52 protein-coding genes and 1 tRNA gene (2 of these 53 only partly in view) are annotated in these 57,671 nt (G+C 71.5%); 29 read left to right on the forward strand and 24 right to left on the reverse strand.

What is annotated here, in order from left to right; all coding sequences use genetic code 11:
* Positions 1 to 116, forward strand: the 3' end of a protein-coding gene (locus M4960_RS17180; protein ID WP_248704915.1) for a hypothetical protein. Its footprint begins 1,342 nt before the window's first position; 116 of the gene's 1,458 nt are visible here — the last part of the coding sequence; the start codon falls outside the window, past its left edge; its stop codon occupies positions 114 to 116.
* 86 nt (positions 117 to 202) lie between these two features.
* On the opposite strand, the gene M4960_RS17185 is transcribed toward M4960_RS17180, so the two are convergent.
* Together M4960_RS17185 and M4960_RS17190 are read right to left on the reverse strand one after the other, a co-directional pair.
* Positions 203 to 1,249, reverse strand: a complete 1,047-nt coding sequence (locus M4960_RS17185) for an NAD(P)-dependent alcohol dehydrogenase (RefSeq protein ID WP_248704916.1) — start codon at positions 1,247 to 1,249, stop codon at positions 203 to 205.
* A gap of 114 nt (positions 1,250 to 1,363) precedes the next feature.
* Entirely contained in the window at positions 1,364 to 2,401 is a 1,038-nt protein-coding gene (locus M4960_RS17190; RefSeq protein ID WP_248704917.1) for a glycerate kinase, read from the reverse strand.
* Between the two features lie 118 nt (positions 2,402 to 2,519).
* Here M4960_RS17190 and M4960_RS17195 point away from each other — a divergent pair, with 118 nt between their 5' ends.
* The 6 genes from M4960_RS17195 to M4960_RS17220 all read left to right on the forward strand — a co-directional run bounded on the left by M4960_RS17195 (position 2,520) and on the right by M4960_RS17220 (position 10,806).
* Positions 2,520 to 3,647, forward strand: coding sequence for a hemin ABC transporter substrate-binding protein (locus tag M4960_RS17195; RefSeq protein ID WP_248704918.1), 1,128 nt, complete (start codon positions 2,520 to 2,522; stop codon positions 3,645 to 3,647).
* Complete coding sequence (locus M4960_RS17200; RefSeq protein ID WP_374203004.1) at positions 3,644 to 4,747, forward strand: FecCD family ABC transporter permease; 1,104 nt, start codon at positions 3,644 to 3,646, stop codon at positions 4,745 to 4,747. Before M4960_RS17195 ends, M4960_RS17200 begins: the two co-directional genes overlap by 4 nt.
* Entirely contained in the window at positions 4,744 to 5,547 is an 804-nt protein-coding gene (locus M4960_RS17205; protein WP_248704919.1) for a heme ABC transporter ATP-binding protein, read from the forward strand. The genes M4960_RS17200 and M4960_RS17205 overlap by 4 nt, the downstream gene beginning before the upstream one ends.
* Positions 5,544 to 6,542 carry a hypothetical protein gene (locus M4960_RS17210; RefSeq protein WP_248704920.1) on the forward strand — a complete coding sequence of 333 codons (999 nt, stop codon included), beginning with the start codon at positions 5,544 to 5,546 and terminating at the stop codon, positions 6,540 to 6,542. The genes M4960_RS17205 and M4960_RS17210 overlap by 4 nt, the downstream gene beginning before the upstream one ends.
* 56 nt (positions 6,543 to 6,598) lie before the next feature.
* Positions 6,599 to 7,174, forward strand: a complete 576-nt coding sequence (locus tag M4960_RS17215; RefSeq protein ID WP_111085395.1) for a hypothetical protein — start codon at positions 6,599 to 6,601, stop codon at positions 7,172 to 7,174.
* A gap of 71 nt (positions 7,175 to 7,245) precedes the next feature.
* Complete coding sequence (locus tag M4960_RS17220; protein ID WP_248704921.1) at positions 7,246 to 10,806, forward strand: HtaA domain-containing protein; 3,561 nt, start codon at positions 7,246 to 7,248, stop codon at positions 10,804 to 10,806.
* A gap of 57 nt (positions 10,807 to 10,863) precedes the next feature.
* On the opposite strand, the gene M4960_RS17225 is transcribed toward M4960_RS17220, so the two are convergent.
* The 10 genes from M4960_RS17225 to M4960_RS17270 form a co-directional block, all read right to left on the reverse strand.
* On the reverse strand, positions 10,864 to 12,231 hold the full coding sequence (locus tag M4960_RS17225; RefSeq protein ID WP_248704922.1) for a M20/M25/M40 family metallo-hydrolase: 1,368 nt from the start codon (positions 12,229 to 12,231) through the stop codon (positions 10,864 to 10,866).
* Positions 12,228 to 13,787, reverse strand: coding sequence for an ABC transporter substrate-binding protein (locus M4960_RS17230; protein ID WP_248704923.1), 1,560 nt, complete (start codon positions 13,785 to 13,787; stop codon positions 12,228 to 12,230). Before M4960_RS17230 ends, M4960_RS17225 begins: the two co-directional genes overlap by 4 nt.
* Positions 13,784 to 14,920 carry an FAD-dependent oxidoreductase gene (locus tag M4960_RS17235; protein WP_123293476.1) on the reverse strand — a complete coding sequence of 379 codons (1,137 nt, stop codon included), beginning with the start codon at positions 14,918 to 14,920 and terminating at the stop codon, positions 13,784 to 13,786. The genes M4960_RS17230 and M4960_RS17235 overlap by 4 nt, the downstream gene beginning before the upstream one ends.
* Positions 14,917 to 16,185 carry an FAD-binding oxidoreductase gene (locus M4960_RS17240; RefSeq protein WP_248704924.1) on the reverse strand — a complete coding sequence of 423 codons (1,269 nt, stop codon included), beginning with the start codon at positions 16,183 to 16,185 and terminating at the stop codon, positions 14,917 to 14,919. Before M4960_RS17240 ends, M4960_RS17235 begins: the two co-directional genes overlap by 4 nt.
* Before the next feature lie 90 nt (positions 16,186 to 16,275).
* Positions 16,276 to 17,244: a class A beta-lactamase gene (gene bla, locus M4960_RS17245; RefSeq protein WP_248704925.1), complete on the reverse strand. Its 969-nt coding sequence runs from the start codon at positions 17,242 to 17,244 to the stop codon at positions 16,276 to 16,278.
* A gap of 26 nt (positions 17,245 to 17,270) precedes the next feature.
* Positions 17,271 to 18,281 carry an ornithine cyclodeaminase family protein gene (locus M4960_RS17250; protein ID WP_248704926.1) on the reverse strand — a complete coding sequence of 337 codons (1,011 nt, stop codon included), beginning with the start codon at positions 18,279 to 18,281 and terminating at the stop codon, positions 17,271 to 17,273.
* Complete coding sequence (locus M4960_RS17255) at positions 18,278 to 19,180, reverse strand: ABC transporter substrate-binding protein (RefSeq protein WP_248704927.1); 903 nt, start codon at positions 19,178 to 19,180, stop codon at positions 18,278 to 18,280. The genes M4960_RS17250 and M4960_RS17255 overlap by 4 nt, the downstream gene beginning before the upstream one ends.
* A gap of 80 nt (positions 19,181 to 19,260) precedes the next feature.
* Entirely contained in the window at positions 19,261 to 20,709 is a 1,449-nt protein-coding gene (locus M4960_RS17260) for an MFS transporter (protein ID WP_248704928.1), read from the reverse strand.
* Between the two features lie 181 nt (positions 20,710 to 20,890).
* Complete coding sequence (locus M4960_RS19835) at positions 20,891 to 21,508, reverse strand: GntR family transcriptional regulator (protein WP_123293481.1); 618 nt, start codon at positions 21,506 to 21,508, stop codon at positions 20,891 to 20,893.
* A gap of 14 nt (positions 21,509 to 21,522) precedes the next feature.
* Positions 21,523 to 21,596, reverse strand: a tRNA-Gly gene (locus M4960_RS17270).
* Positions 21,597 to 21,794: 198 nt separating this feature from the next.
* On the opposite strand from M4960_RS17270, the gene M4960_RS17275 reads away from it, so the two are divergent.
* The 3 genes from M4960_RS17275 (at position 21,795) to M4960_RS19840 (ending at position 26,496) form a co-directional block, all read left to right on the forward strand.
* Positions 21,795 to 22,943, forward strand: a complete 1,149-nt coding sequence (locus M4960_RS17275) for a DUF6177 family protein (protein ID WP_133937507.1) — start codon at positions 21,795 to 21,797, stop codon at positions 22,941 to 22,943.
* The gene (locus M4960_RS17280) at positions 22,933 to 23,280 is read left to right on the forward strand and encodes a hypothetical protein (RefSeq protein WP_123293483.1); all 348 of its coding nucleotides are present in this window, start codon (positions 22,933 to 22,935) and stop codon (positions 23,278 to 23,280) included. Before M4960_RS17275 ends, M4960_RS17280 begins: the two co-directional genes overlap by 11 nt.
* 231 nt (positions 23,281 to 23,511) lie before the next feature.
* On the forward strand, positions 23,512 to 26,496 hold the full coding sequence (locus M4960_RS19840; RefSeq protein ID WP_248704929.1) for an Ig-like domain repeat protein: 2,985 nt from the start codon (positions 23,512 to 23,514) through the stop codon (positions 26,494 to 26,496).
* 73 nt (positions 26,497 to 26,569) lie between these two features.
* Here M4960_RS19840 and M4960_RS17290 read toward each other — a convergent pair whose 3' ends face one another.
* The 3 genes from M4960_RS17290 to M4960_RS17300 all read right to left on the reverse strand — a co-directional run bounded on the left by M4960_RS17290 (position 26,570) and on the right by M4960_RS17300 (position 30,540).
* A complete protein-coding gene (locus tag M4960_RS17290) occupies positions 26,570 to 28,630 on the reverse strand; it encodes a cytochrome c oxidase assembly protein (protein ID WP_123293485.1) in 2,061 nt (686 codons plus the stop codon).
* A gap of 107 nt (positions 28,631 to 28,737) precedes the next feature.
* Complete coding sequence (locus M4960_RS17295) at positions 28,738 to 29,436, reverse strand: DUF6882 domain-containing protein (RefSeq protein ID WP_148058313.1); 699 nt, start codon at positions 29,434 to 29,436, stop codon at positions 28,738 to 28,740.
* A 9-nt stretch (positions 29,437 to 29,445) separates the two neighbouring features.
* The gene (locus M4960_RS17300) at positions 29,446 to 30,540 is read right to left on the reverse strand and encodes a GNAT family N-acetyltransferase (RefSeq protein WP_248704930.1); all 1,095 of its coding nucleotides are present in this window, start codon (positions 30,538 to 30,540) and stop codon (positions 29,446 to 29,448) included.
* Between the two features lie 89 nt (positions 30,541 to 30,629).
* Here M4960_RS17300 and dcd point away from each other — a divergent pair, with 89 nt between their 5' ends.
* From dcd to M4960_RS17315, 3 genes are all read left to right on the forward strand, one after another.
* A complete protein-coding gene (gene dcd / locus M4960_RS17305; protein WP_111085408.1) occupies positions 30,630 to 31,217 on the forward strand; it encodes a dCTP deaminase in 588 nt (195 codons plus the stop codon).
* A 121-nt stretch (positions 31,218 to 31,338) separates the two neighbouring features.
* Positions 31,339 to 31,854, forward strand: a complete 516-nt coding sequence (locus M4960_RS17310; protein ID WP_159570953.1) for a helix-turn-helix domain-containing protein — start codon at positions 31,339 to 31,341, stop codon at positions 31,852 to 31,854.
* 11 nt (positions 31,855 to 31,865) lie between these two features.
* Positions 31,866 to 32,198, forward strand: coding sequence for a DUF86 domain-containing protein (locus M4960_RS17315; protein ID WP_194672960.1), 333 nt, complete (start codon positions 31,866 to 31,868; stop codon positions 32,196 to 32,198).
* Between the two features lie 163 nt (positions 32,199 to 32,361).
* On the opposite strand, the gene M4960_RS17320 is transcribed toward M4960_RS17315, so the two are convergent.
* The 5 genes from M4960_RS17320 to M4960_RS17340 form a co-directional block, all read right to left on the reverse strand.
* A complete protein-coding gene (locus tag M4960_RS17320) occupies positions 32,362 to 33,465 on the reverse strand; it encodes a sugar-binding protein (RefSeq protein WP_123937388.1) in 1,104 nt (367 codons plus the stop codon).
* A gap of 52 nt (positions 33,466 to 33,517) precedes the next feature.
* Complete coding sequence (gene mmsB, locus M4960_RS17325; RefSeq protein WP_131922147.1) at positions 33,518 to 34,810, reverse strand: multiple monosaccharide ABC transporter permease; 1,293 nt, start codon at positions 34,808 to 34,810, stop codon at positions 33,518 to 33,520.
* A complete protein-coding gene (mmsA, locus tag M4960_RS17330) occupies positions 34,807 to 36,330 on the reverse strand; it encodes a multiple monosaccharide ABC transporter ATP-binding protein (protein WP_123293834.1) in 1,524 nt (507 codons plus the stop codon). The genes mmsB and mmsA overlap by 4 nt, the downstream gene beginning before the upstream one ends.
* Positions 36,331 to 36,697: 367 nt before the next feature.
* Positions 36,698 to 37,717 (reverse strand): LacI family DNA-binding transcriptional regulator, encoded by a 1,020-nt coding sequence (locus M4960_RS17335; RefSeq protein ID WP_248704931.1) that lies wholly within the window; start codon positions 37,715 to 37,717, stop codon positions 36,698 to 36,700.
* Positions 37,671 to 37,835, reverse strand: coding sequence for a hypothetical protein (locus M4960_RS17340; RefSeq protein WP_248704958.1), 165 nt, complete (start codon positions 37,833 to 37,835; stop codon positions 37,671 to 37,673). Before M4960_RS17340 ends, M4960_RS17335 begins: the two co-directional genes overlap by 47 nt.
* Before the next feature lie 209 nt (positions 37,836 to 38,044).
* On the opposite strand from M4960_RS17340, the gene M4960_RS17345 reads away from it, so the two are divergent.
* The 4 genes from M4960_RS17345 to M4960_RS17360 are packed head-to-tail and all read left to right on the forward strand — an operon-like array spanning position 38,045 to position 43,120.
* Positions 38,045 to 39,328, forward strand: coding sequence for a nitrate/nitrite transporter (locus tag M4960_RS17345; protein ID WP_131844744.1), 1,284 nt, complete (start codon positions 38,045 to 38,047; stop codon positions 39,326 to 39,328).
* A 25-nt stretch (positions 39,329 to 39,353) separates the two neighbouring features.
* A complete protein-coding gene (locus tag M4960_RS17350) occupies positions 39,354 to 40,130 on the forward strand; it encodes an SDR family oxidoreductase (RefSeq protein ID WP_131844743.1) in 777 nt (258 codons plus the stop codon).
* Positions 40,131 to 40,178: 48 nt separating this feature from the next.
* Positions 40,179 to 41,696: an FAD-binding oxidoreductase gene (locus M4960_RS17355; protein ID WP_131844742.1), complete on the forward strand. Its 1,518-nt coding sequence runs from the start codon at positions 40,179 to 40,181 to the stop codon at positions 41,694 to 41,696.
* Positions 41,693 to 43,120 carry an FGGY-family carbohydrate kinase gene (locus M4960_RS17360; protein ID WP_248704932.1) on the forward strand — a complete coding sequence of 476 codons (1,428 nt, stop codon included), beginning with the start codon at positions 41,693 to 41,695 and terminating at the stop codon, positions 43,118 to 43,120. The genes M4960_RS17355 and M4960_RS17360 overlap by 4 nt, the downstream gene beginning before the upstream one ends.
* Positions 43,121 to 43,235: 115 nt before the next feature.
* Here M4960_RS17360 and M4960_RS17365 read toward each other — a convergent pair whose 3' ends face one another.
* Both M4960_RS17365 and idi read right to left on the reverse strand, forming a co-directional pair.
* Positions 43,236 to 43,838, reverse strand: a complete 603-nt coding sequence (locus tag M4960_RS17365) for a glycerol-3-phosphate responsive antiterminator (protein ID WP_131844740.1) — start codon at positions 43,836 to 43,838, stop codon at positions 43,236 to 43,238.
* Between the two features lie 173 nt (positions 43,839 to 44,011).
* The gene (gene idi / locus M4960_RS17370; protein WP_111085474.1) at positions 44,012 to 44,554 is read right to left on the reverse strand and encodes an isopentenyl-diphosphate Delta-isomerase; all 543 of its coding nucleotides are present in this window, start codon (positions 44,552 to 44,554) and stop codon (positions 44,012 to 44,014) included.
* A gap of 21 nt (positions 44,555 to 44,575) precedes the next feature.
* Between idi and M4960_RS17375 the strand changes: the two genes are divergently transcribed.
* The 11 genes from M4960_RS17375 to M4960_RS17425 all read left to right on the forward strand — a co-directional run bounded on the left by M4960_RS17375 (position 44,576) and on the right by M4960_RS17425 (position 54,109).
* A complete protein-coding gene (locus tag M4960_RS17375; RefSeq protein WP_248704933.1) occupies positions 44,576 to 45,634 on the forward strand; it encodes a polyprenyl synthetase family protein in 1,059 nt (352 codons plus the stop codon).
* A complete protein-coding gene (locus tag M4960_RS17380; RefSeq protein ID WP_248704934.1) occupies positions 45,631 to 46,569 on the forward strand; it encodes a squalene/phytoene synthase family protein in 939 nt (312 codons plus the stop codon). The genes M4960_RS17375 and M4960_RS17380 overlap by 4 nt, the downstream gene beginning before the upstream one ends.
* Entirely contained in the window at positions 46,566 to 48,206 is a 1,641-nt protein-coding gene (gene crtI, locus M4960_RS17385) for a phytoene desaturase family protein (RefSeq protein ID WP_248704935.1), read from the forward strand. Before M4960_RS17380 ends, crtI begins: the two co-directional genes overlap by 4 nt.
* Positions 48,206 to 48,538: a lycopene cyclase domain-containing protein gene (locus M4960_RS17390; protein ID WP_248704936.1), complete on the forward strand. Its 333-nt coding sequence runs from the start codon at positions 48,206 to 48,208 to the stop codon at positions 48,536 to 48,538. The genes crtI and M4960_RS17390 overlap by 1 nt, the downstream gene beginning before the upstream one ends.
* Positions 48,535 to 48,951 carry a lycopene cyclase domain-containing protein gene (locus tag M4960_RS17395; RefSeq protein ID WP_165901151.1) on the forward strand — a complete coding sequence of 139 codons (417 nt, stop codon included), beginning with the start codon at positions 48,535 to 48,537 and terminating at the stop codon, positions 48,949 to 48,951. Before M4960_RS17390 ends, M4960_RS17395 begins: the two co-directional genes overlap by 4 nt.
* Positions 48,948 to 49,886, forward strand: coding sequence for a prenyltransferase (locus tag M4960_RS17400; protein ID WP_248704937.1), 939 nt, complete (start codon positions 48,948 to 48,950; stop codon positions 49,884 to 49,886). Before M4960_RS17395 ends, M4960_RS17400 begins: the two co-directional genes overlap by 4 nt.
* Positions 49,887 to 50,115: 229 nt before the next feature.
* On the forward strand, positions 50,116 to 51,159 hold the full coding sequence (locus tag M4960_RS17405) for a Gfo/Idh/MocA family protein (RefSeq protein WP_134195428.1): 1,044 nt from the start codon (positions 50,116 to 50,118) through the stop codon (positions 51,157 to 51,159).
* Positions 51,160 to 51,317: 158 nt separating this feature from the next.
* Positions 51,318 to 51,833, forward strand: a complete 516-nt coding sequence (locus M4960_RS17410; protein ID WP_248704938.1) for a hypothetical protein — start codon at positions 51,318 to 51,320, stop codon at positions 51,831 to 51,833.
* 4 nt (positions 51,834 to 51,837) lie between these two features.
* A complete protein-coding gene (locus tag M4960_RS17415; protein WP_248704939.1) occupies positions 51,838 to 52,869 on the forward strand; it encodes a YihY/virulence factor BrkB family protein in 1,032 nt (343 codons plus the stop codon).
* Between the two features lie 42 nt (positions 52,870 to 52,911).
* Entirely contained in the window at positions 52,912 to 53,403 is a 492-nt protein-coding gene (locus M4960_RS17420; protein WP_248704940.1) for a DedA family protein, read from the forward strand.
* A gap of 10 nt (positions 53,404 to 53,413) precedes the next feature.
* Positions 53,414 to 54,109, forward strand: coding sequence for an SDR family oxidoreductase (locus tag M4960_RS17425; RefSeq protein ID WP_248704941.1), 696 nt, complete (start codon positions 53,414 to 53,416; stop codon positions 54,107 to 54,109).
* A gap of 7 nt (positions 54,110 to 54,116) precedes the next feature.
* On the opposite strand, the gene M4960_RS17430 is transcribed toward M4960_RS17425, so the two are convergent.
* Entirely contained in the window at positions 54,117 to 55,688 is a 1,572-nt protein-coding gene (locus M4960_RS17430) for an ABC-F family ATP-binding cassette domain-containing protein (RefSeq protein ID WP_248704942.1), read from the reverse strand.
* Between the two features lie 273 nt (positions 55,689 to 55,961).
* Here M4960_RS17430 and M4960_RS17435 point away from each other — a divergent pair, with 273 nt between their 5' ends.
* Positions 55,962 to 56,387, forward strand: a complete 426-nt coding sequence (locus M4960_RS17435; RefSeq protein WP_248704943.1) for a DUF3151 domain-containing protein — start codon at positions 55,962 to 55,964, stop codon at positions 56,385 to 56,387.
* 86 nt (positions 56,388 to 56,473) lie between these two features.
* On the opposite strand, the gene M4960_RS17440 is transcribed toward M4960_RS17435, so the two are convergent.
* Positions 56,474 to 57,671, reverse strand: partial view of a glycoside hydrolase family 2 TIM barrel-domain containing protein gene (locus M4960_RS17440; RefSeq protein WP_248704944.1) — the 3' end only. 1,847 nt of this gene lie beyond the right edge of the window; only the last 1,198 of its 3,045 coding nucleotides appear in the window; the start codon falls outside the window, past its right edge — the gene reads right to left on this strand; it ends in the stop codon at positions 56,474 to 56,476.

Raw genomic sequence — 57,671 nt, forward strand, 5'->3', positions numbered from 1 at the left:
CGACCGACGAGCTGGTGAGCATCGTCGACGCGACCTCCGGTGCGCTCGAGGCGAGCATCGACGCGGGTTCCGTCGACTGGTGCGGCGCGCTGCCGTCCGGCGACGAGGTCGGCTGACGGCCCGACGGACAGGCGGACAGGCGGACAGACGGGAGGCCCGTTGCCGGCTGGCAACGGGCCTCCCGTCTCGCAAGTGGTGCCGACTACGCCAGCGTGGCCGCGTCGATCACGAAGCGGTAGCGGACGTCCGAGGACAGCACGCGCTCGTAGGCCTCGTTGATCTGGTCGGCGCTGATGAGCTCGGTCTCCGGCAGGATGTCGTGCTCGGCGCAGAAGTCCAGCATCTCCTGGGTCTCGCGGATGCCGCCGATGGCGGACCCGGCCCAGCTGAGCCGGCGCGGGATCAGGGCGAACGCCGGGACCTCGAGCGGCTCGGACGGAGCGCCGACGTTGACGAGCGTGCCGTCGACCTTGAGCAGGCCGAGGTACGAGCCCATCGGGATCTTCGCCGACACGGTGTTGATGATGAGCTCGAAGGAGTTCGCGAGCTTCTCGAACGTCTCCGGGTCCTTCGTCGCGTAGTGGGCCTTCGCGCCGTAGCGGAGCGAGTCGGCTTCCTTCGACGTGGTCTGTGACAGGACGGTGACCTCGGCGCCCAGGGCGACCGCGATCTTGACGGCCATGTGGCCGAGGCCACCCATGCCGACGACCGCGACCTTCGTGCCGGGGCCGGCCTTCCAGTGGTGCAGCGGCGAGTAGGTGGTGATGCCGGCGCAGAGCAGCGGCGCGACCTTCTCGATGTCGAGCGACTCGGGGACGCGGAGGACGAAGTCCTCGTTCACGACGACCGCCTGCGAGTAGCCGCCCTGGGTGATCGAGCCATCGGCCGGGTCGACGCCCGCGTAGGTCTGGATGTTGCCCTTGAGGCAGTACTGCTCCTCGCCGGCGACGCAGTTCTCGCACTCGCCGCACGAGTTCACCATGCAACCGACGCCGACGCGGTCGCCGACCTTGTGCTTGGTGACGTTCTCGCCGACGGCGGAGACGTGGCCGACGATCTCGTGGCCGACGACCTGCGGGTACTGGATCTGGCCCCACTCACCGCGGACGGTGTGGATGTCCGAGTGGCAGATGCCGGCGTAGGCGATGTCGATCTCGACGTCGTTCGCTCCGACGTCACGACGGGTGATGGTGGTCTTGACGAGCGGCTCGGTCGCTGACGGTGCCGCGTACGCGTTGACGGTGCGCAATGATCTCCTCGTGGGGGTGCGTTGCGGGCCGGTTCCGGCCCGCACCCAGTCTGATGGAGCGCGCCACAGCGTGGGAGGTTCCAATGGGGCTCCCCAGTGCGGGAATCGGAGTGGTCAGGCCAGCCGTGCGAGGCGCTGGCCCGCGATCGTGGCGAAGCGCAGCGGGTCGGCCAGGGCGTCGTCCGGTTCCCCGGTGGTCTGCGTGGCGAGGACGGTGAGCGAGGCAGCGGCGGCGTAGTCGTCGAGCGAGGCCTCGATCGCGCCGGCGACGAGCATCGACCGGGCGCCGGGGGCGTGCGTCGCTGTGAGCGACCGCACCACCGACGGGACCTTGCCGGCGGCGGACTGGCCGTCGTACCGGCCCTCGCCGCTGATCACGACGTCGGCGCCGGTGAGTCGGTCGGCCAGCCCGAGGACCTCGGCGACACCGTCCGCGCCGCGGGCCAGGGTCGCACCCCAGGCGAGCAGGCCGAAGCCGACGCCACCCGCGGCGCCGGCGCCGGGGGTCACGGGGTCCACCGAAGGGAAGCGGGCGGCCCAGGCGGCCAGCAGCTCGTCGAAGAATGCGACCCGCGAGGGCTCGATCCCCTTCTGGGGTCCGAAGACCGCGGCGGCGCCGGTCGGGCCGAGCAGGGGAGAGGTCACGTCGGTCAGGACGGTGACGCCGAGCGGTGGCAGGGCACGCAGCGTGCCGCGATCGCCGTCGTAGCCGAGGGCTTCGAGCACGGGACGGCCGCCGTCGGTCGAGGCGCTGCCGCCGATGCCGAGCACGAGCCCCGTGGCGCCGGCGTCGAGCGCGGCGGCGATCGCCTCGCCGAACCCGCGGCTCGTCGCGGTGTCCGGCAGGAGTTCGTCGAGCAGTGGCAGACCACTCGTCGCCGCGAGCTCCACCACCGCACGGCCGTCGGGCAGCATGAGCCACCACGTCTCGACGGGGGTGCCGGCGGGCCCGGTCACGGTGACGGGGACCCGGACCGCACCGGGGACGGCGGTCGCGAAGGCATCGAGGGTGCCCTCGCCGCCGTCGGCCATCGGCACGAGCACCACGTCGTCGTCGGGGCGTTCGGTCAGCCAGCCGTCGCGGACCGCCTGGGCGACGGACGCCGCGGTCGCGGTGCCCTTGAACGAGTCCGGAGCCACCACGATGCGCACGGGACCACCGTAGCGGGGAGACGGTGACACGCGCTGGACAAGGTAGGCAAGGCTCACCTAAGTTAACGGTTAGGTGAGGCTCACCTAACTTCACGAACCAGCACTCGGGATCATCTCCATGTCGTCACTCCGTCGCGCCCTCACGGCCGCAGCGTCCGCCCTCGTCGTCCTCGCCGTGGCGACCGGCTGCACCGGCGGCGGCACCGGCACCGCGGGTGCGAAGTACGCGGCGGGTCGCGGGACGAGCGCGACGGACCCGGCCGCGGGCCTCCAGGCCATCGCCCCGGTGACCGACGCGAAGGACGTGACCGGCGAGCGCACCGCGACCCTGGCGACCGACCTGCCGCCGACGGCGAGCACGGTGGACGAGCCCGAGCTGCCCGTCACCGTCACCGACAACCAGGACACCGAGGTGACCGTCACGAGCGCGGACCGGATCCTCGCGCTCGACATCTCCGGCACGCTGTCGTCCACCGTGTACGGCCTCGGCCTGGGGGACCACCTGGTCGGACGGGACGTCTCGACCGGCTTCGCAGGCACCGAGGACCTGCCGCTCGTCACCCAGAACGGCCACGAACTCTCCGCCGAGTCGATCCTCGCGCTCCGCCCGACCGTGCTGCTGACCGACACCTCACTCGGACCGTGGGACGTCGTCCTGCAGATCCGGAAGGCCGGCGTCCCCGTCGTCGTCCTGGACCCGCACCGGGACACCACGAACACCGACGCGATCATCGAGCAGGTCGCGACCGCGCTCGGCGTCCCGGCGACCGGCGACCGCCTGGCCGCCGAGGTGCACGCGCAGGAGCAGGCCGTCGCCGCGCAGGTGGCCCGGATTGCGCCGTCGGCTCGCGCCGACAAGCTGAAGATGGTGTTCCTGTACGTGCGGGGGAACGCCGGGATCTACTACCTGTTCGGCAGCGAGTCCGGCGCCGACTCGCTCATCGACGCCGTCGGCGGGCGGGACGTCGCGACGGAACAGGACTGGACGGGCATGCGCCCCGTCAACGCCGAGGCGCTCGTCGCGATGCAGCCGGACCTCGTCATCATGATGACCAAGGGCCTCGAGTCCGTCGACGGCGTCGACGGACTGCTCCAGCGGGTCCCCGCGATCGCGAAGACGCCCGCGGGCGAGCACCGCCGCATCGTGGACATGGCCGACACGACGGTGATGAGCTTCGGGCCGCGCACGCCCGAGATCGTGGCCGCGTTGGCAGCGGCGATCTACGGTCCGGCGGACGCCTCGTGACCATCCGGGAGGAACGGATCGCGCCCGCCACGCACGTCCCCGCGGCACCGGCGGTCACGTCCAGGTCGCGGGCCGGCCGCATCGCGCTCCTCACCATCGGGCTCGTGGTGGCGCTCGTCGTCGCGACGCTGGTGTCGGCGAGCGTCGGGCAGCTCGGGATCTCGCCCGCCGAGGTGCTCCGGACCGTGGGCCGTTCGCTCGGGCTGCCCGTGGACGGTCCCGCCGACGACCTCGTCACCCAGGCGCTGTGGACGATCCGGTTCCCGCGCGTGGTGATGGCGCTGCTGATCGGAGCCGCGCTCGCCGCAGCCGGTGTGCTCATGCAGGCCGTGTTCGCGAACCCCCTGGCCGACCCCGGCGTCGTCGGGGTGTCCGGAGGCGCGGCCTTCGGGGCCTGCGCCTCGATCGTGTTCGGGCTGCAGTTCGCCGGGTACTGGACGACGCCGCTGATGGCCTTCGCCGCTGGGCTGGTCGCGACGCTGCTCGTCTACGGGCTGTCCCGTGCCGGCGGCCGGACCGAGGTCGTCACGCTCCTGCTCACCGGCATCGCCGTGAACGCGTTCACCGGTGCGGGGCTCGCCTTCCTGACGTTCCTCGGCGACCAGCAGGCGCGCGAGCAGATCGTGTTCTGGCAGCTCGGGTCCCTGAACGGCTCGATGTGGGACCAGGCCGCAGCGATCGCCCCCGTCATCGGTGCGGGCCTCGTCGGCGCCGTCGTGCTGACGCGCTCGCTCGACCTGCTCGCCCTCGGCGACCGGGCCGCGCGGCACGTCGGGGTGCGGGTCGAGGCCGTCCGGGTCGTCGCGATCGTCGTGGTCGCCCTGCTCGTCGGCGCAGCGGTCGCGTTCGCCGGCATCATCGCGTTCGTCGGACTCGTCGTCCCGCACCTGATGCGGATGGTCATCGGCCCGGCGCACGGCCCGCTGCTGCTCGTCTCGACGCTCGGCGGCGCCCTGCTCCTGACGATCGCCGACCTGCTCGCGCGCACCCTGGTGCCGTACGCGGACCTGCCGATCGGCATGCTGACCTCGCTCGTCGGCGGACCCTTCTTCTTCTGGCTCCTGCGCCGTGCCCGCCGACGGTCGGGAGGCTGGGCATGACCGAGACGAGCGCTGTCGGCTCCGTGGTCGCCTCCGGGATCGGCGTCGTCATCGACGGACGACCGCTGCTCGCCGACGTCGACCTGACCGTGCGCGCGGGCGAGGTCCTGGCGCTCGTCGGTCCGAACGGTGCCGGCAAGTCGACCCTGCTCCGGGCGATCGCCGGTGACCTCGCCCACAGCGGCACGGTCGCGATCGACGGCGTGCGCACCGGCGGCGAAGCACCGCTCGCGACCGCTCGTCGGCGTGCCGTGCTCGAGCAGGACACCGCGGTGGCCTTCGGGTTCCGCGTCGGCGAGGTCGTCCGGATGGGCCGTGCTCCGTGGCGGGGGACCCCGCGAGCGGTCGACGACGACACCGTGGTCGCGCGGGTGCTCGACCAGGTCGAACTCGCCGACCGGATCGACCAGGCGTTCCCCTCGTTGTCGGGAGGGGAGCGCGCCCGGGCCTCGTTCGCCCGGGTCCTGGCGCAGTCGACCCCGGTGCTCCTGCTCGACGAACCGACCGCCGCCCTCGACCTTCGACACCAGGAGGCCGTGCTGGCCGTCGCCCGCGCACACGCCCGGGCCGGTGGCGCCGTCGTCGTGGTGCTCCACGACCTGAGCCTCGCCGGGGCGTACGCCGACCGCGTCGCCATGCTCGCCGGCGGTCGGATCGTCGCCGACGGCACCCCCACCGACGTCCTGACCGCCGACCGCATCGGCACCGTCTACCGGCACCCGGTCACCGTCGTGCCCGACCCGAACACCGGCACGCCCGTCGTCGTGCCGTCCCGAACCCTCCAGGAGGCCTCCTCGTGACCACCCGCACCCGCCCGCTGCGGCTCGCGCTCGCCGGACTGCTCGTCGCACTCAGTGCCGGGGGAGCCGCTCTGGTGGGCGTCGCCCCCGCATCGGCAGCCGGCCGTGTCAGCGTCGCGATCGAGGGGCACCCCGAGGTCACGAACCAGGTCGACTCGACGTACCTGACGACGCTGCGCCTGAGCGGTTCCGGGTTCCAGGGCATCAAGAACGGGTACGGCGGCATCTACGTGGCGTTCGGCACCGTGAACGGCACCTGGCAGCCGAGCAAGGGCGGGGCGACGGGCGCGGACTACAGCTACGTGCCCGACGACGAGTCGAACCCCACCGGGTACCTCGACTTCGTGGCCTTCGAGGGCAGCACCACCGCGTCGGCGGCGAACGGCGGCACGGTCGACTCCGCCACGGGCACCTGGTCCGCGACCCTCAAGGTCCCCGGTTCGACGTTCCAGGCGCTCGACCGGAACGGTGCCGCGAAGACCGTCGACTGCACGGTCGTGCAGTGCGGGATCATCACGATCGGTGCGCACGGCGTCGCGAACGCGAACAACGAGTCGTTCACACCCGTCTCCGTGCAGAACCTGTACGGCAGCGGCGGCACGCTGGCCGGTGGCGGCACCAGGGCGACCACCGGGCAGGCACCGGCCGACACGACGGACGCAGGCAGCGCCTCCCGTCCGTCCGTCGAGCCGACGTCCGAGGCGAGCGCCGACACCCGCGCGACCACGAAGCCGTCCGCGCGTTCGACGACGAAGCCGAGCGCCACCGCGGAGCCGACCGCGTCGGCGACCCCCACCGTGCCGGCCGGGGCGACCCCATCGGCGGTGGCGGCCGCGGCTGCCGACGGCTCCGCGGGCGGGATCGACCCGAGCGTCCTGCGGATCGTCCTCGGCGGCCTGTCCGCGCTCGTCGTGGCCGTCGCGGCGCTCGTCGTCTTCGCGATCGTGCACTCCCGCCGCACCGCACGACGCACCGCGACCGACGTCGCGCCGTAGGACCACCGGACCCGGGTGCTCACAGGGGGCGCCCACATCGAGAGGGAAACACGAACATGACACGAATCGCACGCTCGTTCGGGATCACGCTGGCGGCAGGGGTCGCCGCGGTCGGGATCGCCGTCCTGCCCGCGGTCAGCGCGTCCGCGGCCACCGCGGTCACGAACGACTACGGCGCCAGCCTGTCCGTCAGCGGTCCGGCCTCGGTCGTCACCGACGGCCCGGGGGCGCTCCACGGCGTCTCGGACGGCAGCGTCACGGTCACCGGCAGCGGCTTCGACGGGGACGCGCAGGGGCGCGGCTTCGGCGTCTACGTCGTCTACGGGCCCAAGCAGGCGGACTACGCCACCAACTCCGGCTGGTTCGGCTCCGCCCAGTGGGTGTCGAAGAGCGCGTTCACGGCCGGCGGCGGCTTCACCACGACGATCGACGTCGCGAAGTCCTACACCGCGGACCCGCACCACACCGGCGACGCGGCCGCCACCGTCAGCTGCGACTACGACGCCACGAAGACCGCGACCGCCAACGCTGCCCTCGGGCAGTACGAGTGCTTCGTCCAGACGTTCTCGGCGCACGGCGTCGCGAACGACCCGGTCGACCTCGACGAGGTCCAGGTCCCCGTCACCTGGTGACCCACGCGGTGCCCCGGGGTCCGCCCGGGGCACCGCCTCCCCACACGCGCACCACCCGACCCGAGGAACCGATGCACACCCAGACCAGACCGGCCCGTCGCCTCCGCGCGCTCAGCGCCACCGTCGCCGCGATCATCGGCCTGACCGCGGCCGTCGCCGGCACCGTGCCCACCGCGGCGACCGCCGCCACCGCGGCCTCGGGTCCGAGCACGTCCGTCACGGGCGGCACGCTCGACTGGGGGTTCAAGCAGTCGTTCCGGAACTACGTGCCGGCCGCGGGGCAGTCGGTGTCCGGCGGTGCGTCGAAGAACGCCGACGGCACGTTCCGGTTCGCCGCGTCGGGCGGCAGCTACGACCCCGGCACGCGGAAGCTCACCGTCACGGGTTCCGGTGCCGCGGTGTTCGACTACCGGGCGCACACGTTCGTCATCTCGCTGCGCGACCCGGCGATCGAGCTCACGCCGACCACCGGCACCCTGACCGCCGGGGTCGACGTGCGGCTGGTGGACCCGACGACCGGTGCCACGACGTCCGACCCGGGGACGAAGCGCATCGCGTTCGCGACGATCGACGTCACCAAGGGCACCCGATCGGTCACCGACGGGGCGTACTCGTGGACCGGTCTGCCCACCACGATCACCGCGGCGGGTGCAGCGGCCTTCGCAGCCGACGTCACCGGCGGCGGCAACCCGACGCAGTTCTACGCCGCGGGCACCGCGCTGGACCCGCTGTCGGTCGCCGTGACGGGCGACTGGGCCGCCGAGGGCACGGACGGTGACGGCGGCGCCGACGGTGACCAGGGGTTCAGCGACCCCGGCGTCCAGGGGCTCGTGAGCACCGGCGTGCAGACCACGGTCGGTGACCGCACGATCGGCCGGGTCACCACGGTGGTGCGGGACGCCGCGCGCGCCCTGAACGTCGTGCAGGTACCGGCTGCCGGAACCGCCAAGGCAAGTTACTTCGTCGTGGACGACGAGGGCAAGCGCGTCGCCGGGCCGATCGACCCCGGTGTCGCCACCTCGAAGCCGAGCGTCGACCCGTCGACCGGGAACATCGTCGCGACCGCGTCGTTGCCCGCCGCGGAGTTCGGCGGCACCGGCGCGAACGTCCAGGGCTGGGTCGTCGTCGAACGCGGCACGGATGCCGCCTACCGGGACGTCGTGCACGTGAAGCCCTCCGTCGCGGTGCCCGCCGCGAAGGCGTTCGCGATCGACCCCGCCGACGGCTCGGTCGTCGCGCAGGTCGCCCCGGCCGCGAACGGCGGGTCCGCGGGGTTGCTGCGGGTGGCCGCGGTCGGTGCGGGTGCCGGAGCCGGGTCGGGTGCGATGATCGAGGTCGGCACCAGCCCCGCTGGCGGGACCGTCCGCGCCGTCACCCGCACGGCCACCCTGATCGGCTCGGTCACCGGGACGATCTCCTCGGTCGGCGTCGACTGGACCGGCAAGCGCGCCGTCGTCTTCGACCAGGCCGCCGCCCTCGCCCGCGTCGTCGCCCTCGACACCGGGGCCTCGGTCGCCGACGTGTCGATCGGCGCCACCGCGACGTCCGGGGCCACCGGCGGGACCGTCGTCGACTCCCGAGGCCGGGCGTGGTGGAGCAACGACGGCGACGCCACGCTCCGAGCCGTCTCGCTGCGCGGGACCCCGGCCGTGACGACCTCGATCGACCGGGTCGGCGGTGCCGCGTACCTGGCCGTCGACGAGTCCGCGAAGCGCCTCTGGGTGTCGGCCGCCGGCAGCACCGACACCGGCAACGTCGTCCGCGCCTACGCGATCGACGGCAGCACCGCGCCCACGCTCGGAGCCGAGTACCAGCCCGGCACCACCTACACCGGCGACCCGATCGTGGTCGCCGCCGACGGCCGCGCGGTGGTCGGCGTCGTGAACGCCGCGACCGACGCCGCCGACCAGGGCCTCCGCACGTTCACGGTCGTGACCACCCCGACCATCACGGCGCAGCCGGCCGACGTCGCCGTGACGCTGACCGGCGCGACCACCGGAACCGACGGCAGCACGACCCCCGCCACGCCGCAGCAGGTGTCCTTCGCGGTCACCACGACCGGGACCCCGACGCCCACCGTGCAGTGGCAGCAGCACACCCCGTCCGGCTGGGCCGACCTGCAGGACGGTCCCTCGGTCGCCGGCGCGACGACCAGCACACTCCGCATCACGGCCACCGAGGGGCTGGACGGCGACCGGTACCGCGCGGTCGCCACGAACGCCCTCGGTACGACCGTCGTCGGTCGGGTCGCCTCGGACACCGCGACCCTGCGCGTCACCGTGCAGGCGCCGACGAACCCGGGTGGCGGGAACGGCGGCGGGGGAACGGGCGGCGGCGGTACCGGCGGCGGGTCGACCGTGGTCGGGGCGGACGGATCGATCAGCGGGGCGAAGAACGCCCGGGGTGCCTCGACGAACGTGCGGCCGGCCACCGGCCTCTCGACCGCCGCGGCGGGAACGAAGCTCACCGTGACGGGCACCGGCTTCACGAAGAACACCAACGGCTCCGGGCTGTACGTGCTGTTCGGGTACGTCACGAAGCACCCGAGCGCCGGGGGAGCCGCCGGTGCGGGCTACGACTACGTCCCCGGGTCCGGCGGCACCGGGCAGGACGGCCAGGGCTTCGTCGCCTGGCCCGACAACACCGGCACCGGCGCCGCAGCGACCGCGAAGTTCAGCGGCACCAAGAACGCCGGCTTCACGCAGGGCGGCGTCATCGCGCGCTCCACCTTCACCGGCCAGTCGACGAAGCGTGTCGACTGCCTGTCCGGGGCCGTGCAGTGCGGGGTCCTGACCATCGGTGCGCACGGCGCCGCCGACGCCGCGCTCGAGACCTTCACGCCGGTGTACTTCGCCGGACAGACGGTCCCCGGCACCCTGCCGACCGGTCCGACCACGGGTGGTGGTACCGGCGGCAACGGCGGCACGGCGATCCAGCCGCCTGTCGTGCAGCTGCCGCCGGCCGCCACAGCACCGACCATCACGAACGCCTCGGACACGGCGCCGACGGCCGCGCCGACCGCTGCGCCGCGGAACACCGCCGCCCAGCCCCGGAACAGCGCGAAGGCCCCCTCGGCCGCCGAGCCACCCACGGCCCCCGCCGCGGACTCCGACGAGCTGGAACGCAAGATCGACGCCGGCGACATCACGACCGTCGCGGCCGCCGACGCCGGGATCCGCGACGAGGTCACCGCCGGTGATCAGCTCGAGCTCCGCCTGCCGTGGACGGGCGACGACGAGGGCGGGAGCGTGTGGACCTACTCCGAACCGGTGCAGGGCGACGACTTCACCGTCGAGGACGCCACGGCCACCGCCACGGTCGACACCACGGGCCTGGAGGTCGGCGACCACCACGTCGTGCTCGTCGGTGACCAGGGAACGGTCGTCGCGGTGCCGTTCTCGGTGACCGACGGCGTCGAGGCGGTCACGCAGCAGACCGACGGGTCGGTCGCCGCCGCGGCCGCGTCCGACGGGAGCAGCGGCGGGGGGATGTCCACCGAGACGATGCTGCTCGTCGTGATCGGGTTCCTCGGCGGGCTCGTGGTGCTCGCGATCGGCCTGGTCGTGCTGCTGCTGACGGGGGTGCTGCAGGTTCGGACGCGGCGGAAGCCATCGGCACCTGCCGCCGCCTGACGCCCGGGCGCTGGCGTCGCGTAACGGCGCCAGCGCCCGGCCCAGGCGCCCGGCGGGTCAGCCTCCGGCCGCTCCGAGGCCGGCGAGGAAAGTCGCCTCGGCCAGGGCCATGTGCTCGATCTCAGACGGATCGACGCTCTCGTCCGGCGCGTGCACGTTCGCAGCCGGCTCGGACACCCCCGCCAGGATGACCTCGACCCCCGGGATCGTCCGTTCGAGCGTCGCGCAGAGCGGGATCGATCCGCCGCCGCCGAGGGACCCCACCGACGACACCCGGTACGACGACGCCAGTGCGCTCCGGAACGCCGACGAGTACTGCCCCGCCGTCGCCCGGAAGCCGTCGCCCGTGCCCGTGACCCGCGCGCTGACCTCGACCCCGGCGGGCGCTCGCCGCAGCAGGTGCGCCACCAGCAGTTCGCCGGCGGCAGCGGGGTCGACGCCCGGCGGGACCCGGAGGTTCAGCGCGGCACCGGCGGTCGACTGCACGGACGGCGACGACCCGGCGACCGCCGGCGCATCGATGCCGACGACGGTCAGCGCCGGCCGTGCCCAGACCTGGGATGCCGGGTCCCCGGACCCGATCGGCACCGCGCCGTCGAGCAGCCCGGCGTCGGCGGCGAACCGGTCGGCGTCGTAGGGCAGGCCGTCCCAGGTCTGCGAGGCCTCGAGTCCGTCGACGGTGGTGTCCCCGGCGTCGTCGCGCAGCGTGGCGAGCAGGGCCACCAGGGTCGCGATGGCATCGGGCGCCGCACCGCCGAACATCCCCGAGTGCACGTTGCCGTGCAGCGCTCGGACGCGCAGCTCGACGAACGCCGTGCCGCGCAGGGTGGTCACGAGCGCGGGGACCCCGACGGCGGCGTTGCCGGCGTCCATCACGACGGCTGTGTCGACGTCGGCGAAGTCCGCTGCGTGGGCGGACACGTACTGCTCGAGACCGTCGGTGCCCTGCTCCTCGGACCCCTCGACGACCACGACGAGTCCGACCGGGAACGATCCGTGCCCGTCGAGCAGGGCCCGCAGCGCCACGAGGTGGGTGACGACCCCGCCCTTGCAGTCAGCAGCGCCGCGACCGTACAGGCGACCCTGTCGCTCGGTCAGGGTCCACGGGTCGCTCGTCCACGCTGCGAGGTCGCCCGCGGGCTGGACGTCGTGGTGGGCGTAGAGCAGGACCGTCGGGGCGCCGGGCGGCGCGGGGTGGGTCGCGAGGACCGCCTGCGAGCCGTCCGACGTCGTGACGAGGCGCGAGGTCAGGCCGAGGCCGTCGAACGCACCCCGCACGCGCTCGGCGACGCGGCGGCAGTCGTCGAGCGACTGCACGGCCGGGTCGTGGACCGACGGGATGGCGACGAGCGCCGCGAGCTCGTCGAGCCCCGCGGGCATCCCGGCGCGGACCGCGTCGCGCAGCGCTGCGTCGCCGGTGCTCACGAGCGCCCGATCTCCCAGATGCGGAACTCACCAGAGGCGTCGACCGACTTCGTCAGCCCGGTGAGCGACTTCTGCCCGATGACGTTCTCCTGCCCGGCGAGCAACGGGATGAGCGGCACGGACTCGGCGGTGTCCTGCTGGATCTCCTCGATCTGCTTCGTCCGCTCGGTCGCGTCGGCCTCGACCGCCTGCGCGGCGACCAGTTGCTGCACGGCCCGGTCGTCGAAGTGGTTCGCGAGCAGGTTGACGTCCTCGGAACCGTACGCCGGCGTCAGGTACGACGAGGCGTCGGGGTAGTCCTGGAAGAACCCGAGCTGGAAGACCGGGTACTCGCCCTTGCCGACGTTCCCGACGTAGGTGTCCCAGCTCGCCGACTGCAGGTCGACCGTGAACAGGCCGGTGTCCTCGAGCTGCTGCTTGATCAGTGCGTACTCGTCGTCCGACCCGGAGCCGTAGTGGTCGGTCGTGTACTCGATCGGCAGCGTGACGGGCGTGCGCACGCCGGCCTTCTCGAGGATGGCCGCGGGGTCGGCGCCGTCGTACTCCGTCTGGAACGCATCGGTCGCGCCGGTGAAGTCGGACGGCACGATCGAGTACGCCGGAGCGTAGGTGCCCTGGTAGACGTCCTTCGCGATCGCCGCGCGGTCGACGGTCGCGGCGACGGCCTGGCGGATCGCGGTCTTCTGCGCGGTGTCGTCACCGGGCATCGTGTCGAGGTTGAAGCCGAGGAACCGGACCTCGCCCGACGAGCCCTGGACCCGCTGCAGGCCGTCGTCCTCGGACAACGAGGTGACCTCGGTCGGTGTGAGCTGGCGGTACGCCACATCGGCGTCACCCTCCTGCACCGCGAGCTTGAGGTCGGCGGACTTCGTGTACTGCTTGATCGTCACGCTCGACGACTCCGGCGCGGTGCCGTCGTACTCCTTGTTCGCCGTCAACGCGATGGTCGCCCCGCCGTCGGCGGACTGCTGCAGCGCGTACGGACCGGACCCGACGACCCCGTCGTCCGCGTGGACCTTCGTCCCCGAGAACACACTGCTGTCGACGATCGCCCCGGCCATGCTCGCCAGGACGTACGGGAACGTCTGGTCGTTCGCCTGCTTCAGGGTGAACGTGACCTCGTCACCGTCGGCCGCCACGGACGCCATGTTGGCGAGCAGCGCCCCCGGACCGTTCTCGGAGCCGATGCCGACCTGGCGCTCGAACGAGAACACGACGTCCTTCGCCGTCAGGGCGTCACCGTTCGAGAACGTGAGCCCGTCACGGATCCGGCACACGTAGTGGGTGCCGTCGGTGAAGTCGCACGACTCGGCGACCTCGGGACTCGTCGTGGTCTCACCGGCCGGGTAGGTGAGCAGGTGCTGGTACAGCTGCGTCTGCACCGTGTAGCTGCCGCGGTCCCAGGCGCCGGCCGGGTCGAGGGACGTGACGGGATCGGTCGTCCCGATCACCAGGCCGTCGGAGACGTCGGTGGACGCCCCGGTCGAGGCGCAGCCGGTGAGCACGGCGGCGACGGCAGCGGAGAGCGCGAGCGCGGAGAGGAGTCGGGTCGTCACGGGGTTCCTGAGGGGGATGGTTTCGAGAGGGAGAAACGGGGATGTGCGGCCCCGCCGGTCGCGAGGTCGGCGATCATGTCGCCGAGCAGCGGTGCGAACTTGAAGCCGTGGCCGGAGAACCCGGTCGCGACGGTGACGGGACCACGTCGGTCGATCACGAAGTCCTCGTCGGGGGAGTTGTCGTACAGGCAGCTGATGAAGGTCGGCTTCGTCGCGTCGACACCGGGCACGTACCGCGCGACGTAGGCCTGCAACCGCTCGGCCTCGGCCGGCACGGGCGTGAAGTCGCGGTGGTCCGGATCGACGACGGGGCCGGTGCCGTGGAACCCGACCTTGACGCCCTCGCCCGGGGTGAGCAGGCCGTACACGTCGTCGTCGGCCGCCCAGTGCACGAAGCTCGGCCACGCCTGGTCCGGCAGACGGCTGGGGAAGTGCGCGGGCTGCTCCTGGGTGACGCGGATGGCCGGGAGGCCCGCCCCGCGTCCGGCGAGCAGGTCGCCGACCAGCGCGGGTGCCCACGACCCCACGGCCGCCACCACGGACGAGCTGCGGTGGGTGGACCCGTCGGACAGCGTCACGGTCACGTCGTCGCCGTGGTCGTCGAGCCCCGTCACCCCCGTGTCGAAGCGCAGCTCGGCGAGCCCCGTCCGTTCCGCCAGGGTGAGGAACACCTCGATGGCGCGGTCGGACCGGATGCGACCGGCCGTGGCGTGTGCGAGCACGTGGCCCTCGAACGCGATCCCCGGCCAGCGTGCGGCCGCGGCGTCCGGGGTGAGGGTCTCGTACGGGATGCCGGCGTCCGTCAGCGCGGCGGCGATGGCGTCGACGACCTCGGCGCGGCCGTGGTCGACGGCCCCGGTGCGGACGATGAGCTCCTCCTCCGCAGCGCCCTCGAGCGCTTCCCACAGCGCCAGCGCGCGGGAGGTCAGGGCGACGTACTCGGGGTCGGCGTAGCCCTGCCGGAAGATCCGGGTCGCGCCGTGGGACGAGCCGTTGTGGTGCCCGCGCTCGTGCTGCTCGACGAGCAGGACGCGCTCGCCGCGGAGTGTCAGGGCGTACGCGGTGGCGGCGCCGACGACCCCGCCGCCGATCACGACGTGCGTCTGGGCCCGGTCGCTCAGCACGTCGCTCATGCCACGGCTCCGGCTCGTCGGGCGTCGGCCTCGCGTCGCGCCGGCATCATCGCCACCACCTCGGCCTCGGTCGGGGCCGCCGCCGGGAACCGTGCCGGGGCGTAGCGGCTCGCGTCGCCGAGGGTGGTCGTGCCCGTGACGCTCAGTTCCGCCGCGATCCGCCCGAGACCCGGGCCGTGCGTGACGCCGGACTCGTTGTCGCCACCGGCCACCACGAGCCCGTCCAGCTCGGGGACCGCGCCGACGATGAAGTTCCGGTCGGCGGTCATCGAGACGACGCCCTGCGTGGGGGTCTCGTTGACCCCGAGCACGCTCGCCGCGGCGGGGAGCAGCCGGGCGACGATCGGGTGCAGGTACGTCCGCATGGCGTCGAGCAGGTCCGTGCGAACCGGTCGGCGGTCGGGTTCGTCGCTCCGGTCCGCACCGCCGACGTGCAGCGGCTCGTACCCGGGCCCGGCACCGTACGTCAGGCCGCCGCGGTGCTCACGGATCCACAGGCCGTGCAGCTCCGGCAGCATCAGGGTCGGCAGGGTGCCCGGCAGACCGAACGGCGTCGTCACGAGCCGGCTGGCGACGACCCGGACCGTCGGCAGCTCGCGCCCGAAGGGGGCGAGGAGGGCGTTCGTCCAGCTGCCGGCGGCGAGCACGACCTTCGCGGCGTCGATGACCTCGCCGTTCGCGGTCCGGACGCCCGTGACGGAGCCCCCACGGCCCTCCAGACCGGCGACCGGCGTGTGCTCGCGGATCTCGACGCCCCGCGCACGGACCGCGTGCACCAGCGCTGCGGCCGTGTCCGGCGCACTGATCTGGATGCCGTCCGGATGGAGGAAGCCCGCGGTGACCGCGGTCGGGTCGAGCCCGGGCACGAGGTCGGCCGCCTCGGCCGGGGTGAGCGTCCGCGCCCCGGCCGGCCGGAGCGGGTGCTGCTCGAACGGCGGCAGGTGGTCGGCCTGGCCCTGCTCGGTGACGGTCAGCCAGACGTTGCCGTTCTGCCGGTACCCGGTCGGGCCGTGGCCGGCGCCGGCGAGGTCGCGGTAGAAGTCGATGCCGTACTGCTCGACGTCGCGCTCGGACTCGTTCCAGTACCAGGCGTACCCGGCTGCCCACTGGCCGACGAACCCGGCACCCGCGGTGGTGGTGCCCCCGGCGACCGTGCCGCTGTCGAGGAGCAGGACCCGCTGCCCGAGCGCGGCGAGGTGCCACGCGGCGCTCAGCCCGATGATGCCGGCGCCGACGACGACCACGGGGGATCCGGAGGAGGACATGGAGCGAGCGTAGTGTCCCGAGGTCCCCGACAGGTGTCGTTCATGACGCCGTGTGACGCGGTGCAGAACGGCGATCGCCGCCCCGGTCGATCAGCGGTCGAACGCGTCGAGCACCGCCGATGCCGACCGGGCCACCAGGGCGTCGTCGTAGGCGGCGTCGGGGTCGTTCCGCGTGGTCAGGACCGAGAGCACGATCGGGTCGCCGCCGGGCGGGGTCACCCGCGCCACGTCGTTCCGGATCGGTCCGGCGCCCCCGGACTTGTCGACCACGACCCAGCCGTCGGGTGCCCCGGCCCGGATGAGTGCGTCGCCGGTCGCGTTGCCGCCCATCCAGCCGACCAGCAGCGCGGTGTCGGCGCGGTCCAGGGTGCTGCCGTCGAGCACGGTCGCCAGGGCTGCGGTGAACGCCGCCGGGGTCGTGGTGTCCTCGGTGCTGCCCGGCTCGATGGTGTTGAGGTCCGGCTCACCGTGGACCACCTCGGTGGTGGTGTCGCCGAGCTCGGTCAACGCGGCGTCCAGGCCGCTCGGACCGCCGATGCGCGTGAGCACGAGGTTCAGGGCCGTGTTGTCGCTCATCCGGACGGCTGCCTCGGCCAACTGCCCGTACGACAGCCCGTCGGCCACGTGCTGTTCCGTCACGGGGGAGTACCCGGCAGCGGCGACGTCCGCGGCCGTCCAGTGCACGACCTCGTTCCGGGCGTCCGCGGGCACCGAGCGCAGGAACTGTGCCGCGGCGAACGCCTTGATGGTCGAGGCGTAGCCGAAGCGTCGGTCGCCGTTGTACGCGACCGTCTCACCCGTGACGGTGTCGGTCGCGACGACGCCGACCGTGGCGTCGTACTCGCGTTCGAGGCCCGCGAGTGCTCGGCGGACCGCGGCGGTGGTCGCGGCGTCCGTCCGCGGCGGCGGCGTCGTCGCAGGGGTGCTCGTCGGTGTGCTCGTGGACCGTGCGGACGACGTGGCCGACGCGGTCGGTGCACCGGAGCCGCCACCGGAGCACCCGGCGAGGACGAGCACGGCGACGGTGCCGCCGACGACCAGGGGGAGAGCACGGCGCATGGGAGCACCCTGCCGCTCGACCCTGGTCACACGCCGGGAACCGGCACCCCGACCCGGGCGACGGAGACCTGCGTCCCGACACCCCGTTCGCGTGCGAGGTCGATCAGCCGGGCCGCGACGGCGAGGTCCTGCGCGCCGAGCCCGACCGAGTCGAACACGGTGATCTCGTCGTCTCCGGTCCGGCCGGGTGCGCGTCCGGCGACGACCTCGCCGAGTTCCGCCGGGTGGAGGTCTTGCGGGACCGCCCCCTCGACCACGGCCTCGAGCAGGTCGCCCGACTTCGTCCAGGCGGTGGCCCGGCTGTCGACGAAGAGCGTGCCACGTGCCATCGCCGCGCCGTCGAGCTCCCGGTGCGTCGGGCGGGGACGTGCCCCGACCGCGTTCACGTGCTGGCCGGCGTGCAACCAGTCGCCGCGGACGATCGGGTCGACCGAGGGCGTCTGGGTGCAGAGCACGTCGGCTTCCTCGACCACGCGCCGGACCTCCGGTACGACCACGCACCGTCGGGCCACGTCCGGTCCGACGGCCTCGAGGAACCGGGTGACCGTTCCGGACGACCGTGACCACAGGACGATCCGCTCGAACGGTCGCGTCGCCTCGAAGGCGCGGACGTGCTCGACGGCGAGGTTGCCCGCGCCGAGGATCCCGAGGGTCCGGCTGGCCGATCGGGCGAGGTGCTTCGTCGCGACGACGGTCGTCGCCGCGGTCCGCGCCCGGGTGATCGTCATGCCGTCGAGCACGGCGACGCACTCACCGGTGACCGACGAGGACACCAGGATCGTGGACCGCTGCGACGGCAGCCCTCGCGCACCGTTGTCGGGGATGTCGGCCATCAGCTTGACGGCGACGAGCCCGAGTCGGTCGGAGCGCACGGCCATCGGCAGGAAGAGCGCGTCGTCGGCGCCGGTCAGGGCGACCGGAGCCGGCTGCTGCATCGCGCCGGTCCCGAGGTCGGCGTGGACGGCCTCCACGGCCCCGACGACGTCGACGGCGTCGATGAGACCGGCGACGTCGGCGGCGCCGAGGACGACGGTCACGACGCGGTGACGGCGGTCGAGGCGCCGAGCAGCTCCTCGAGCGACGGGGTGTGGGTCGTGAGGCCACCGTCGAACAGGATGCGCATCCAGCGGTCCGAGGCCTCGCGGTCGACGACCGCGGAGTCCCAGACGCCCCCCGCAGCCATCTCGTCGGCGGCCCGTCGCAGCAGGGCGGCGTCCTTCTCCGGCCACCGGGCGGCGAGCACGGCCGCGATCTCGGCGTCGGCGTCGCCCGCGGTGATCTTGGCCATCGCGGCGGCGATGCCGTCCATGAACCGGTCGACCCGGTCGCCGAGCTCGTCGATGCGGTCCGTGCGCGTGTAGTAGACGCTGTTCGGCATCACCCCACCGGCGTCGAGGTGCCGGAAGACGATCGTGCCCCCACCGGCGGCGACGAGTTCCTGGGCGGAGACGAGGTCGAGGATGATCGCGTCACCGAGCCCGCCCTGGTACAGCTCGATGAGCATCGCGGTCGACAGGTCGCGGACGAAGCGGGTCGCCGCGACGTCGAACCCGGCCTCGCGGACGAGTCCGGCCGTGAACTCGTACGGGGCGCTGCCGCCGGCGCCGGGCGCCAGGACGACCTTGCCGGCGAGCCAGTCCAGGGTGACCGGGGTCGTCTCGTCGCGGGCGACGATGGTCATCGGGAACCCGTGGTTGAGCTGGCCCACGACCGACAGCTTGCGCGGGGTTCCGGCGTACATCGCGGGGACCCAGAGACCGCCGAGGGCGAGGTCGGCCTCGCGCGAATCGATGTCGTCGAGGACGCCGGTCCACGGGTCGCAGGCCTTCGCGGTGACGGACAGGCCGCGCTCGGCGAACAGTCCGCCCACGTCGGCGACGTACTCGGGCAGGTAGTTGAGGCCGTTCGCGGTCGCCGAGATCTTGAGGGTGTCCATGGTGTTCTCCGATCGTGGGGTGGTGGGCCGGGGTGTCCGGCCCACCGGGGTGGTGCGGTTCGTGCGGGTGGTCAGGTGGGTCAGGCGGTGGTGGTCGAGAGGGCGTTCTCGTTGACGTCCTCGAGCGACCGGCCGCGGGTCTCCGGGGCGAAGCGCGACGCGACCACGAGGACCGCGTACATGACGGCGGCGAGTCCGAAGACGCCGGCGAAGGCCCAGGAGCCGTACAGCGCGATCGCGGCGAACGGCATGACCGCTCCGGCGATGTTGCCGATGCCGTTGACGATCGAGGCGCCGGAGGCACGGATCGCGGTCGGGTAGACCTCGGCGGTCCACGCCGCGAGGGTCGTGTTCGTCAGCATCGTGAAGAACTGGAACAGGGCACCGAGCACCAGGATCGCGGTGGTGTCGTTGCCGAAGGCCGCGAACGCCAGGGCGGTGAGGCAGCCGAGGATGCCCGCGACGGCGATGAGGGGCCGACGTCCGACGCGGTTCGCCAGGAGCGCCGCTGCCGTGCACCCGAGGAGCGATCCGATGTTCATGATCATCGTGTAGAGCAGGCTCTGCGACACGGTGTACCCGCGCTCGACGAGCAGGGTCGGCATCAGGAAGTTCAGCGTGACCTGCACGCCGAAGGCCATCCACGAGGCGACGCCGATGGCGATCGTCCGACGGAGCACCAGCTTGTGGAACACCGCTGCGGGCGACGAGTGCAGGGCGACCGGGGGCAGGTCGGCCGGCGTCAGGCGCACCGGGGGAGCAGCGTCGGCGGGCGGGGTGAGCGTGTTCGAGGCGAGGACCGCGAGCGAGCGGTTCGCCTCGTCGACCCGTCCCTTCGACAGCAGCCAGCGAGGCGTCTCGGGCAGCTTGCGGCGGTACAGGACGACGAACAGGGCCGGGATCGCGAGGATCACGAACGTCCAGCGCCAGACCTGGTCGTCGCCACCGAGCGGGACGGCCAGCGGGCCGAGCAGCAGCAGGAACAGGCCGTAGGAGATGAAGTTGCCGATGCCGCCGGCACCGACGTTGATGGTCGCGATGAGGCCGCCGCGGTACTTGGTGGCCACCATCTCGGACAGCATCGCGATGCCGATCATGAACTCGCCGCCGACGCCGATCCCGACGATGAACCGGCTGACGAGCAGCATGTCGAAGTTGAAGGAGACGGCGCTGAGGAGGCCGCCGAGCGTGTAGACGAGCAGGTTGAGCCCGAGTGAGAACCGCCGACCGTACTTGTCGGCGAGCCAGCCGGCCAGGAACCGGCCGACCAGGCCACCCAGGACGGTGGCGGTGTTGATCGTGGAGAGCTGGACGTCGCCGATGGCGAGCGAGGCCTTGATGTTGGTGGCCATGGCGCCGACGGAGTTCTGCTCGAGCGTGTCGAAGAACTCCCCGGCGAGGATGAGCATGAGGACCCAGAACTGAGCCCGGGTGAAGCCGATCGAGTCGAGGGCGGATCCGATGCCGCCTTCGGTTCGGGCAGCGGAAGCGGTTCGGGTTGGTGCGGTGGAGCGGGTTACAGCAGTCATTCGTAACTCCAGCGGGGGAAGAGTGAGGTGGGTGCACCGTGCGGTCACTCTTTTGTATACGAAAAACTGTTTCGGGCTGGTTTCGAACACGAGACGGTTCGTTACGGCTGCCTGAATCACTTGGATATTCAAGCATCCAGGCGGAGTCTCGCCAAGCTCGCGGACTGTTTTGTATACGTTCTTACGGGTTCAGGGCCCGGTAGATCGCTTCGTCGCGGCGCAGGTGCTCGTCCATCAGCAGCCCTGCCTGCACCGAGGCGCCGCGCAGGATCGCGCCGGCGACGGCGGTGTGGTCATCGCTGCTCGACGCCACCTCGTCCTGCGTGACCCGCTCGAACGCCCACGCCGTCTGGTGGATCAGGTGGTCGATCATCGTCTCGAGCCGGCTGTTCCCCGAGGCACGTGCCACCAGCCCGTGGAACGCGAACCGCGGTGACTGCGCGGCCTCGACCTCTTGGTCGGACCGTTGTTCGCGACCGACGGCACGGAGCAGGTCGGCGCACTCGCCACCCTGGCGACGGGCGGCGAGCTCGGCGGCGAGGACCTCGAGTCCTCGGCGGATCTGCATGAGCTCGATGACCACCTCGGTCGAGGAGTCGGCGACCCGGACGCCCTTGAACTTCTCGGACTCGACGAACCCCTCGGTCTCGAGCTGCCGGAGTGCTTCGCGCACGGGGACCCGCGAGACGCCGAAGCGTTCGGCGAGGGCGTCTTCCTTCAGCCGGGAGCCACGTGCGAGCGTGCCGGCGATGATCTCGGCCCTGATCGCCTTGAGGACAGATGCCGGCTTGGACTCCACAGCACGATGCTAGTTGGAGCGAGTGACGGGAATCGAACCCGCGCTACCAGCTTGGGAAGCTGGAGTTCTACCATTGAACTACACTCGCGCACCCCGCAGAACGGGACTCGGCAAGCCTATCGGATTCTCGCCTGGAAGCCAGCCGGCCGCGCACCGTACGCCTCCTGTCGGGCGTGTGTCGTGCCTCCCGAGTCTCCGCTGTGAGCACGCCAGCCTGACGGACAGGTGTCGTCCTCGTGTGTACCGTCCAGGGAGTTCCAGCGCCGAAGAACCCGAGGAGGACCGGATGGTCAGGCATCCCCTCATCGACGACGTGGTCGGTCCCGCCATCGTGGTCGAGTCCGCCTCGCCGGTCGTGTGGCTGACGGACGCGCTCGCCTCACTGCTCCGTCGTTCGGCGGACGCCGGCCGCATGGTCGTGCTGCGGACCGGGCGCGAATCCGCGATCACCCCTGCCCTGCGGCACGCGCTCGGTGCCTACGGTGCCGCGTGGGCCGTCGCCGACTTCGACGGGACACTGCGCGACGGCCGGACGGGTGCGGCAGCCTCGGGCATCGAGGACTTCGTGCACCGCGGGCCTGAACTCGTCGGCACACCGTCGCCCGAGCACCCCGTCGCAGCCGACTCCGTCCGCCAGATCAGCATCGACCTGACGCTCCGTCACCACGCCGAGCGAGCCGTGGACATGGGGTCCGCGATCGAGGCCCTGTGCCACACCGTCGGCACCTGCCCCACCCGCTGGGGCACCGCCGAACCGCTCACCGTGCCGTGGGACCGATGGGTCGTCACGCAGTACGCCAAGCACGAGGCACCCGGGGTGTCGACTTCGTACGCCGTCGGTGAGGGCTTCTCCGCGACGATGACCGCCCACCTGGTCGGCGGCGTCGTCGTCGAGACGATGTCCGCCGTGTTGACCGTGCCCGAGGAGAACACCGACCCGGAGCTCGCGAACCGGCTGTTCGACGCCGTGCAGCAGGTCGCGGACCAGGTCGTGCCGGTCTTCGGTGTGGTGATGCAGCGCCGGGGGGACGCCGACCACCTGATCCGCGCTGTGTCGCACGGCGAGCCGTCGCCGCTCGCCGTCGTCGTCGGACCCGAAGCCTCCGAGTTCCTGGACCGCGACGGGGTCTGGCCGCCCCCGCGCACCACGACGGCGACGTTCGGCACCCGGTCCGGGGCAGGCGACCGGTCCGGCGCAGGCGACCCGTCCGGAGCAGGCGACACCGGCACCGCTGACAGCGACATCGTCGACGGCGGCATGATCGTCCGTTTCGAGGACGGCTGGGAAGCCCTCGAGTCCTTCCTCGACCGCATCGACGAAGACCGCTTCCTGCAACTCGTCGGCGGAGCGCCCCTCGACCCGGCCCACGACGAGGGCACGCTCGACGGACACGTGCGGGACGCCCGGGTGGCAGGCGGTCACGGTGCCGCGTGACGTCACCATCCTCTGCCGCCAGCCGGTCGAGCCGCGGGAGGTCGCCGAGGCGCTGCTCCTGCACGACGAGTCCTGGGGCGTCCGAGCCCTCGACGACGGCCCGATGCTGCAGGTCTGCCGCGACGCCACGCACCCCGTGATCACCGTGCTCGGGGTGCGGCGGGTGGACTCGTTCGACGAGGTCGAGCGGATCCTGCCGGACGCTCCCACGATCGCGACGCCGCTGTGGTGGGTCGACACCGTCACCCCGGCGGGGGCCGACGGCGAGTCCGGGATCTCGGCGGCGCTCGAGGCCGCGCTCGACCTCGACGCGGTCTGCATCGTCCACGGCGACTGACGGAGCCGGCCGGCCGGCCGGCGACGTCCGCCGGACGCGACGCCTGCCGGACGCGACGCTTGCCGGAGCGGCTCGTCGCGCGGATCGGCCACGGTCTGCCCCCAGTTGTGGTGAGAACTCATGTTTCGAGACCCGTGAGTACCCAGGTCCGCTCTACGGTGTGAGGACCCGAGCCGACGAGCCGGGCGAGCACGCTCCTCGTCGGCACCCTTCTCACTGAACAGGGCTCCAGTGCGTACACACCACCAGGGGCGCGCCGTCGCGCGCGCTCGCAAGATCCTCACCGGCGTGGTCGTCGCCGGTCTCGCGGGCGTCGCGCTCGTCGGGGTCGGAGCGACCACCGCGTCCGCCGCGGCACCCGCGCAGACCACCTTCGTGAACGAGGGGTTCACCGGCGCGAGCGCCGGCGACGCCTACATCCTGCCGTCGACGCAGTCCGGTGCCGCGAACGTCGCGTGCCTCACGGCGAAGCCCGCAGCAGGTTCGGCGAACACCGGCTCGATCCCGACCTGTGCGGGCGCCACGGACGCCGACGGCAGCGGCGCGCTCCGCCTGACCGGTGCGGTGAACAACCAGGCCGGTGGCCTCGGTGCGAAGCAGTCTGTGCCGATCACGAAGGGCATCGACGCGGTCTTCGACAGCTACCAGTACAACGGATCCTCGGCCGACGGCATCGTCTTCTACCTCGCCGCGACCGACCCGTACAACCCGACCGTGCCGGCGAAGATCGGCTACCTGGGCGGTTCGCTCGGCTACAGCGCGAGCACGACGAACAACGCGCAGGGTCTGTCCCACGCGTACCTCGGCATCGGCCTCGACCGCTACGGCAACTTCGGCAACCGCCAGTTCGGTGGCACCGGGTGCGAGTCCGACCAAGCGACCAACGGCACCCTCACGCCGAACGCCGTCACGGTCCGTGGCCCCGGCGACGGCGGCACCGGTTACTGCGTGCAGTCCCGCACCGTGGTCAACGGGTCGCTCAACAAGACCGGTGTCACGGACCGTGCGCAGGCCAAGGTCCCCGTCGAGATCGTGATCAACCCGACGTCGTCGGCGCTCGCCGCGCAGGAGAATACCGCGGTGTCCGTCCCCGCGGGGCAGTACGCGGTCGTCTTCACGTCCATCGGCGGCTCGCAGCAGGTCGTCCGTGGCGCGCTGCCGAAGCTCACCACCGGCAACGCCGCGAACGTCGACCCGTCGTGGGTCGACCCCGCCACCGGCTACCCCTACAAGCTCACCTACGGGTGGGTCGCGGGCACCGGCGGGCAGAACGACATCCACGAGGTCAACTACCTCCGCACCACGACGGCCGCCGGTCCGGTGCCGGTGCTGACCGCCAGCACGGGAGGCACGGCCACCGTCGCACACGCCGGTTCCGGCGCGTACACGGTCACCCCCACCGTCTCCGCTGACGGTGGCTCCGAGTCGCAGCTCGTGCGGACGACCACCACGTTCCCGGCGGGCGTCACGCCCGACGTCTCCGGTGTGACCGGTGCGGGCTGGACCTGCCAGCCGCCCGTCGGGCAGGTCGTCACGTGCGACCAGGCCGTCGACGCCGCATCGCCCCTCGCCCCGGGCACCGAGCTGCCCACCCTCTCCATCCCGTACTCGGTCACGGGCGCAGCGCGCACCGCGACGATCTCCACCGTCCTGGCGTCGACCGACGCCGAGGCGGTCACCGTCACCCGCGGCCTGACCGTCGAGCCGCAGGGTACGACGCTCACGGTCGCCGACGCCACCGCGACCGTGGGCGACACGGTCACGCTGACCGCCCAGGTCGCGTCGTCCGCGAAGTCCGGTGCGACCGCGCCGACCGGCACCGTCACGTTCACCGACACCGAGACCGGCGCGGTGCTCTGCACGGCGACGATCGTCGACGGTGCGGCCTCGTGCGACACGACGACGTCGACGGTCGGCACCAGCGGGGTCACCGCGACCTACGAGGGTGACGCGGACCACACCGCTGCGTCCGGCACGGGTGCGCTCACCGCGACCAAGGTGCCGACGGCCGTCGCGGTCGAGTCGACCCCGACGTCCGCTGCGTACGGCGAGCAGATCACGCTCGACGTCACCGGCCTGGGCTCCGGCTCGGAGACGGTCGCCGCGCCGACCGGCACGGTCGAGTACCGCGAGGGCTCCACCGTCCTGTGCACGGCGACGCTCCCCGACACGAGCTGCGTGGCCGAGGGCCTCGGTGCCGGCACGCACACGGTGACCGCCGTCTACTCCGGCGACGCGCTGCACGCCGGCTCGACCTCGGTCGCAGTGGACCTGACGGTCCGCAAGGCATCGACGACCATCGGCACCCAGCCCGGTACCGGTGGTGGTGACCCGAGCGACGGCGGTGACCCGAGCGACGGCGGCGAGCCGACCGCACCCGACACCACGGTGACGGTCACGCACGGCGAGACCACCACGCTCGACACCCCGAACGTGCCCGAGGACGCCACCGGCACCATCGAGTACGTCACCGACGACGGCACCGTCCTGTGCACCGCGACGCTGCCCGACACCACGTGCGCGATCCCGTCCGACCTGCCGGGTGGCAAGTACACCGTGCACGCCCACTACAGCGGCGACGACAACTACGAGGCCGCCGACGGTGCGCCGTTCGAGCTGGTCGTGACCGCGCAGTCGACGGCCCTCGTGGCGAGCACCGACGCGACGGCTCCGGTCGTCGGCTCGAAGGTCCGCCTGACCGCGTCCGGCCTGCCCGTCGGCGCGACCGGCACCGTGACCTTCACGGCCGCGGACGGCTCCGTCCTGTGCACCGTCACGCTGCCCGAGACGACCTGCGAGACCGACGCCCTGCCGGTCGGCACGAACACGGTCACGGCTGCCTACAGCGGTGACGCGTCGTTCGCCGCGTCGAGCAGCACGCTCGAGGTCGTCGTCGCGGCGCTCCCCGCCGTCGAGCCGACGCCGGAGCCGACCGACGAGCCGACCACGCCGGAGACCTCGGCGCCCGCCCCGGGACCGTCGGACTCCGCCGACCCCTCGGCGACGGCCGCACCGATCGCCCCGTCGGCGTCGGCCACGGCGTCCGCCACGCCTGCGCCGACCACCACCGGTGCGCTCGCGTTCACGGGTTCGCCCGTGGCCGTGGGCACCGCGATGGCACTGGCGGCAGCACTGCTCATCGCGGGCCTGGTGCTCCTGATGGTCCGTCGCACCCGGGCCGCTCGCGGCACGGTCGCCGACACCACCGCGGAGTAACCGGCCGCACGGACGAGGGCGGCGCCCCGGGCAGATGCCCGGGGCGCCGTCCTGTTCGTGCGCCTGGTGTCCGTCAGTCGCGGCGCGCGGTGTCGGACGCGTTGATCGCCGCCAGACGTTCGTTGTACGCCTTCAGGTCGGCGTCGCCGTCGCGTTCGGCCTTGCGGTCGAGCCGCTTCGCGTCGCGCTTGTCCGTGCGGATCCAGTTCCGCACCACGAGCAGCGCGACGAAGACCATCGGCAGCTCGGAGGCGCCCCAGGCGATGCCGCCGCCGGTGTGCTGGTCGTCGAGCAGCGCGGCGTCGTTCGTCTGGCCGAGTGCGTGGAACCAGTCGATCGCGAACACCGACTGCGAGGTCATCACGGCGACGCCGAAGAACGCGTGGAAGGCCAGCGTCGCGAGCAGCGCGATGATCAGGATCGGGTACGGAGGCCGCTTCGGCCCCGGGTCGACGCCGACGAACACCCAGAAGAACAGGTAGCCGCTCAGCACGAAGTGGACGACCATCGCGACGTGCCACTCGTGCGACTGCATCGCCGCCTGGTACGCCGGCGTGAAGTAGAACACCACGAGCGACCCGGCGAAGATCACACCAGCGACGGCGGGCTTCCCCATGAACTGCATGTACCGCGAGTGCACGAAGAGCATGAGCCACTCGCGGGCCCCGCGGGACCCGTCGTTGCGGACCGGCAGGGTGCGCATGGCGAGCAGCACCGGACCGCCGAGCACGAGCGGCAGCGGCACGAACATCATGAGCAGCATGTGCTGGACCATGTGCGACGAGAAGTGGATCATGCCGTACACGGCCGGTCCGGCCGACGTGGTCCAGATGAACAGGGCGCAGCCGATGACCCACGCGATGGTGCGCCCGACGGGCCACTTGTCGCCGCGCTTCCGGAGCTTCCGCACGGCGAGCAGGTACCAGACCGCACCGACGACGGCGAGCCCGAGCCACACCCAGTCGATGTGCCACTGCGTCAGGTACGTGTGCATCGTCTGGGCCGGCGGGAACGGGAACCCGATCAGGCCGGAGCGGGTGTCCTCACCGGTCTCGGGCGTCTGCGGGATCGGCGGCTGCGAGCGGGACACGGCCACCGAGACGCCGATCGCGACGGCCATGAACACGATCTCGGCGAGCGCGAACCGGGTGAACCGACGGCGGTCGAGCGGCGCGCGGAGCAGCCCGGGCACCAGCTTGCGGCGCTGCACGACGCCGGCGATCCCGAGCAGCACCAGGATGACGGCCTTGACCGTGATGAGTGCGCCGTACGGGGTGGTGACGAGGTCGAGCGGACCGGTCAGCCGCAGCGAGGCGTTGACGATGCCGGAGAACGCGACGGCGCCGAACGACCACCCGGCCAGCGTGGAGTAGCGGGAGACCACCCGACCGGTCGCGCCCTTCGTGCGGGTGCGCAGCAGCACGACGGCGACGAGCCCGCCGGCCCAGACGCACACCCCGATCAGGTGGATCGCGAGGGAGTTCACGGCGTTGGCGTGCTCGAGCGAGCCGGCGGCGTGGCCGGACAGTGCCAGGGGGAGCAGGGCGAAGAGGCCGAACACGGTGGCGACGGCGAGCGTCGTGACCCGGGTGGCGAACGCGGCGAGCACGGTCGCGATGAGGATCGCCGCCGCGGAGACCACGAGCGCCTGACCGATCTCGACCTGGAACGCGAACAGCATGAAGTTGCGGGCGAACACCGGACTGGTGAGCGGGACGCCGAGGGTGTTGGCGCCGGTCAGCACGACGGTGACGGCCGCGGCGAGGAACCAGATCGATCCGGTCGCCGCCGCCCAGCGCGTGGCGCGGTGCTGCACGCTCGAGAGTGCCCGGTGGTCCTTCTTCTGTGCCGGCAGCGCGAACGCGGCGACGATGAGCAGGCCGACGGTCAGCGCCGCCATGGTGTCGTGCACCACGCGGGCGATCGGCAGGCCGTACTCGACCACGTCGCCGGCGGACACCAGCTGCTGGTTCGCGGTGAACGCTCCGGTGATCGTCAGGCCGAGGATCGAGCACGCGACCGCGAGCGGGATGGCGACGACCAGCACGGTCGCGACGGTGGACGTGCGCGCGGTGACGGGCGCGGATTCCGGCGCCGGGCCTCCGGGCTGGGTTGCGGGGGACGTGACGGTCATCAACCTTGTTCCAGGGACGCGTGCGTCCGCGAGACCGCGGACCCTCCATGGTAGGCGGGTCGGTCTGGAGGCGCAGTGTCAGTCCGCAGCGCGCGCTGCGGTCCGCCTCAGGCTCGCGCCGACGACCCCTGCAGGTCGCGGATCCGGCCCAGTTCGTCGAAGTCGACCGTGATGGTCCCGTCCGCCAACGTCAGCGTGCGCCCGTCCCAGGGGACACCGCGGAGCGACGCCCAGCTCCCCACAGCGCGGCGGTGGTCGTGCACCTCGGTCGTCTGCAGGCCCTCACCGAAGACCCGGACCATCCGGGGGACCGTCGGTGGCGCGAACAGCAGGCCCTCGAACAGCACCCAGAGGCGGGAGCCTCCGCCGACGTGCCCGCCGAAGCCGAACCACGAACCCGTCGCCAGCCGTGCCGCGATCGACATGTCCCACGCGAACTCGTACCCGGCGTCTGCGGCGTCGGCCTGCCGGTGCTCGCCGAACGGGACCTCGCCCTGCACGAGTTCCGGGATGCCGAGCCGTTCGCCCAGCGCGCGGGTGGCGTTCGCGGCGGCGAGCACCGACGCTGGGTACTGCGACGGGTTCGCCCAGCCCCAGAGCCAGCTGCGCGGCCCCGGTGCGGCCGACCCCAGGAGCTGGATCCGGAACTCGCCCGGGTGCGGTCCGACGAACTGCAGGGTGCCGGCGGCGAGGTCGACGTTCCAGCGTTCGTGGTCGTCGTACAAGTCTGCGAGCTGCAGCTGCGCCTCCCAGGCCAGGAAGACCCCGTCGCTGACCAGATCGTCCATCCCCCGTGAGCGCGCCATGGGGGAACCCTACGCCGGGCGGTGTTCCCAGATCCCCTCGCTGCCGACGCCCACGAACCCGACGGCCTCGTTCACGTCGAGCATCGGGCGGTTCTCCTCGGCGTTGAACGTGATGATCGACGGGTGCCCCGGGTGGTCGCGCTCGATCGTCTCGATCCCGACGACCTTGAGCAGCCACCCGAGCCGGTGCCCCCGGTGCTCGCGCAGCACGAGGGTGTCGCCCTGCATCACGGGCTGGGCCACGGGCCCCGGGACGGCGAGCTGGGTGAAGCCGACGAGTCCGCCGGACGACACGTCCTCCACGGCGACGGTGCGCATGGTGCGCGGGCCGTCGTCGAGGTGCTGCTCGTGCGTCCGGAGCCGGTCGATCGTCCAGGCGTCCTCGGGCTCGGCCATGTCGCCGGCCGGGGCATCGGTGCTCATCCGGGTCAGGAGGAGTGCGACGTCCGCCTGCCACCGGGGCGGAGTCGGGCCGGCCCAGGTGTGCACGCGGTACCGGTCGGCCGCCGCCCGCGTCGCCGCCGCGCGGACGCCGGAGAGCGCATCGGGGTCGGCCGGGAGCTCCAGACGGCTGATCCGGTTCACCTGCCCGAACCGCCACCCCCGGCTCGTCAGGAACCGGGCTCCGGGTTCGTCCTCGGGCACGACGCCGAACCCGGTCGGTGCACGGAGGTACCCGGGGCCCGCTGCGGGGCCGACCTGCCGTGACACGGCGTACGTCTTCCACTGCGTGCGGCCCTGCTGCCTCGCGACCGCTTCGACGTGCTCGGCCAGGAGCGTGCCGATGCCACGGCGCCGGTGCTCGGGCGCCACGCTGACCGCCATCCAGCAGTTCGGGGCGTCCGCGACCGCCTTCGATTCGTACGAGCCGGCCCCCACCGCGGCCCCCTCGTCGTCACGGACCAGGAACAGTCGGCTGGGCGCGTCGGGGTCGATCAGGTACGGCAGTTGTTCCTCGGGCGTCCAGAGCAGTTCCGGCAGTCCGGTGATCGACACCTCGGCGCGGTTCTGCACGTCGACCCACTCGCGGAACGCCCGCACGGTCCCCGGGCCGTCGTCCATCGTGGCGGGGACCACGAGTTCGTGGACGGTGTACGCGGTCATGTCGGTTCCTCCCAGCGGTGCGAGGCTGCCCGGCCCCGGACAGCCTCGCAGCATATCGGCGGGGGTCCGCTGCCGCTAGGCTGCACGGCGTGCTGCTCTCCGATCGCGACATCACCGCCCAGCTCGCCGAGGGCCGGATCGGTCTCGACCCCCACGACGCCTCGCTCGTCCAGCCGTCGAGCATCGACGTCCGGCTCGACAAGTTCTTCCGGCTGTTCGACAACCACAAGTACCCGCACATCGACCCGGCGGTCGACCAGCCCGACCTGACCCGGCTGGTCGAGACCGACCCGGACGAGGCCTTCGTGCTGCACCCCGGCGAGTTCGTGCTCGGCTCGACGTACGAGGTCGTCACGTTGCCCGACGACATCGCCGCACGGCTCGAGGGCAAGAGCTCGCTCGGACGCCTCGGCCTGCTGACCCACTCGACCGCGGGGTTCATCGACCCCGGGTTCTCCGGCCACGTGACGCTCGAGCTGTCGAACGTCGCGACGCTGCCGATCAAGCTCTGGCCCGGCATGAAGATCGGGCAGCTGTGCTTCTTCCAGCTGTCCAGTCCCGCCGACAAGCCGTACGGCTCGGCCGAGTACCAGTCGCGGTACCAGGGTCAGCGTGGGCCGACCCCGTCCCGCTCGGCGCAGAACTTCCACCGCGCGGACGTCTCAGCGCGCCCCTGACCGCGGTCCACCCGACCCGGAACGACGTCATCGACGTCGTGCGACATCGATGACGTCGTTCCGGGTCGACACCGCGCGTCATCCAGCGGACGAAATGTCGCATGCTGTGTATCGTTGCAGCATGTCCGCAGTCCCTCCACGTCCGATGCCGACGGTGTCGGCGGCCGCGCTCATCCGTGACGCCCGTGACCGCGCCGAACTGACGCAGGTGCAGCTCGCCCGGCGGGCCGGCGTCACGCAGAGCGTCATCAGCACATACGAGAACGGTCGCCGCGAACCCTCGCTCGCCGCACTCCAGCGCATGCTCCGGGCCGCGGGCTTCACCACGTCGATCGACCTGCTCCCGGTCGAGGACCCACCGCCCCTCCGCGAACGCGTCGCCGCAGCACGGCACGACCTCGTCGCCGTCGTGGAGCGGTTCGGCGGCCGCAACCCGCGGTTGTTCGGCAGCGTCGCCCGCGGGGAGGACGGCCCGGGCAGCGACGTCGACCTGATGATCGACGTCGACGCCGGGCTCGGCATCTTCGCGCTCATGCGCATCCAGGACGGCGCCGAGCGACTGCTCGGCGTGCGCGTCGACGTCGTGGACGCCGCCGGCATGAGCCCCGAGGTCGTCCGACGCGCGGTGCCGCTGTGAGCCAAGAACCGGTGACCCCCCGGCTGGTCGGCGATCGACTCGACGACGTCATCGGTGCGTGCGAGGCCATCGGCCGGTACGTCGGCGACGAGCGGCTGCCCGAGGACCTGGTGCACGACGCCGTCCGGATGCGGCTGGTCGAGATCGGCGAGGCGGTCCGTGTCCTGCCGAGCACCGTCACCGCGAGCGAGCCGGACATCCCGTGGTCGCGGGTGTCCGACCTCGGCGACCGGCTGACCCGGCGCTACTTCGACACCACCCGCGCGGTGGTGTTCGGCACGGCCCACACGGACGTGCCGCACCTGGCCGACGCGGCGCGGCGGTTGCGCGCGACCCGGCCCTGACCCGGCGGGTCGCGCGGGCACCGGACGTGCGTGCACGGCGGACGGGAGGCACGGATCACGACGTGCCCCGGGCCTCCCGTCCGGCCGTGGCCTGCCCCACGACGACGCAGGACGGCCCCGTCTCGCCGAGGCGAGACGGGGCCGTCCGTGTGAGCGGGGGAGATCAGCCCTTCTTGGCGAGCTCCTCGAGGGTGTCGTTGCCCTTGTAGGCCTCGACCGCGTTGTCCTTCGTGACCAGGATCGGCGTCAGCTCGACGGCCGGGACGACCTTCGAACCGTTGTCGTTGTTCTTGTCCTTGGTCGTCTTCGGGGTCTTGCCGTCGGCGAGGTCGGACACCAGGTCGATGGCCGCCTGGGCCTCCTCCGTGGTGTTCTTGTAGATCGTCGAGTACTGCGTGCCCTTCATGATGAGCGGGATCGAAGCGGTCTCCGAGTCCTGCCCGGTCACGACGGGGTTGTCCTTGCCGGCGGCCTTGGTCGCGGTGAGGATCGCACGGGCGAGGGTGTCGTTCGGCGACAGGACGCCGTCGAGCTTGGTGTCACCCGTGTAGTACTGGGCCAGCAGGTCGGTCATGCGCGACTGGGCCTTCTGCGCGAGCCAGCCCTGCGTGTTCACCTTGGCGAACGTGGTCTGACCCGAGACGACCTTGAGCGTGCCGTCGTCGATCTTCGGCTGCAGGACGTCCATCGCACCGTTGAAGAACACGGTGGCGTTGGCGTCGTCCGGCGAACCGGCGAAGAGTTCGACGTTGTACGGTCCGTCGCCCTTCTTCTCCTCGAGGCCCTTGAGCAGTGCCTGGGCCTGCAGCTGGCCGACCTTGAAGTTGTTGAACGCGACGTAGTAGTCGACGTTCTTCGTGTTCAGGATGTTGCGGTCCCAGGCGATGACGGTCGTGCCCTGGGCCTTGGCGGCCTTGACCTGCGAGCCGAGCTGCGAACCGTCGGCAGCACCGATGATGATCGCCTTCGCGCCCTTGGTGACCATGCCCGAGATCTGCGACTGCTGGTCGGGGACCGGGTTGCCGGCGTTGGCGTACTGGATGTCGGCCTTGAAGCCGGCGTCCTCAATCGACTTCTTGAACGCGGCGCCCGCGAGCACCCAGTTCTGCGAGGTCTTGGCCGGCAGGGCGACGCCGATGAGGTCGCCCTTCTTGATGGACGAGCCGGAGCCGTCGCCCGAGTCGGAGGTGCCACGAGCCGAGCAGCCGCTGAGGGCCAGGCCCGCGACGAGTGCCAGACCGATGCCGGCGATGAGCTTCTTGCGCATGAGAGTGCTTTCTCTTCGTTGAGGTGGTGGTGCTGTGAGGGGAAGGGTTGGACTAGGGGAGGGTGATCTTGTCGGGCTGGTCCTCGATCGAGCGCGGCTGCTGCTGGGCCGCGGGGACCTCGGCTGCGTCCTTGCGCTGGAACTGCCGCATCATGCCGCCGATGAGCGATGGGCGGCCCTGCGACTTCGAGTAGACGTCGAAGGCGACGGCGATGAGGAGCACGAGACCACGGATGATCTGGACCTTGTTGGACTCGATGCCCATCAGCTGCAGACCGTTCGACAGCAGCGCCATCACGAGGCCACCGATGATGGAGCCGGAGATGGTGCCGATGCCACCGGCGACCGCTGCACCACCGACGAACACGGCGGCGATCGCGTCGAGCTCCCAGCCGGTGCCGTCCGCGGGGCCCGAGGCGTTCGAGTAACCGACGAACACCATGCCGGCGATCGCGGCGAGGACCGACATGTTCGCCATGACGAAGAAGTTCACCTTGCGGGCGCTGACGCCGGACAGGACGGCGGCGCTGGAGTTGCCACCGACCGCGTAGACCTGGCGACCGAAGATCGTGTTCTTCGTGATGAAGCCGTAGACGATGGTCAGGACACCGAGGATGATCGCGACGATCGGGATCGACGTGCCGACCGGGCCGGCGCCGAACAGGTACGTGGCGACGAGGGTGACGGCGACCAGGATGCCGGTGCGGACGACGGAGACCCACAGCGGCGGGACCTCGGCCTGCATCTTGCGGCGACGCGAGCGACCGCGGACCTCGACGATGATCAGGACGGCGATGGTCACGGCACCGATCAGCAGCGTGCCGTTCGAGAACCCGAAGTCGGGGCCGAAGTCACCGAGGAAGCCGGAGCCGATGGTGTTGTAGCCGTCCGGCGTCGGGACCGAGGTGGACGCACCGATGATCTGGTTCGCACCGCGGAAGATGAGCTGGCCGGCCAGGGTCACGATGAAGGCCGGGACCTTCACGAACGCCACCCAGAAGCCCTGCCATGCACCGACGAGCGCACCGACGACCAGGCCGAGCACGATCGCCAGCCAGACCGGGAAGTGCCAGACCGACATCGACTGGGCGACGATGATGCCGACGAACGCCGCCACCGATCCGACGGACAGGTCGATGTGGCCCGCGATGATCACCATGACCATCCCCAGCGCGAGGATGAGGATGTAGGAGTACTGCAGGAACAGGTTGATCACGTTGGTGGGCTCGAGGATGAGCCCGTCCGTCGTGAACCAGAAGAAGATGACGATCGCGACGAGGGCGATGATCATGCCGTACTGGCCGATCGAGTTGCCCTTGCCGAAGAGCAGTTTCAGGTTGTTCATGAGACGGGAGCGCCCTTCCGCGCGGAGGTCATGCTGCGCATGAGCGTTTCTGGATCGGCCTGGTCCGCGGGGACGTCGGCCGTGATCTGGCCCTCGAAGATCGTGTAGATGCGATCGGAGAGGCCGAGGAGTTCGGGGAGCTCGGAGGAGATCAGGATGATGCCCTTCCCCTGTGCTGCGAGCTGCTGGATGATGCCGTAGATCTCGAACTTCGCGCCCACGTCGATGCCACGGGTCGGTTCGTCGAGGATGAGGATGTCCGGGTCGGTGAACATCCACTTGGACAGGACGACCTTCTGCTGGTTCCCGCCGGAGAGCTTCCCGACGTTCTCCTCGACGCTCGGCACCTTGGTGCGGAGCATCTTCCGGTACTTCTCGGCGACGTCGTACTCCTCGATGGAGTCGACGACGCCGCCCTTCGAGATCTTCTGCAGATCGGCGGAGACGGTGGACCGCTTCACGGTGTCGAGCAGGTTGAGGCCGAGGGCCTTGCGGTCCTCGGAGACGTAGCCCATGCCGTTCTGGATCGCCTGCTGGACGTTCGTGACCTTGATCTCGTGGCCGTCCTTGATGATCTCGCCGCCGAGCCAGGTGCCGTAGGAGCGACCGAACAGGCTCATCGCGAGCTCGGTGCGGCCGGCGCCCATCAGGCCCGCGAAGCCGACGATCTCGCCACGCTTGACGTGGAAGTTCGAGCCCTTGCAGACCAGGCGGCTGGCGTCGAGCGGGTGCTGCACGGTCCAGTCGCGGACCTCGAAGAAGGTCTCGCCGATCTTCGGGGTGCGGTCCGGGAACCGGCTCTCGAGCGACCGGCCGACCATGCCGCGGATGATGCGGTCCTCGTTGACGCCGTCGCCCTTGACGTTCAGCGTCTCGATGGTCTTGCCGTCACGGATGATCGTGATCTCGTCGGCGATCTGCTCGATCTCGTTGAGCTTGTGGCTGATGATGATGCTCGAGATGCCCTTGGCCTTCAGCCCGACGATCAGGTCGAGCAGGTGCTGCGAGTCGTTCTCGTTCAGGGCCGCGGTCGGCTCGTCGAGGATGAGGAGCTTGACGTCCTTGTGCAGGGCCTTCGCGATCTCGACCAGCTGCTGCTTGCCGACACCGATGTTCTTGATCTGGGTGTCCGGGTCGTCGGCCAGGCCGACGCGGGCGAGCAGGTCCTGCGCACGGAGCTGGGCGCTCGTCCAGTCGATCACGCCGAACTTGCCGGGCTCGTTGCCGAGGAACAGGTTCTCGGTGATCGAGAGCTCCGGGATCAGCGCGAGCTCCTGGTGGATGATCACGATGCCGGCCTGCTCGGACTGCTTGATGTCCTTGAAGCGGACCTCTTCGCCCTCGTAGACGATCTCGCCGTCGTAGGTGCCGTAGGGGTAGACGCCCGACAGGACCTTCATCAGGGTCGACTTGCCGGCACCGTTCTCGCCGCAGATCGCGTGGATCTCGCCAGCGCGGACGTTGAGGGAGACCTCGGACAGCGCCTTGACACCAGGGAACTCCTTGGTGATCGAGCGCATCTCGAGGATGGTCTCGGGTGCGGTGATCGACCGGGTCTCGAGGCCGGTGTCGATCGGGGTTGACGCCACAGTGCATCTCCTTCTGCCGCTGCGATGCGGCAGTTGTTCGGGTGGTTCTGCTGCGGCAGCGAAAGGGCGCAGGTGGCCTGCGTGGACTTCGTTGTCGCGTCCGGTGTCCCGCTGGTGTGACGCTCATGTGAACGGTCACATCGGCTGGACGGAGGTAATTTACGCACAGCCCCGGTGCGGCTGTCAATTCGGATTGGTCGCGTTTTCGTAACGGCCTGCGTGATCCCGCACGAACGCCCCCCGGACGGGAGGCACGGTGCCGGTCCGACCCGCGTCCTGCGGATCGACGGTGGTCGCGTCACCGACCGCGCGGGGCCCCCGTGGACGCGCGCACGACGAGCTGCGGGACGATGTCGATCGGGCGGAGCAGCTCGTCCTCGCCGGGGAGGAGCAGGTCGACGCAGCGGCGGCCGAGCTCGGCGAAGTCGACCTGCACCGTGGTGAGGGGCGGCCAGTAGTGCTTCGCCTCGGGGATGTCGTCGTAGCCGACCACCGACAGGTCGCCCGGCACGTCCAGCCCGTAGGAGCGCGCCGCGTGCATGACGCCCAGGGCCATCTGGTCGTTCGAGCAGAACACCGCGGTGCAGTCCCGCCACCGCAGGAGTTCACGGCCGGCGTGGTAGCCGAAGTCCGCCGTCCAGTCACCCAGGATCGGCGGGACGACGGGCATGTCGCGGTCCGACATGGCGCGCAGGAAGCCCTGCATGCGGGCGTCCGCCTCGATCCAGTCCTGCGGGCCGGCGATGTGCCGGATGTACTCGTGGCCCAGGTCGAGCAGGTGCTCGGTCGCGAGTCTCGCGCCCTCCATCTGGTCGACCCACAGGGCCGTCGGGTCCTCGCCGACACTGGCCCGCATCGTCACGTACGGCGTGCGGATGCCGAGTTCCTCGATCAGGTCGAACACCCGCTGCTGGGGTGCGATGACGACGATGCCCTCGACGTCCAGGTCGAGCAGGTGCCCGAGCCCCTCGCGCACGGCGGTGTCGGTCGCCTCGGCGATGTTCGCCGTCGTCACCGAGTACCCGCGCAGCATCGCCGCGTCCTCGATCGCCTGCAGTGCGACCGCCGGGCCGTAGTGGGCGCGCCGGGCGGTCAGAACGCCGATCGTGTGGGTCCTGCTCGTGACGAGGGCCCGCGCCGCACGGTTCGGCCGGTACTGCAGCTGCTCCATCGCCGCCAGCACCTTGTCGCGCGTGGCGTCGCGGATGGCGTCGGAGTTGTTCAGCACCCGCGACACGGTCTGGTGGGAGACGCCCGCGATCCGTGCGACGTCACGGATGCTGGGCGAACGCGGTTGCTGTGCCCGCGATGACGCCATTGCTGCTCGTTTCCGCCCGGGGCCGTGGCACGTCGATGTGCACGTTCACATTCCGGGCCAGATCATTATGCACGTCCGGAGCATCCGTGCCACCTGAGTTGTGCTGGCGGATGATCATGGGTTACGGTTCACGTCGTATCCGGCATATCGCGTGGGCCGGATCGGACAACTGCAGATCGGCCGTCCCACCCGAGGGACGGCAGTCGCTCCAGACCTCAGAGAACAGCGACACCCGCAGCGCACCGGCGCTGGGGTGTCGCTGTTCTTTTTTTGTGCCCGGAACCCCCTCCCCCGACCCGATCCGACCCACACCACGAAGGAGTGGTCTTGACCAAGTCCCGCAGACTGCTGAGCTTCATCGTCCTGTCCATGACCGGCGGCGTGATCTTCCAGGTCGCGTACATCCGGTTCGTGTTCCTCGCGGACACCGCGCATGCGCTCGACCTCACGATCCAGCGCTACGGCGAGATCACCTCGGTGTTCGGCGCCGTCGCCGTGCTCATGTACTTCTGCGGCGGGTGGTTCGCCGACCGCTTCTCACCGAAGGCCCTCATCGTGGTCGCGCTGGCCGGCATGGGTGTCGTCGACCTCTGGCTCGCGACGGTGCCGGACGAGACCGGGATCGTCGTCGCCCACGTGCTCATGGCCGTGCTCGGCATGGGGCTGTACTGGTCGTCGCTCGTCAAGCTCATCTCGATGCTCGGCTCGGCGGACGAGCAGGGCAAGCTGTTCGGCTGGCTCGAGGGCGTCCGCGGCATCACGTCCACGATCGTGGGCTTCATCGGCGCCGGCATCGTCGCCGCGGCGATCGCCGACACCGGCGGGGTGCTCTGGGTGATGCGCATCTACGGCGTGCTCTGCCTCGTGTTCGCCGGCCTGGTCCTGCTCGTCGTCCGCACGGACCGCGATGCCCTGGGCCAGGTCGGCCGACAGACGGTCACGCTCCGCGAACTCGGCGCCGCCGCACGCAACAAGTACACGTGGCTCATCGGATCCTCGATCATGCTGATGTACTGCTTCTACACGCTGCTCGGCTACCTCACGCCGCTACTGCAGAACGGGTTCGCCGTGCCCGTCGTGCTCCTCGGCGCGATCGGCGTCATCCGCACCTACGTGTTCCAGATCGTCGGCGGCCCGGTCGGCGGCGTGCTCGTCGACCGGTGGACGAAGTCCTCGCCGGCGTTCCTCCGGTGGACGTTCGTCGTCGCGGCCGTCAGCGCCGCCGGCTTCCTCCTGCTGCCGCAGGACCCCGCCCTGGTGTGGGTCGCCGTCGCGCTCATGATCGTGATGTGCCTCGCGGTGTTCACTTCGCGCGGCGTCTACTGGGCGCAGATCGGCGAGGTCGAGGTCCCGCTCGCCCAGCGCGGCGGCGTGATCGGGCTGGCCTCGGGCATCGCCTACCTGCCGGACGCGTTCCTGCCTGCCCTCGGCGCCTGGTGGGTCGGGGACCCGGCGAACGGCGTCCCCTCGCAGGGCGGCGGGTACACGACCATGTTCGCCGTCCTGCTCGGCGCGGCCGTCCTCGGCTTCCTCCTCACCACCCTCACCATGCGCGTCCGCGCGCGAGACCTCCGGAACCACACGGCGCCCGACGTGGCCGTCGTCGCCTGAAGCACCACGAAAGGACCCCACACCCATGGACATCCGCGACTTCTCGATGGACCTGTTCAGCCTCGCCGGCAAGCGGGCGATCGTCACCGGCGGCAACTCCGGCCTCGGGCAGGCGTTCTCGCTGGCTCTCGCCAAGGCCGGCGCCGACGTCTTCGTGCCGAGCGTGGTCGACGACGACGGCACGACCCGGGCGCTCGTCGAGGGCGAGGGCCGACGGTACGAGTTCCTCGAGGTCGACCTCACCGCGGCGGACGCCCCGCAACGGATCGTGGACGCCTGCGTGGAGCGACTCGGCGGCGTCGACGTGCTGGTGAACTCGGCCGGCATCTGCCTGCTCGACGACGTCGACGCGTTCGACCGCGCGAAGTGGGACCCGATGGTCGCGGTCAACCTCACCGCGCCGTTCGCCCTCGGGCACGCGGTCGCGAAGCACTTCGTCGCGCAGGGCTCCGGCAAGATCATCAACATCGCGTCGCTGTTCGCGTTCCTCGGCGGCCAGTGGTCGCCCGCGTACGCCGCGACCAAGCACGGCATCGTCGGCTTCACGAAGGCGTACTGCGACGAACTCGCGCAGCACAACGTGCAGGTCAACGCGATCGCTCCGGGGTACTTCGCCACGAAGATCACCGAGCAGACCCGGTCCAACCCGGAGACGAACCAGCGCGTCCTCGACCACATCCCGGCCGGGCGCTGGGGTGACGTCGCCGACCTCATGGGCGCGACGGTCTTCCTCTCTTCGCGCGCCTCCGACTACGTGAACGGCCACACCCTGACCGTCGACGGCGGATACCTCGTCCGCTAGTCGCCCGACCAGCGCTCCGACCCACACCAACGAAAGGCAACCCTTCGCATGATCGACTCGATCGCCACCCTCGACCGCTCCGAGATCCTCGCGCGCCTCGCCGAGATCGTCCGACCTGAGCAGATCGACACCGACGAACAGCACCTCAAGGACGCCAGCGTCGACCGGTTCAAGAAGTACCAGTCGGTGCACGGGATCTACGACGCGCCCGCCCCGGTCGCCATCGTGAACGCCGAGTCCACCGAGGACGTCGCCGCGATCCTGGTGTTCGCGAACGACAACCTGATCAACATCGTCCCGCGCACGGGCCGGACCGGCACCGAGGGTGGCCTCGAGACGAGCGTGGTCGACACGATCGTGCTGGACTGCTCGCGCATGGACGCCGTGCTGAACGTCGATCCCGAGAACATGCAGGTGACGGTGCAGGCGGGCGTGCCGCTCCAGCGCCTCGAGGACGAGCTCCGCCTGCAGGGCCTGACCACCGGTCACTCGCCGCAGTCCAAGCCGTTGGCCCAGTACGGCGGGCTCGTCGCGACCCGGTCCATCGGCCAGTTCTCCACGCTGTACGGCGCCATCGAGGACATGGTCGTCGGGCTCGAGGCCGTCTTCCCCGGTGGTGATGTCCGCCGCATCAAGGCCGTCCCGCGCCGTTCCGCCGGCCCGGACATCCGCCACGTCGTCATCGGCAACGAGGGCGCGCTCTGCGTCATCACCGAGGTCACGATCAAGGTGTTCAAGTACCAGCCGGAGAACAACGAGTTCCACGGTGCGCTCGTCGACGACATGCGCACCGGCATCGCGATCCTGCGCGAGGTCATCACGAACGGATTCCACCCCTCCGTCGTGCGCCTGTACTCGCCGGAGGACGCGAACCAGCACTTCTCGCACTTCTCGAAGGACAAGTGCGTCGTGGTGTTCGTCGCCGAGGGCCCGGCCGGCATCGTGCGTGCCACCTCCGAGGAGATCCAGCGCGTCCTCGACCAGCACCAGCACGAGAAGGTCGACCCGGCGCTCATCGAGGCCTGGTTCGACAACCTCAACTGGGGGCAGGACAAGATCGACGCCGAGAAGGCGGTGATGCTGCAGGACCGCCAGCTCGGCTACACGACCGAGATCTCCGCCGACTGGTCCGCCGTCGGCGACGTGTACGACGCGGTCATCGCCCGTATCCGCGACGAGTACCCGCACGCCGAGGACCTCACGATGCTCGGCGGTCACTCGTCGCACAGCTACCAGACCGGCACGAACATGTACTTCGTGTACGACTACCGGATCGACTGCTCCCCGGAGGAGGAGATCGAGAAGTACCACATCCCGCTCAACGCGATCATCGTCGAGGAGGCCCTGCGTCACGGTGGCTCGATGGTCCACCACCACGGCGTCGGCAAGTACCGCACCCCGTGGGTCGAGGAGGAGCACGGCTCCGCGTTCGCGATCATGCAGGGGCTCAAGGCGCAGTTCGACCCGAAGGGCATCATGAACAAGGGCACGATCTTCCCTGCACCCGGAGCGATCCAGTCGGCCGCTGAGCACCCCGACACGCGATTCGGAGCCACGGGCGCATGACTCGCTACCTCGTCGGCATCGACAACGGCTCGCAGTCGTCGAAGGTCACGGTCTTCGACGAGCGGGGCGTCGTCGTCGCCGAGGGGCGCGTGCCGCTGCGGCCGAACCACACACCGGCGCCCGGCGTGGTCGAGCATCCGGACGACGACCTCTGGGACTCCGTCGCGGCGGCGTGCCGCATCGCGATGGCGGCCTTCCGCGGGGACCCGTCCGAGATCGTCGGCGTCGGGCTCTGCACCATCCGGTTCTGCCGAGCGGTGCTGCGCGCCGACGGGTCGCTCGCCCAGCCGGTGATGAGCTGGATGGACGCCCGCGTCGGGCAGCCGTTCACGGCCGAGCACGACGACGTGGCGTACGTCACCACCTCCTCGGGTTACGTCGGTCACCGGCTCACGGGCGCGTTCCGCGACACCGCCGCCAACTACCAGGGCATGTGGCCGATCGACACCGACACCTGGCGCTGGACGACCGACGACGCCGCGTATGCCGCAACGGGCATGCAGCGGTCGCAGCTCCTCGAGCTCGTCGACCCGGGCGAGGTACTCGGCACCGTGACGGCCGCTGCGAGCGAGGCGACGGGCCTGCCGGTCGGACTGCCAGTGGTCGCGACGGCCAACGACAAGGCGGTGGAGGCCCTCGGCTGCGGGCTCCTCGACCCGACCACCCTGCTCGTGTCGCTCGGCACGTACATCGCCGGCATGTCCGTCGGTGAGCGGAACACCGCCGGCGGGACCGACTTCTGGACCAACTTCGGTGCGGAACCGGGCCGGTACCTGTACGAGTCCGGCGGCATCCGCCGCGGCATGTGGACGGTGAGCTGGTTCCGCGATCTGCTCGGGCCGGACTACGCCGCCGCGGCCGAGTCCGCGGGGGAGCGGGCCGAGGACCGGCTGAACCGCGAGGCCGCCGCGGTCGCTGCCGGTTCCGACGGGCTCCTCACGGTGCTCGACTGGCTCGCGCCGGCGGACGCAGCGTTCCGGAAGGGGTCGATCCTCGGCTTCGACGGACGGCAGGGCCGAGCGCACGTCTACCGGTCGATCCTCGAGGGCATCGCGATGACGATGCGCGACCGCAGCGACGCCATGGCCGCAGAGCTCGGCACGCCGTACGAGCGCGTGGTCGTCTCCGGTGGCGGTTCGTCGTCGGACCTCATGATGCGGGTGATGGCGGACGTCTTCCAGACACCGGCCATCCGCATCGTGGGCGACAGCGCCGCCGGGCGCGGGGCCGCGATCTGCGCCGCCGTCGCGACGGGTGTGCACCCGTCGTTCGCCGCGGCGGCCGAGGCGATGGTCGTCGAGCGGGACCGGTTCGCGCCGGACCCGTCGACCGCGACGGTCTACGACGCGCTGCGTGCGGTGCACGCCGACGTCACGGCCCACACCGACGAGCTGTACCGGCGGACCGCAGCGATCGTCGGCTGACGGCCGCGGACGTCGAACGCGACAGCCTGGAGGCCCGGTGCCGGTCCACGAGATCGGCACCGGGCCTCCAGGCGGTCACCACTCCCGCCGGTTCGCGGCGAGGACCTGCGTGGGCTCACATGCCCCAGACGTCGCGGTTCGACGAGGCCACGGCGATCGCGCCCGCGCCGAGCGCCGCCATGACGTCCGCCTTGTCGCACACCAGGCCGCCGGCGATGACCGGCACCGTGGTGTCGTCGCGGAGCCACGTGATGACCCGCGGCATGCACCCGGGCAGGATCTCGATCGCGTCGGGCTTCGCCTGCTCGACCACCCGGGGCAGCTGGTGGTACGAGAACGAGTCGACCAGGAAGAACCGTTGGACGGCAACGAGCCCCGCACGCTTGGCGGCGCGGACCAGGTTCGACTTGGTGGAGAGCACCCCGTCGGCGCGGGTGTGCTCGGCGATCCAGGTCACCACGACCTCGCGCGCCGAGAACCCGTCGAGCAGGTCGACGTCCACGAAGACCGTCTTGCCGGCGTCCTTCGCCCGGTCGACGACGTCCGCGACGTCGAGGACGCTGCCGTACAGGACGAACACGACGCCCCGGTCGGAGGCCAGGACCTCGTCGAGCGCCGAGGCGTCCTTCACGCTGGCGATCACCGGGTCGTCGCGGAGTGCTTCGAGCACGGCGGCGGCGCCAGCGCGCGGTGCGGCATCGCGTTCCGTCGTGGTCATACCGACCATTGTCGATGACGCGCCCTGACAGTCGCTGGCCGCGCACTCGAGACTGGACCCGGCGCACTCGAGACTCGGCGTGGGCGACAGTTCTCGCGCTCGCGGGCACGAGGAGTGTCGCGCAGCCCGAGTCTCGCCCCCGCCCTGGACCGGCGGGGACCGCGCGGCCGGGGTCAGCGGGTGATGTGCAGGCCCGCGGCCTCGAGCTCGGTCAGCTGCCAGCCCAGCCAGGGGCTCCAGCCGAACGGCGCGCCGGCGACGGCGGCCCGCAGCGAGTCCTCGGAGACCCAGGCGTACTCGGCGACCTCGTCGTCCGCGGGGGCGGGCAGGTCGTCGGTGACGGCGCGGAACACCGGGCAGACCTCGTTCTCGACGATCCCCGAGGCGTCGACCGCGCGGTACCGGAAGTCCGGCAGCACGAGCTCGACGTCGCGCACGGTGATGCCGAGTTCGCGCGATGCCCGGCGGGCGATGGCGTCCTCGAACGACTCGTCGGGGCCGGGGTGCCCGCAGAACGTGTTCGTCCAGACACCGGGCCACGTCTTCTTCGACAGGGCGCGACGGGTCACCAGGACGTCCCCGTCGGTGTTGCGGACGTGGCACGAGAAGGCCAGGTGGAGGGGCGTGTGGTCTGTGTGCACCGTGAACTTGTCCGCTGTGCCGATCGGGGTACGGTCGTCGGCCAGCAGGACCACGGTTTCCGGGAAAGCGCTCATCTGCACCGATAGGTTAGGCCAATGAGCGAGGAAGCGGCCACCGTGGCGCACATCGACCTCGCGCTCGTCGACGACTGTCTCGAGCGCTTCTTCGTCGTGTCCTCGGCTCGTGCCGCGCGCTACGGCCGTCCGTCCGAGGAACTCTGGCGGGTGCTCCGCAAGGCGAGCCTGGGCGGCAAGCGCTTCCGACCGCGCATGGTCCTGACCGCGTACCTCGGCCTCGGCGGGGACGACGTGCTCGCTGCCGCGCACGTCGCCGCGGCCTACGAACTCCTGCACACCGCGCTGGTGGTGCACGACGACGTCATCGACCGTGACTGGGCGCGCCGCGGCCAGCCGAACGTCGCGGGCTCCTACCGCGACGCCGGCACCACCGGTGGGCTGCCGCTGCCGACCGCCGAGCACCGCGGGATGAGCGCCGCCGTGATCGCGGGCGACCTCGCACTCTCCGGCGCCCCTCGGTTCATCGAGTCCTCCGGCGTGACGGGCGAGCGTCGTGGGCGTCTGCTCGAACTGCTCGACGAGGCCGTGTTCGCCAGCGCCGCCGGTGAGATGACCGACGTCGACCTGGCCCTGGGCGTGATGCCGACGGTGGACGAGGTCCTGGCGATGGAACGGGCGAAGACGAGCGTGTACTCGTTCGAGGCACCGCTGCAGTCCGGTGCCGTGCTCGCCGGCGCGCCCGAGACCGTCGTCACCGCGCTCGGCGCCTTCGGCCGCGAGATCGGCATCGCGTACCAGATCGTCGATGACCTGCTCGGGGTGTTCGGCGACGAGACGACCACCGGCAAGAGCGTGCTGGGGGACCTGCGCGAGGGCAAGCGGACCATGCTCATCGCCTACGCGGCCACGACGGACTGCTGGCCGGACATCGCTCCCTACCTGGGTGACCCGGACCTGACCGAGGAACGTGCGGCCGCGCTCCGTGCGACCCTGGTCACCTGCGGCGCCCGTGCCGCAGCCGAGTCCCGGATCGCCGACCACGTCGCACTCGCCCGTGCCGAGCTTTCCGGACTGCCGTACGACCTCGCCGACCGCCTGGAGGGCCTCGTGACCGAACTCGTGGAGCGCGCCCGGTGACGACCGACACCACCCGGACCGGCATTGCGCCGTCCGGTCGGCTCCCCCTGTACGACGCCACGGCCGAGGCGGCGTCGAGCGTCGTCATCGACCGCTACTCGACGTCGTTCGGCCTGGCGAGCCGGTTGCTCGCCAAGGACACCCGCGAGCACATCCGCAACGTCTACGCGCTGGTGCGCGTCGCCGACGAGGTCGTCGACGGTCCCGCGACCGAGGCGGGGCTCGATCCCGACCTGGCACGGACGGTCCTCGACGAGCTCGAGGCCGACACCGAGCGCGCGATCGCCCTCGGCTTCTCGGTGAACCCGGTCGTGCACGCATTCGCCCGGAGTGCACGGGTCACGGGCTTCGGCGCGGAGCTCACCAAGCCGTTCTTCGCGTCGATGCGGATGGACCTGGAGCGCACCGAGCACGACGACGCCTCGTTCGCGGCGTACGTGTACGGCTCGGCCGAGGTGGTGGGGCTGATGTGCCTGCGTGCGTTCGTGTACCGCGCCGGCCGCCCGACCTTCGACCAGGCTGAGCTCGTCGCGGGATCCCGTGCGCTCGGCGCCGCGTTCCAGAAGGTGAACTTCCTGCGCGACCTGCACGCCGACTTCGAGGTGCTCGGCCGCTCGTACTTCCCGGGGGTCGACATCCGCTCGTTCGACGAGGCCACGAAGCAGCGCCTGGTCGCCGACGTGCAGTCCGACCTCGACCACGCGGCCCGGACGATCCGGCTGCTGCCGGCCGACGCCCGGAACGCCGTCGGACTCGCGCACGCCCTGTTCCAGGAACTCAACGACCGCATCGCCCGCACACCGGCGACGCGCCTGGTGACGACGCGCGTGCGCGTCCCGAACCCGGTGAAGGCACGCCTGGCCGCACAGGTGCTCGCCGGACGCGCCCCCGTGCGGTCGAAGGTGGCCACCCGTCGGCCAGGAGGCACGCCATGACCCCGCCCCGCGCCTCCCGTCCGACGGCCGTCGCCGCCACCACCCGGCGCAAGGTGCCCGCCCGACGCGCCGTCGTGATCGGCGGCGGCATCAGCGGACTGGCGTCCGCGGCGCTGCTCGCGCGGGACGGCTTCGCCGTGACCGTGCTCGAGCAGCGGTCGCAGCCCGGCGGCCGTGCCGGTTCGTGGGAGCGCGACGGCTTCCGGTTCGACACCGGGCCGTCGTGGTACCTCATGCCCGAGGTGTTCGACCACTTCTTCCAGCTGCTCGGCACCTCGGCCGACGCCGAACTCGACCTCGTGAAGCTCGACCCCGGGTACCGCGTCTACAGCGAGGGCAACGACGAGCCGATCGACCTGCGCGCCGACGCCGAGGCGAACATCGCGCTGTTCGAGTCCGTCGAGCCCGGAGCCGGCAAGCGGATCCGGAAGTACCTCGCCTCGGCCGAGGACACCTACGCGATGGCGATCCGCCGGTTCCTGTACACGACGTTCCAGGACCTCACGAAGCTCGCCGCCCCCGACGTGCTCCGTCGCCTGCCGAAGCTCGCCCGGCTCCTGCTGCAGCCACTGTCGTCCCGCGCTGCCTCGGCGGTCAAGGACCGGCGGCTCTGGCAGATCCTGGGCTACCCCGCGGTCTTCCTGGGCACGAGCCCGTACGCCGCACCGAGCATGTACCACCTGATGAGCCACCTCGACCTCGCCGACGGCGTGCTCTACCCGAAGGGCGGCATCACCGAGGTGATCGCCGCGGTCGAGCGGGTTGCCCGTGCCGAGGGCGCGAAGATCATCGCCGGCGCGAAGGTCGAACGGATCGTCGTCGAGGACGGCGTCGCCACCGGGGTCGTGCACCGCGACCGCGACGGCGTGCAGCACACCGCCCCGGCCGACCTGGTCGTGAGCGCCGCCGACCTGCAGCACACCGAGATGCAGCTGCTCGACCGCGAGCACCGCACCCACGGCGCCGAGCACTGGAAGACCCGCGACCCCGGGCCGAGCGCCGTGCTCGTCTACCTCGGCATCGACGGACCGACGCCCGGCCTGCTGCACCACACCCTGGTGTTCACCGAGGACTGGAAGGCGAACTTCGGCGCGATCTTCGGCAAGGACCGGCACGTCCCCGACCCCGCGTCGATCTACGTCTGCGCGCCGTCGGAGACCGACCCGTCCGTCGCGCCCCGCGGCTCGAGCAACCTCTTCATCCTGGTGCCCCTGCCCGCCGACCTGTCCATCGGCAAGGGCGGGATCGACGGTGCCGGCGACTACGAGGTCGAGCAGATCGCCGACCGCGCCATCGACGTCGTCGCCGAGCGCTCGGGCGTCCCCGACCTGCGGGACCGCATCCGGGTCCGTCGGACGATCGGCCCGCGCGACTTCGCCGACGACCTCAACGCGTGGAACGGGTCGATGCTCGGTCCCGCGCACACGCTCAAGCAGAGTGCGTTCTTCCGCGAGAAGAACGCGTCGGCCAAGGTCGAGGGCCTGTACTACGCCGGGGCGTCCACGATCCCGGGCATCGGTCTGCCGATGTGCCTGATCAGCGCCGAGGTCCTGCTCAAGCGGATCCACGGCGACACGAGCACCGAACCGCTGCCGACGCCGCTCGGCACCCCGCGGAACCAGGCCGGCACCGTCTGATGCCCGGGCTGTACCTCGCCGGCCTGGTCGTGTCGCTGATCGGCATGACCGTGCTCGACGCCCGCTTCCGGCTGTTCTTCTGGCGAGCACCGTGGCGTGCGGCTGCGGTGATGGTCGTCGGTGTCGCGTTCTTCATGGTGTGGGACGTCGCCGGGGTCGCGTACGGCATCTTCTTCATCGGCCCGCAGCACCTGCTGACCGGGGTGTTCCTCGCCCCCGAGGTCCCGCTCGAGGAGCTCTTCTTCCTGCTGCTGCTCTGCTACTCGACGATGGACCTGGTCGGCTTCGTCCGGCCCGTCGTGCAGCGGTCGCTCGGACGGCGGCGCCCGTGACCGGCTCCGGCGCGTACGCCCTCCTGGCCCTGCCGTTCTTCGCCGTCGTGGCGGTGGTGGCGGTCGTCGCCGGCATCGTGGCCGCGCGCCGTGCACGAGCGGCGGGACGCGCACCGGGGCCCGGGCGTCGGGTCGCGCTCGTCACGTCGCTCGTCGCCGGGATCGCGCTGCTCGTGATGACGATCGTGTTCGACAACGTCATCGTGACCCTGCGCATCGTCGCCTACGACCCCTCGCTCATCAGCGGCGCGAAGATCGGGGCGATCCCGGTCGAGGACCTCGCGTACGCGATGGCGGCGATCGTGCTGCTGCCGAGCCTGTGGGTCCTGTTCGACCGGACGGGCCCGCGCGACCCGGCCGCCGCGCGCCCCGCGCCCGACCCGACCACCGCACCACCGGAGGACACCCCGTGAACGCCAGCACCGCCTCCAGGCCGTCGGCCCTGCGCGCCCTGTTCGTCTCGTCGCGTCCGATCAGCTGGGTGAACACCGCCTACCCGTTCGGTGCCGCGTACCTGCTCGGCAGCGGGGTCGGCGTCAGCGTTGACGACAGCGGCGGCGGCGGGTTCTCGCTCGTCGCGTTCCTGGTCGGCGTCGTGTACTTCCTGGTGCCCTACAACCTGGCGATGTACGGCATCAACGACGTCTTCGACTACGAGTCCGACCTGCGCAACCCGCGCAAGGGCGGCGTCGAGGGGGCGCTGCTCGACAAGAGCGTCCACCGCACCACGCTCTGGGCCGTCGTCGTCACGAACGTGCCGTTCCTGGTCGCGCTCGTCGTGCTCGGGGCGGTGAGCGGGAACGGGCCGTGGTCGTGGCTCGTCCTCGCGATCAGCGTGTTCGCCGTCATCGCGTACTCGGCGCCGGGGCTGCGGTTCAAGGAGAAGCCGTTCCTCGACTCCCTGACCTCGTCGACCCACTTCGTCTCGCCCGCGATCTACGGCCTGGCGCTCGCCGGACCGCACTGGACCGGCCAGCTCGTCGCCGTCTGCATCGCGTTCTTCCTGTGGGGGGTCGCCTCGCACGCGTTCGGCGCGGTGCAGGACGTCCTGGCCGACCGAGCTGGCGGCATCGGCTCCGTCGCGACCGTCATCGGGGCGCGGGCGACCGTGCGACTCGCGTTCGTCGCGTACCTGGTCGCCGGTGTCGCACTGCTGTTCTCGGCGTTCCCCGGGCCGATCGCCGCCGTCGTCGTGATCCCGTACGCGCTCAACGTGCTGCCGTGGTGGAACATCACGGACCAGGGCGCCGAGGCCGCGAACGCGGGGTGGAAGCGGTTCCTCTGGATCAACTACCTGGCGGGGTTCATCGTGACGATGGCGCTCATCGCCTACGCCTTCACGCACTGAGCGCCCGGGTCGCGCTGGTCGCGGTCGGGCTCCGTCGGCGTCCCGTCGAGGTTCCGAAATCTCGGCATCTCGACGTCGCCCGGCGCGATCCGTGGAACCTCGGCGCCGCGCACGCGGCATGTCGTGGAACCTCGGCGCCCGAACCTCGGCGCCCGCCGCGCGCAGCACTGACAGACTGGACGGACGCGTCACGGGAGTCGTGACGCCGCAGCCACGAAGGAGTGCACGCATGACGGTCCGGATCATCCACGTCGGTCTCGGAGGGTGGGGCGGCAACTGGGCCCGCACCGCCATCCCAGAGGTCTCCGAAGTGGAGGTGGTCGGGATCGTCGACCCGGTGCCGGCGACGCTGACCGCCGTGCAGCAGGACCTCGGGCTGCCCGCGTCCGCTGCGTTCGCGTCCCTGACCGAGGCGCTCGCCGGGGTCGAGGCCGACGCCGTCGTCATCACCGCCCCCGCCGTCACCCACGTGCCGCTCGCGCTCGAGGCCCTCGACGCCGGCAAGCACGTCCTGGTCGAGAAGCCGTTCGCCAACACCACGGACGAGGCCGTCACCGCCGTGCGCCGTGCCGAGGAGCTCGGCCTCGTGCTGCAGGTCAGCCAGAACTACCGCTGGTACCCGGCACCGCGTGCCGTGCAGGACCTGCTCGCTGCGAACACCGTGGGCGAGCTCTCCGCGATCAACGTCGACTTCCGGCAGTGGGACAACGACCTGGCGTTCGAGGAACACCCGCACTACAAGTTCCCGCACGCCATGATCAACGACATGGCGATCCACCACTTCGACCTGCTCCGGATGGTCACCGGACAAGAGGCCGTCCGGGTCTTCGCCAAGGCGACCTTCCCGTCGTACAGCAAGTACCAGGACGAAGCCATCGCCTCGATGATCATCGAGCTCGACGGTGGCCTGGTCGTCAGCTACCGCGGCAGCTGGCTGAGCCGCGGCCCCCGCACGGCGTGGGCCGGCGAGTGGAGCATCCAGGGCGAGGACGGCGAACTCTGGTTCACCAGCCGCGACGGAGCCCCGAACGCGGTCGACGGCGACGTGGTCACCCTCCGCCGCACCCAGGACGACGAGGCCGAGCCCGTCAAGCTGCCCGTGCTCGAGCACACCGACCGCCAGGGCGGGCTGCAGGCCTTCGCCCGTTCGGTCGAGGGCGGTCCGGCACCGGCGACGAGCGGCCGCGACAACCTGCGCAGCCTCGCACTCATGGAGGCAGCCGGTCGTTCGGCTGCCAGCGGCCAACCCGAGGACGTCGTCGTGCCGTCCTGAACGCCGTGACCGACGGACGGGAGGCCCGTGGCGGGCCCGCCACGGGCCTCCCGTCCGCCCTTGAGTCCGCGTCCAATGCCACGGGCGCGACACCGACCAGATGGCCGCACCGCGGCCATCTGGGCGCGCCCCCGGCCCAGCCGTGTAGAAACTGGGGAATGGCCAAGGACAGTCTCCCCGAGCTCGAACTCGCGAACGTCCGCACGCGTGAGCGCATGACCGACACCGTCACCGAGCTCAAGCGCCGTGCGAACCTCCCGGCGCGGGCACGGCTCGCAGCCGCGAAGACCCGCCAGCGCTGGCACCGTGACCCGACCCCGCTCGTCGCGATGGGCATCACCGGGCTGACCGGTGTCGCGGCGATCGTCCTCGGCGTCGCGCTGCGCAACCGCCCCGCCGGACACCTGGCGACGCCACCGGCGAGTTCGGCGTTCACCGCGCTGCTGCCCTTCGGCGCGCGCGGCGACGGCCCCTCGGCGAAGGAGCAGGCACAGTCCGGCCGCAAGGGTCGGAAGGCCCGGGCGAAGGCCGCGGAGCAGGCACTGGACCGTGACCCGGCGCACAAGGCCCGCGTGAAGCAGCAGACCGGCATCGCCGCGGTGCAGCGACGGGCGACCAAGAACCGCAAGGCCGCCGTGAAGCGGTCGAAGCAGGCCCTGAAGGCGCGGGGGTAGTCCGATGGCGCAGGAGCAGCAGAAGCCGGACCCGGACGACTCCCGGAAGCCCGACAGCCCGACCGACCTGAACAAGCCGACGCTCGTCTACACGCTGAAGAAGACCCTGCGTGAGTTCTCCAGCGACCAGTGCACCGACCTCGCCGCGAGCCTGACGTACTACACGGTCCTCGCGCTCTTCCCCGGACTGCTGGCGATCGTCTCGATCCTGGGCCTCGTGTCCGACCCGCAGAAGACCATCGACTCCCTGCTGACGATCATCGGCAACGTCGGGTCGCAGAGCGTCGTCGACCTGCTGAGGGACCCGATCGAGGGTCTCGTCCGGTCGCCCGCCGCCGGCATCACGTTCGTCGTCGGCATCGTCGGCGCGATCTGGTCGGCTTCCGGGTACGTCGGCGCCTTCGGCCGGGCGATGAACCGGATCTACAACGTCCGCGAGGGCCGACCGATCTGGAAGCTCCGTCCGACCATGCTCGGCGTGACAGTGTTCACCGTCGTCATGCTCGTCGTCGGCCTGCTCGTGCTCGTCTCGGGCCCGCTCGCCCGGAGCTTCGGTGACGTCATCGGACTCGGCGACGCGGCCGCGACGGTCCTGCTGATCGTGCAGTGGCCGATCCTGCTCGTCGTCGCGATCATCGTCGTCGCAGTGCTCTACTACTGGGCGCCGAACGTCAAGCAGCCGAAGTTCCGGTGGGTGAGCGGTGGGTCGATCCTGGCGATCCTCATCCTGATCATCGCGAGCGTCGGCTTCGGGTTCTACGTCGCCAACTTCTCGAACTACAACGCCACGTACGGCTCCCTCGGTGGGGTCATCGTGTTCCTGCTGTGGCTCTGGATCACGAACAACGCGCTGCTGTTCGGTGCCGAGTTCGACGCCGAGCTCGAGCGCGGCCGGCAGCTGCAGGCGGGCATCCGGGCGGAGGAGGACATCCAGCTCCCTGAGCGCGACACCCGGCAGATCGAGAAGCAGGACGAGAAGCGGGCGCAGGACGTCCTCGAGGGGATCAGGATCCGGCAGGGCGCCGACGGCGACTGACACCCGAGGCGTTCCTCCGGACGGAGGCGCTACGGTGCGACCGTGCCCGCCTTCCTCGAGGGGCTGCCGTTCTGGCAGCTCGTCCTCGCGCTCCTCGTGATCGTGTTCTGCCGTGCGCAGGCCACGTACTGGGTCGCGCGTCTCGCAGTGACGGGTGCCTCGCGCTCCCGCTGGGGTCGCTGGCTGCACTCGCCGGCGGTCCGGCGCGGCTCAGTGCTCCTCGAACGCTGGGGCCTGCCGGTGGTGACGGTGAGCTTCGTGGTGGTCGGGCTGCAGACGGTGATGAACGCCGCCGCCGGGCTCGCCCGCGTGGCGTGGTGGCGGTACACGATCGCGATGGTGCCGGGGTGCGTCGCGTGGGCCTTCCTCTACGCCACCGTCGGGCTCGCGGTGTTCTGGGCGGTCGTCGCCGCGCTGGCCGGCTCGCCGTGGGGCATCGCAGCGGTGGCCGTCCTGGTCGGCGCGATGGTCGTCGCGGTGACGGTTCTCCACAGATCCCGGACGCGGACGGGAGGCCCGGCCCGGCTTCCGTAGGCTGGCCCACGTGACGACAGAACAGCTCCAGAACCGTCCGGTCGCCCTGGTGACCGGTGCCACCCGCGGCATCGGCCGCGCGATCGCGACCGACCTCGGTCGCACCCACCACGTGTTCGTCGGCGGGCGGAACGCCGAGGCAGTGGACGCCCTCGTCGCCGAGCTGCCGAGCGCCGTGCCGTTCGTCGGCGACCTCGGCGCGGGGGACCTGCCGCCGCTGCCCGACCGGCTCGACTTGCTCGTGCACTCCGCCGGCGTCGAGCAGGGCACGACCGTCGCCGACACCCCGCGTGCCGTGTGGGAGCAGGTCTTCGCCACGAACCTGTTCGCGGTCGCCGAGCTCACCCGGGTGGCGCTGCCGGCACTCCGGGCGGCTCGGGGCATCGTCGTGCCGATCAACAGCGGCTCCGGGTTCCACTCCGGCCCCGGCGGTGGTGTGTACGCGGCGTCGAAGTTCGCACTGCGGGCCTTCGCCGACGCCCTGCGCGAAGAAGAGCGGGCGAACGGCGTCCGGGTCTCGAGCGTGCACCCGGGCCGGACGGACTCGGACATGCAGCGGGCGCTGACCGAGAAGCTCGGCGAGGACTACGACACCGCGTACTACCTGGCGCCGGAGGACGTGGCCGCCGCCGTCCGGACGGTCGTCGACCTGCCCGATCGCGGCACCGTCGAGTCGCTCGCGATCCGACCGACCCGACGGCGCTGACAGCGGGCTACGACAGCTCGATGCGCGCGTCGAGCGCGAGTCGGTCGAGGAACGTCTCGTCGTGGCTGACCACGACGAGCGCGCCGCGGTAGGCCCGCAACGCGTCGACGAGCTGGTCGACACTCGTCAGGTCGAGGTCGTTCGTCGGTTCGTCGAGCACCAGGAGCTGCGGCGGTGGGTCGGCCAGCACCAGGCTCGCCAACGCCACCCGGAACCGCTCCCCGCCGGACAGCGCCCCGGCGAGCCGGTCGACGGTGTCGCCGCGCACCAGGAACTTCGCGAGGCGGTTCCGGACCTCGGCGACGGCGACGTGCGGGGCGTCCCGTCGCACGTTGTCGAGCACCGTGGCGGTGTCGTCGAGGGTGTCCTTCCGCTGCGGCAGGTACGCGATCCGCTCGACGTGGGCGACGGCTCCGGTGTCGGGGAGCGGGTGCTCCCGCGCCTCCGGCGAACCGACGAGCTGTTCGAGCAGGGTGGACTTGCCGACGCCGTTGTCGCCGGTGACCGCGATCCGCTCCGGCCCCTGCACGATGACGTCCCGCCCGCGAACCGTGACGGTCGCGATCTGTCGTGACGCCGGGACGTCCGGGTCGGGCAGGGTCACGTGGATGGACTCGTCGTCGCGCAGCCGGAGTTCGGCTTCGCGCTTGGTGGCGAGTGCGGCGGCCTCGTCGTCCGCGTACCCGACGCGCAGTCGGCCGGCGGTCTCCTGCGCCTTCTTCCGCTGCTCGTTCGCCAGGATCTTCGGCATCGATCGGCCCGCCTTCTCACCGGCCTTGGCACGCCGGGCGATCTTCGTCTCGGCCTCGATGCGCTGCCGCTTCTCGGTGCGGTGTCGCTGTTCGGCAACCCGGACCTCACGTTCGACGGCCGCCTGCTGCACGGCCACGTGCTCCTCGAACGCACTGAACGTCCCGCCGAACACGGTCATCGCACCGGCGCGGAGCTCGCACGTCTCGTCGACGTGCTCGAGGAGCTCCCGGTCGTGACTGACCACCACGAGGGTGCCGCGCCAATCGTCGACCAGGTCGAGCAGGAGCCCTCGTGCCCGACGGTCCAGGTTGTTCGTCGGCTCGTCGAGGAACGCGATCGGACGGCCACGCAACCGCACCCCGGCGACGGCGACGAGCACGGACTGCCCGCCCGACAGCGTCGACACCGGGCGTTCCAGGTCGGCGCCGTCGAGTCCGACGCTCGCGATCGCTGCGGCGGCCCGTTCCTCGAGGTCCCAGTCGTCGCCGACCGCCTCGAAGTGCTCGGGCGACGCGTCACCGGACAGCACGGCCCGGAGCGCGGTGAGCGTCGACCGGATGCCGAGCAGGTCGGCGACGGCGTCGTCGGTCCCCGTTGCAAGGCGCTGCGGCAGGTGGTCGACGGGGCCGGACGTCGAGATGGTGCCCGACGTGGGGTGGAGCCGGCCGGTCGCGAGCCGGACCAGCGTGGACTTGCCGGCCCCGTTCCTCCCGACCAGGCCGGTCCGGCCACGCCCGAAGGCGGCGGTGAGGTGGTCGAGCGCGACGGTGCCGTCGGGCCAGGCGAAGGTGACGTCGTGCAGGACGACGGATGGACTGCTGGGCATGGGGATGCCTCCCGGTGTCGATGCTGGGCGCACGACACCGAACCCACCGCTGTGCGGTGGAGCGCCCGACGGGGGCGCGCGATCACGGTGTCAGCGCGTGGGCTGAGCAGAACCGGTGATCGACAGCAATCCGTCTTCTTCCGTCGGGGACCCCCGTGTCCGCCATCCGTGCCGCCGGTCGGTCTCCCGCCCCGGGGGCCTCGTGATGACGACGAGGTGCCTCCCACGGTAATCCCGGCCACGGGGACGCGCAAGGGATGACAGGCTGGGGGCATGCCGGAGAACCTGTTGCCGAACCCGTCGACGAACCCCGAGACCCTGCTCCCCGCCGAACCCGAGGTGACCGCGGCACTCGCCGCCGACGCCCCCGTCGCCAGCGTGGTGGTGTCGCACCCGTCGTCGAGCCTGGCGTGGGCCCTGCTCGCCGACGAGGCCTGGGAGCGTGGCGCGGCGCTCGAGTCGTACGCCTACGCCCGTGTCGGGTACCACCGCGGGCTCGACGCCCTGCGCAAGGCCGGGTGGCGCGGTGCCGGTCCGGTGCCGTGGGCGCACGAGCCGAACCGGGGCGTGCTCCGTGCGCTGTTCGCGCTGCGCCGTGCGGCCGAGGCGATCGACGAGCCCGGCGAGCCCGAGCGCCTGACCGACTTCCTGAACGCGAGCGACCCCGCGGCACTGCGCGCCCTGTCCGCCGACGCGTAGGCAGCCGGACGCCGCACAACCAAAGTCACCCCGAACCGCGGCGATCCGTGGTTCGGGGTGACTTTGGTTGTGCAGAGCGACCCGCCCTACGCCAGCGCCACGCTCCAACTGAACGCCTGCGGCCAGAGCTGGTGCTCCGGCAGCACGTCGAGGCCGCACGCGCGGGAGCCGAGCCCGTGCTGTGCCGCGTCGAGGTACAGGTACAGGTGGTCCGACGTCGGCAGCTCGTACGGGTGCTCGGCGCGGTCGATCTGCTGCGCGGTCCACGGCGACAGGGTGAAGCCCGCACGGTGCGACCCCACGGTCGACACCGTGAACGGCCCGACGGACAACGAGCGCAGCGCAGGCCGGTGCCCGGTCTCCTGCGGCCGCGAGTACTCGACCCCGAGCGACCGCACCGGAGCGGTGAACCGACCGACCCGGGCAGCGTGCGACGAGTCGGCGTACGACTCGAGCGGTCCGGTGCCGAACCACGTGGCCGTCTCGTCGGCCAACCCGGCCGGCAGGTCGAACCGCACCCCGATCCGCGGCCAGGTGACGTCCCACGCCCCGAACGGCACCGCGTCGGTCTGCAGCACCAGCCCGTCGGACGTCAGGGTCCAGCGGTGCGTGACCTCGAGGCCCCACCCGCTGTTCGCCGCCGCCACCCGCACCCGCTGTTCCAAGCCGGAGTCGGTCCGTGCCACCGACACCAGGCGGTGGGTCAGCCGGTCCAGTCCACGGTCCCGCCAGCGCGAGGCCGACGGGGGAGCGTCCGGGTCACCGACACCGTGCGTCAGCACCGGGTCCGCCGTCTCGTAGCCGCCCTGCGACGCCAAGCGGTCGTTGTCGGTCGGGGCGCGCCAGAGCTCCAGGCGGGGCCCTGCGATCTCGTGTCCCTTCCAGGACACCAGGTCGCCGCGGTCCGAGAACGTCCCGTCGCCGAGACGGTCGCCGTCCCACCCCTGCCGGGAGGTCCGTGGTGCGTCCGCCACACGGCTCGCGACGAGCCGCTGGGTGCGTGCGACGACGTGGCCGGTGTCCGCCCACGCGGTCGGGCCCGCCAGTTCGGCGGTCAGGTCGAGCCAGAGTTCGTCGCCGGGTGTGAGTTCGGCCGTGGCCGCGTCGAGCACCTCGGACGGCACCGGGACGGTCGCCGACTCGCGGGCTGCCACCACGCCGGCGGCGAACCGACCGGAGGCCTCGACGACGCCGTTCCGCGACAGGGTCCAGCAGAACCGCAGCCCGGCGGTCGAGGCCGAGTGGTACCGGTTCTCGACCAGGATCGTGGTCTCCGACACCGCC

Source organism: Curtobacterium sp. MWU13-2055 (assembly GCF_023242305.1).
GTDB lineage: Bacteria > Actinomycetota > Actinomycetes > Actinomycetales > Microbacteriaceae > Curtobacterium.

Coding starts and splice junctions, on each gene's coding strand:
- mmsB (WP_131922147.1), bottom strand. CDS start 34,810: ATGAACAACCTGAAACTGCTCTTCGGCAAGGGCAACTCGATCGGCCAG.
- M4960_RS17355 (WP_131844742.1), top strand. CDS start 40,179: ATGATCGACTCGATCGCCACCCTCGACCGCTCCGAGATCCTCGCGCGC.
- M4960_RS17220 (WP_248704921.1), top strand. CDS start 7,246: ATGCACACCCAGACCAGACCGGCCCGTCGCCTCCGCGCGCTCAGCGCC.
- M4960_RS17360 (WP_248704932.1), top strand. CDS start 41,693: ATGACTCGCTACCTCGTCGGCATCGACAACGGCTCGCAGTCGTCGAAG.
- M4960_RS17260 (WP_248704928.1), bottom strand. CDS start 20,709: ATGACTGCTGTAACCCGCTCCACCGCACCAACCCGAACCGCTTCCGCT.
- M4960_RS17320 (WP_123937388.1), bottom strand. CDS start 33,465: ATGCGCAAGAAGCTCATCGCCGGCATCGGTCTGGCACTCGTCGCGGGC.
- M4960_RS17340 (WP_248704958.1), bottom strand. CDS start 37,835: ATGATCATCCGCCAGCACAACTCAGGTGGCACGGATGCTCCGGACGTG.
- M4960_RS17405 (WP_134195428.1), top strand. CDS start 50,116: ATGACGGTCCGGATCATCCACGTCGGTCTCGGAGGGTGGGGCGGCAAC.
- M4960_RS17415 (WP_248704939.1), top strand. CDS start 51,838: ATGGCGCAGGAGCAGCAGAAGCCGGACCCGGACGACTCCCGGAAGCCC.
- M4960_RS17195 (WP_248704918.1), top strand. CDS start 2,520: ATGTCGTCACTCCGTCGCGCCCTCACGGCCGCAGCGTCCGCCCTCGTC.
- M4960_RS17390 (WP_248704936.1), top strand. CDS start 48,206: ATGCCCGGGCTGTACCTCGCCGGCCTGGTCGTGTCGCTGATCGGCATG.
- M4960_RS17290 (WP_123293485.1), bottom strand. CDS start 28,630: ATGACCGTCACGTCCCCCGCAACCCAGCCCGGAGGCCCGGCGCCGGAA.
- M4960_RS17255 (WP_248704927.1), bottom strand. CDS start 19,180: ATGGACACCCTCAAGATCTCGGCGACCGCGAACGGCCTCAACTACCTG.
- M4960_RS17235 (WP_123293476.1), bottom strand. CDS start 14,920: ATGAGCGACGTGCTGAGCGACCGGGCCCAGACGCACGTCGTGATCGGC.
- M4960_RS17275 (WP_133937507.1), top strand. CDS start 21,795: ATGGTCAGGCATCCCCTCATCGACGACGTGGTCGGTCCCGCCATCGTG.
- M4960_RS17300 (WP_248704930.1), bottom strand. CDS start 30,540: ATGACCGCGTACACCGTCCACGAACTCGTGGTCCCCGCCACGATGGAC.
- M4960_RS17430 (WP_248704942.1), bottom strand. CDS start 55,688: ATGCCCAGCAGTCCATCCGTCGTCCTGCACGACGTCACCTTCGCCTGG.
- M4960_RS17335 (WP_248704931.1), bottom strand. CDS start 37,717: ATGGCGTCATCGCGGGCACAGCAACCGCGTTCGCCCAGCATCCGTGAC.
- M4960_RS17205 (WP_248704919.1), top strand. CDS start 4,744: ATGACCGAGACGAGCGCTGTCGGCTCCGTGGTCGCCTCCGGGATCGGC.
- M4960_RS17240 (WP_248704924.1), bottom strand. CDS start 16,185: ATGTCCTCCTCCGGATCCCCCGTGGTCGTCGTCGGCGCCGGCATCATC.
- M4960_RS17215 (WP_111085395.1), top strand. CDS start 6,599: ATGACACGAATCGCACGCTCGTTCGGGATCACGCTGGCGGCAGGGGTC.
- M4960_RS17410 (WP_248704938.1), top strand. CDS start 51,318: ATGGCCAAGGACAGTCTCCCCGAGCTCGAACTCGCGAACGTCCGCACG.
- M4960_RS17295 (WP_148058313.1), bottom strand. CDS start 29,436: ATGGCGCGCTCACGGGGGATGGACGATCTGGTCAGCGACGGGGTCTTC.
- M4960_RS17350 (WP_131844743.1), top strand. CDS start 39,354: ATGGACATCCGCGACTTCTCGATGGACCTGTTCAGCCTCGCCGGCAAG.
- idi (WP_111085474.1), bottom strand. CDS start 44,554: ATGAGCGCTTTCCCGGAAACCGTGGTCCTGCTGGCCGACGACCGTACC.
- M4960_RS17310 (WP_159570953.1), top strand. CDS start 31,339: ATGTCCGCAGTCCCTCCACGTCCGATGCCGACGGTGTCGGCGGCCGCG.
- M4960_RS17435 (WP_248704943.1), top strand. CDS start 55,962: ATGCCGGAGAACCTGTTGCCGAACCCGTCGACGAACCCCGAGACCCTG.
- mmsA (WP_123293834.1), bottom strand. CDS start 36,330: ATGCGCTCGATCACCAAGGAGTTCCCTGGTGTCAAGGCGCTGTCCGAG.
- M4960_RS17375 (WP_248704933.1), top strand. CDS start 44,576: ATGAGCGAGGAAGCGGCCACCGTGGCGCACATCGACCTCGCGCTCGTC.
- crtI (WP_248704935.1), top strand. CDS start 46,566: ATGACCCCGCCCCGCGCCTCCCGTCCGACGGCCGTCGCCGCCACCACC.
- M4960_RS17365 (WP_131844740.1), bottom strand. CDS start 43,838: ATGACCACGACGGAACGCGATGCCGCACCGCGCGCTGGCGCCGCCGCC.
- bla (WP_248704925.1), bottom strand. CDS start 17,244: ATGCGCCGTGCTCTCCCCCTGGTCGTCGGCGGCACCGTCGCCGTGCTC.